53 protein-coding genes, 1 tRNA gene and 2 pseudogenes (2 of these 56 running past the window's edge) are annotated in these 57,671 nt (G+C 52.4%); 25 read left to right on the top strand and 31 right to left on the bottom strand.

Annotated features, from left to right (window positions below):
* The 6 genes from tagH to tssB all read right to left on the bottom strand — a co-directional run.
* A protein-coding gene (gene tagH, locus OGY17_RS07835) for a type VI secretion system-associated FHA domain protein TagH (protein WP_048236751.1) crosses the window boundary here: on the bottom strand, window positions 1–39 show its 5' end (the start). 1,251 nt of this gene lie to the left of the window's left edge; only the first 39 of its 1,290 coding nucleotides appear in the window; its start codon is at window positions 37–39; its stop codon lies beyond the left edge, outside the window.
* Window positions 40–63: 24 nt separating this feature from the next.
* Window positions 64–1,152, bottom strand: a complete 1,089-nt coding sequence (gene tssG, locus OGY17_RS07830) for a type VI secretion system baseplate subunit TssG (RefSeq protein ID WP_286606807.1) — start codon at window positions 1,150–1,152, stop codon at window positions 64–66.
* Window positions 1,116–2,969: a type VI secretion system baseplate subunit TssF gene (gene tssF, locus OGY17_RS07825; protein WP_048236749.1), complete on the bottom strand. Its 1,854-nt coding sequence runs from the start codon at window positions 2,967–2,969 to the stop codon at window positions 1,116–1,118. The genes tssG and tssF overlap by 37 nt, the downstream gene beginning before the upstream one ends.
* Before the next feature lie 4 nt (window positions 2,970–2,973).
* Window positions 2,974–3,390, bottom strand: coding sequence for a type VI secretion system baseplate subunit TssE (tssE, locus tag OGY17_RS07820; protein ID WP_275380202.1), 417 nt, complete (start codon window positions 3,388–3,390; stop codon window positions 2,974–2,976).
* Window positions 3,387–4,859, bottom strand: coding sequence for a type VI secretion system contractile sheath large subunit (gene tssC, locus OGY17_RS07815; protein ID WP_153686651.1), 1,473 nt, complete (start codon window positions 4,857–4,859; stop codon window positions 3,387–3,389). The genes tssE and tssC overlap by 4 nt, the downstream gene beginning before the upstream one ends.
* A gap of 290 nt (window positions 4,860–5,149) precedes the next feature.
* Complete coding sequence (gene tssB / locus OGY17_RS07810) at window positions 5,150–5,653, bottom strand: type VI secretion system contractile sheath small subunit (RefSeq protein WP_048236746.1); 504 nt, start codon at window positions 5,651–5,653, stop codon at window positions 5,150–5,152.
* Between the two features lie 627 nt (window positions 5,654–6,280).
* Between tssB and OGY17_RS07805 the strand changes: the two genes are divergently transcribed.
* The 7 genes and pseudogenes from OGY17_RS07805 to OGY17_RS07770 all read left to right on the top strand — a co-directional run bounded on the left by OGY17_RS07805 (window position 6,281) and on the right by OGY17_RS07770 (window position 15,449).
* Window positions 6,281–6,799, top strand: a complete 519-nt coding sequence (locus OGY17_RS07805; protein ID WP_213786727.1) for an Hcp family type VI secretion system effector — start codon at window positions 6,281–6,283, stop codon at window positions 6,797–6,799.
* A gap of 223 nt (window positions 6,800–7,022) precedes the next feature.
* Window positions 7,023–9,005, top strand: coding sequence for a type VI secretion system Vgr family protein (locus tag OGY17_RS07800; protein ID WP_286606799.1), 1,983 nt, complete (start codon window positions 7,023–7,025; stop codon window positions 9,003–9,005).
* A complete protein-coding gene (locus OGY17_RS07795; protein WP_213786823.1) occupies window positions 9,002–9,430 on the top strand; it encodes a DcrB-related protein in 429 nt (142 codons plus the stop codon). Before OGY17_RS07800 ends, OGY17_RS07795 begins: the two co-directional genes overlap by 4 nt.
* 23 nt (window positions 9,431–9,453) lie before the next feature.
* Window positions 9,454–13,839: an RHS repeat-associated core domain-containing protein gene (locus OGY17_RS07790; RefSeq protein ID WP_286606796.1), complete on the top strand. Its 4,386-nt coding sequence runs from the start codon at window positions 9,454–9,456 to the stop codon at window positions 13,837–13,839.
* Window positions 13,840–13,848: 9 nt separating this feature from the next.
* Complete coding sequence (locus OGY17_RS07785) at window positions 13,849–14,256, top strand: hypothetical protein (protein ID WP_048215566.1); 408 nt, start codon at window positions 13,849–13,851, stop codon at window positions 14,254–14,256.
* A gap of 220 nt (window positions 14,257–14,476) precedes the next feature.
* Window positions 14,477–14,950: pseudogene (locus OGY17_RS07775) on the top strand (RHS repeat-associated core domain-containing protein); the annotation flags it as partial.
* Complete coding sequence (locus OGY17_RS07770; RefSeq protein ID WP_048215567.1) at window positions 14,943–15,449, top strand: hypothetical protein; 507 nt, start codon at window positions 14,943–14,945, stop codon at window positions 15,447–15,449. The pseudogene OGY17_RS07775 and the gene OGY17_RS07770, both read left to right, overlap by 8 nt.
* Window positions 15,450–15,514: 65 nt before the next feature.
* On the opposite strand, the gene OGY17_RS07765 is transcribed toward OGY17_RS07770, so the two are convergent.
* The 4 genes from OGY17_RS07765 to OGY17_RS07750 form a co-directional block, all read right to left on the bottom strand.
* Entirely contained in the window at window positions 15,515–15,772 is a 258-nt protein-coding gene (locus OGY17_RS07765) for a SymE family type I addiction module toxin (protein WP_286606792.1), read from the bottom strand.
* A gap of 302 nt (window positions 15,773–16,074) precedes the next feature.
* A complete protein-coding gene (locus tag OGY17_RS07760; RefSeq protein WP_118263111.1) occupies window positions 16,075–16,857 on the bottom strand; it encodes a lipoprotein YafT in 783 nt (260 codons plus the stop codon).
* A 630-nt stretch (window positions 16,858–17,487) separates the two neighbouring features.
* Window positions 17,488–17,563, bottom strand: a tRNA-Phe gene (locus OGY17_RS07755).
* Between the two features lie 105 nt (window positions 17,564–17,668).
* On the bottom strand, window positions 17,669–18,376 hold the full coding sequence (locus OGY17_RS07750) for a DUF554 domain-containing protein (RefSeq protein WP_286606790.1): 708 nt from the start codon (window positions 18,374–18,376) through the stop codon (window positions 17,669–17,671).
* 468 nt (window positions 18,377–18,844) lie between these two features.
* Between OGY17_RS07750 and OGY17_RS07745 the strand changes: the two genes are divergently transcribed.
* Window positions 18,845–20,980: an ornithine decarboxylase gene (locus tag OGY17_RS07745; RefSeq protein ID WP_032941750.1), complete on the top strand. Its 2,136-nt coding sequence runs from the start codon at window positions 18,845–18,847 to the stop codon at window positions 20,978–20,980.
* A gap of 52 nt (window positions 20,981–21,032) precedes the next feature.
* Here the strand turns inward: OGY17_RS07745 and OGY17_RS07740 are convergent, their stop codons facing one another.
* From OGY17_RS07740 to mutY, 4 genes are all read right to left on the bottom strand, one after another.
* Window positions 21,033–22,289, bottom strand: a complete 1,257-nt coding sequence (locus tag OGY17_RS07740; RefSeq protein ID WP_008785778.1) for a nucleoside permease — start codon at window positions 22,287–22,289, stop codon at window positions 21,033–21,035.
* Between the two features lie 210 nt (window positions 22,290–22,499).
* Entirely contained in the window at window positions 22,500–23,585 is a 1,086-nt protein-coding gene (gene mltC / locus OGY17_RS07735; protein ID WP_008785777.1) for a membrane-bound lytic murein transglycosylase MltC, read from the bottom strand.
* Between the two features lie 86 nt (window positions 23,586–23,671).
* Window positions 23,672–23,941: an oxidative damage protection protein gene (locus OGY17_RS07730; RefSeq protein WP_003027126.1), complete on the bottom strand. Its 270-nt coding sequence runs from the start codon at window positions 23,939–23,941 to the stop codon at window positions 23,672–23,674.
* Between the two features lie 27 nt (window positions 23,942–23,968).
* The gene (gene mutY / locus OGY17_RS07725) at window positions 23,969–25,021 is read right to left on the bottom strand and encodes an A/G-specific adenine glycosylase (protein WP_048236908.1); all 1,053 of its coding nucleotides are present in this window, start codon (window positions 25,019–25,021) and stop codon (window positions 23,969–23,971) included.
* A gap of 160 nt (window positions 25,022–25,181) precedes the next feature.
* On the opposite strand from mutY, the gene trmB reads away from it, so the two are divergent.
* The 4 genes from trmB to ansB all read left to right on the top strand — a co-directional run bounded on the left by trmB (window position 25,182) and on the right by ansB (window position 28,231).
* Window positions 25,182–25,901: a tRNA (guanosine(46)-N7)-methyltransferase TrmB gene (trmB, locus tag OGY17_RS07720; protein WP_048236737.1), complete on the top strand. Its 720-nt coding sequence runs from the start codon at window positions 25,182–25,184 to the stop codon at window positions 25,899–25,901.
* Window positions 25,901–26,227 carry a YggL family protein gene (locus OGY17_RS07715; protein ID WP_003027115.1) on the top strand — a complete coding sequence of 109 codons (327 nt, stop codon included), beginning with the start codon at window positions 25,901–25,903 and terminating at the stop codon, window positions 26,225–26,227. Before trmB ends, OGY17_RS07715 begins: the two co-directional genes overlap by 1 nt.
* 49 nt (window positions 26,228–26,276) lie before the next feature.
* Complete coding sequence (locus OGY17_RS07710; RefSeq protein ID WP_003825409.1) at window positions 26,277–26,996, top strand: YggN family protein; 720 nt, start codon at window positions 26,277–26,279, stop codon at window positions 26,994–26,996.
* A gap of 188 nt (window positions 26,997–27,184) precedes the next feature.
* The gene (gene ansB, locus OGY17_RS07705; protein WP_003027108.1) at window positions 27,185–28,231 is read left to right on the top strand and encodes an L-asparaginase 2; all 1,047 of its coding nucleotides are present in this window, start codon (window positions 27,185–27,187) and stop codon (window positions 28,229–28,231) included.
* A 114-nt stretch (window positions 28,232–28,345) separates the two neighbouring features.
* Here ansB and hemW read toward each other — a convergent pair whose 3' ends face one another.
* The 5 genes from hemW to OGY17_RS07680 are packed head-to-tail and all read right to left on the bottom strand — an operon-like array spanning window position 28,346 to window position 31,652.
* A complete protein-coding gene (hemW, locus tag OGY17_RS07700; RefSeq protein WP_048236736.1) occupies window positions 28,346–29,482 on the bottom strand; it encodes a radical SAM family heme chaperone HemW in 1,137 nt (378 codons plus the stop codon).
* Window positions 29,475–30,068 (bottom strand): XTP/dITP diphosphatase, encoded by a 594-nt coding sequence (locus OGY17_RS07695; RefSeq protein WP_003825414.1) that lies wholly within the window; start codon window positions 30,066–30,068, stop codon window positions 29,475–29,477. The genes hemW and OGY17_RS07695 overlap by 8 nt, the downstream gene beginning before the upstream one ends.
* A 7-nt stretch (window positions 30,069–30,075) precedes the next feature.
* Window positions 30,076–30,366 carry a DUF167 family protein YggU gene (gene yggU, locus OGY17_RS07690; RefSeq protein WP_003027101.1) on the bottom strand — a complete coding sequence of 97 codons (291 nt, stop codon included), beginning with the start codon at window positions 30,364–30,366 and terminating at the stop codon, window positions 30,076–30,078.
* Window positions 30,363–30,929, bottom strand: a complete 567-nt coding sequence (locus tag OGY17_RS07685; RefSeq protein ID WP_003825417.1) for a YggT family protein — start codon at window positions 30,927–30,929, stop codon at window positions 30,363–30,365. The genes yggU and OGY17_RS07685 overlap by 4 nt, the downstream gene beginning before the upstream one ends.
* Window positions 30,930–30,947: 18 nt before the next feature.
* Complete coding sequence (locus OGY17_RS07680; RefSeq protein ID WP_057067562.1) at window positions 30,948–31,652, bottom strand: YggS family pyridoxal phosphate-dependent enzyme; 705 nt, start codon at window positions 31,650–31,652, stop codon at window positions 30,948–30,950.
* A 17-nt stretch (window positions 31,653–31,669) separates the two neighbouring features.
* On the opposite strand from OGY17_RS07680, the gene OGY17_RS07675 reads away from it, so the two are divergent.
* Window positions 31,670–32,650 carry a type IV pilus twitching motility protein PilT gene (locus OGY17_RS07675; protein ID WP_286606786.1) on the top strand — a complete coding sequence of 327 codons (981 nt, stop codon included), beginning with the start codon at window positions 31,670–31,672 and terminating at the stop codon, window positions 32,648–32,650.
* Here the strand turns inward: OGY17_RS07675 and ruvX are convergent.
* The 8 genes from ruvX to metK all read right to left on the bottom strand — a co-directional run bounded on the left by ruvX (window position 32,647) and on the right by metK (window position 39,899).
* On the bottom strand, window positions 32,647–33,063 hold the full coding sequence (gene ruvX, locus OGY17_RS07670) for a Holliday junction resolvase RuvX (protein WP_008785771.1): 417 nt from the start codon (window positions 33,061–33,063) through the stop codon (window positions 32,647–32,649). The genes OGY17_RS07675 and ruvX overlap by 4 nt on opposite strands.
* Window positions 33,063–33,626: a YqgE/AlgH family protein gene (locus tag OGY17_RS07665; RefSeq protein ID WP_003027086.1), complete on the bottom strand. Its 564-nt coding sequence runs from the start codon at window positions 33,624–33,626 to the stop codon at window positions 33,063–33,065. The genes ruvX and OGY17_RS07665 overlap by 1 nt, the downstream gene beginning before the upstream one ends.
* A gap of 176 nt (window positions 33,627–33,802) precedes the next feature.
* A complete protein-coding gene (gshB, locus tag OGY17_RS07660; RefSeq protein WP_003027083.1) occupies window positions 33,803–34,750 on the bottom strand; it encodes a glutathione synthase in 948 nt (315 codons plus the stop codon).
* A gap of 19 nt (window positions 34,751–34,769) precedes the next feature.
* Window positions 34,770–35,501: a 16S rRNA (uracil(1498)-N(3))-methyltransferase gene (gene rsmE, locus OGY17_RS07655; RefSeq protein WP_008785768.1), complete on the bottom strand. Its 732-nt coding sequence runs from the start codon at window positions 35,499–35,501 to the stop codon at window positions 34,770–34,772.
* A 74-nt stretch (window positions 35,502–35,575) separates the two neighbouring features.
* Window positions 35,576–36,283, bottom strand: coding sequence for a deoxyribonuclease I (gene endA / locus OGY17_RS07650; RefSeq protein WP_008785767.1), 708 nt, complete (start codon window positions 36,281–36,283; stop codon window positions 35,576–35,578).
* A 94-nt stretch (window positions 36,284–36,377) separates the two neighbouring features.
* On the bottom strand, window positions 36,378–36,875 hold the full coding sequence (locus OGY17_RS07645) for a SprT family zinc-dependent metalloprotease (protein WP_003825440.1): 498 nt from the start codon (window positions 36,873–36,875) through the stop codon (window positions 36,378–36,380).
* A 76-nt stretch (window positions 36,876–36,951) separates the two neighbouring features.
* The gene (gene galP, locus OGY17_RS07640; RefSeq protein ID WP_008785766.1) at window positions 36,952–38,346 is read right to left on the bottom strand and encodes a galactose/proton symporter; all 1,395 of its coding nucleotides are present in this window, start codon (window positions 38,344–38,346) and stop codon (window positions 36,952–36,954) included.
* 398 nt (window positions 38,347–38,744) lie between these two features.
* Window positions 38,745–39,899, bottom strand: a complete 1,155-nt coding sequence (metK, locus tag OGY17_RS07635) for a methionine adenosyltransferase (RefSeq protein ID WP_020996311.1) — start codon at window positions 39,897–39,899, stop codon at window positions 38,745–38,747.
* Window positions 39,900–40,317: 418 nt separating this feature from the next.
* Here metK and yqgG point away from each other — a divergent pair.
* The 4 genes and pseudogenes from yqgG to speB all read left to right on the top strand — a co-directional run.
* Window positions 40,318–40,419 (top strand): annotated as a pseudogene (gene yqgG / locus OGY17_RS07630) (small protein YqgG); the annotation flags it as partial.
* Window positions 40,420–40,677: 258 nt separating this feature from the next.
* On the top strand, window positions 40,678–40,824 hold the full coding sequence (yqgB, locus tag OGY17_RS07625; RefSeq protein ID WP_071692618.1) for an acid stress response protein YqgB: 147 nt from the start codon (window positions 40,678–40,680) through the stop codon (window positions 40,822–40,824).
* Entirely contained in the window at window positions 40,817–42,793 is a 1,977-nt protein-coding gene (speA, locus tag OGY17_RS07620) for a biosynthetic arginine decarboxylase (RefSeq protein WP_020996310.1), read from the top strand. The genes yqgB and speA overlap by 8 nt, the downstream gene beginning before the upstream one ends.
* Window positions 42,794–43,000: 207 nt before the next feature.
* Window positions 43,001–43,921, top strand: a complete 921-nt coding sequence (gene speB / locus OGY17_RS07615; protein ID WP_003027056.1) for an agmatinase — start codon at window positions 43,001–43,003, stop codon at window positions 43,919–43,921.
* Between the two features lie 186 nt (window positions 43,922–44,107).
* On the opposite strand, the gene loiP is transcribed toward speB, so the two are convergent.
* Window positions 44,108–44,866, bottom strand: coding sequence for a metalloprotease LoiP (loiP, locus tag OGY17_RS07610; RefSeq protein ID WP_032944921.1), 759 nt, complete (start codon window positions 44,864–44,866; stop codon window positions 44,108–44,110).
* A gap of 279 nt (window positions 44,867–45,145) precedes the next feature.
* On the opposite strand from loiP, the gene tkt reads away from it, so the two are divergent.
* From tkt to srsR, 8 genes are all read left to right on the top strand, one after another.
* Window positions 45,146–47,137, top strand: coding sequence for a transketolase (gene tkt / locus OGY17_RS07605; RefSeq protein ID WP_048215577.1), 1,992 nt, complete (start codon window positions 45,146–45,148; stop codon window positions 47,135–47,137).
* A gap of 491 nt (window positions 47,138–47,628) precedes the next feature.
* Window positions 47,629–48,657 (top strand): erythrose-4-phosphate dehydrogenase, encoded by a 1,029-nt coding sequence (epd, locus tag OGY17_RS07600; RefSeq protein ID WP_008785759.1) that lies wholly within the window; start codon window positions 47,629–47,631, stop codon window positions 48,655–48,657.
* 39 nt (window positions 48,658–48,696) lie between these two features.
* Complete coding sequence (pgk, locus tag OGY17_RS07595) at window positions 48,697–49,860, top strand: phosphoglycerate kinase (protein WP_267456602.1); 1,164 nt, start codon at window positions 48,697–48,699, stop codon at window positions 49,858–49,860.
* Window positions 49,861–49,948: 88 nt separating this feature from the next.
* Window positions 49,949–51,028, top strand: coding sequence for a class II fructose-bisphosphate aldolase (gene fbaA, locus OGY17_RS07590; protein ID WP_003027029.1), 1,080 nt, complete (start codon window positions 49,949–49,951; stop codon window positions 51,026–51,028).
* A 191-nt stretch (window positions 51,029–51,219) separates the two neighbouring features.
* Window positions 51,220–52,080: a small-conductance mechanosensitive channel MscS gene (locus tag OGY17_RS07585; protein WP_003825461.1), complete on the top strand. Its 861-nt coding sequence runs from the start codon at window positions 51,220–51,222 to the stop codon at window positions 52,078–52,080.
* 190 nt (window positions 52,081–52,270) lie between these two features.
* Entirely contained in the window at window positions 52,271–52,906 is a 636-nt protein-coding gene (gene argO / locus OGY17_RS07580; protein ID WP_003027005.1) for an arginine exporter ArgO, read from the top strand.
* A 93-nt stretch (window positions 52,907–52,999) separates the two neighbouring features.
* A complete protein-coding gene (locus OGY17_RS07575; protein ID WP_003825465.1) occupies window positions 53,000–53,746 on the top strand; it encodes an oxidative stress defense protein in 747 nt (248 codons plus the stop codon).
* Window positions 53,747–53,869: 123 nt separating this feature from the next.
* Window positions 53,870–54,766, top strand: a complete 897-nt coding sequence (gene srsR / locus OGY17_RS07570; protein WP_003825467.1) for a LysR family transcriptional regulator SrsR — start codon at window positions 53,870–53,872, stop codon at window positions 54,764–54,766.
* Here the strand turns inward: srsR and scpC are convergent.
* The 3 genes in view from scpC to meaB are tightly spaced (at most 24 nt apart) and all read right to left on the bottom strand, a layout consistent with a single transcriptional unit that may run on beyond the window.
* Complete coding sequence (gene scpC, locus OGY17_RS07565) at window positions 54,763–56,229, bottom strand: succinyl-CoA:acetate CoA-transferase ScpC (RefSeq protein WP_286606781.1); 1,467 nt, start codon at window positions 56,227–56,229, stop codon at window positions 54,763–54,765. The genes srsR and scpC overlap by 4 nt on opposite strands.
* A 24-nt stretch (window positions 56,230–56,253) precedes the next feature.
* Window positions 56,254–57,039, bottom strand: coding sequence for a methylmalonyl-CoA decarboxylase (scpB, locus tag OGY17_RS07560; protein WP_008785757.1), 786 nt, complete (start codon window positions 57,037–57,039; stop codon window positions 56,254–56,256).
* Window positions 57,040–57,049: 10 nt separating this feature from the next.
* Window positions 57,050–57,671: the 3' portion of a methylmalonyl Co-A mutase-associated GTPase MeaB gene (meaB, locus tag OGY17_RS07555; RefSeq protein WP_286606779.1), read on the bottom strand. It continues 374 nt past the right edge of the window; the window shows 622 of its 996 coding nt (coding positions 375–996); its start codon lies beyond the right edge, outside the window; it ends in the stop codon at window positions 57,050–57,052.

Genomic DNA, 57,671 nt, shown 5'->3' with positions numbered 1-57,671 from the left:
CAGTGAAAGCGTTTGTTGTCGCGTTTTTTCTTCCGCCATATCATGCTCCATGATGGTTATATTTTACTCCCTGACCCTGATGGTGACTGAGGGATGCTCTCCCGGTTCGCCGAGAAATGACGTCCAGCCCAGTAGTGCGCTCTTGTTATCGTCCAGCCGCATGGTGCCCACCTGCTCCGGTGCCAGTCCCAGGTGCAAATCCCAGGCAAGTTGATCGCGCAGGACGAAGGAGACAAACATCGCCAGCGGCAGAAAGCTTTCTCCTGATGGCAGGAACGAGAGAAACCGCTTACGACTCAGGTTGTTAATGCTTAACTGAAATTTACCGCTGAGATCGGGAACACTCGTCCCGAGAACAAAACTGCCCAGCACCGATCGACCGGCCAGTTTTTCGCCATTTTTAATCGTGTAACATCCGAGACTGTTTTGCTGATCCGGCTCTATTTCCACCATCCGTCGCTGCCAGTTTTGCAGTGTCACGTCAGATAAATTTAAATCGAAACAGTGCGCGACCAGCGAGCAGACGATCTCTGGCGAGCGTCCCGGATTCGCCAGTATTCCGGCATAGGCCAGCATTTTGCTGTGATTAACTGGTAGCCTTTCGCGAAGTTGCCGGTGGCTAAGCCCGACCAGGGAATACATCCGTTGCGAGAACACATCCACGCCACCGTTACGGAAAGAGACGTGGTAGCGATACTTACGCCAGGTATGCCAGACGAACTGTGTCAGGCGGTGGCTGAACATATCCAGAAAATCACCAACCGGACTTTGCTCATGTGCGGATTTCCAGGCCAGGTGATCAAGGTAATAACCTGGCAGGGGAGACTGGCTGCCCTGTAACCCCATAAAGGTGGTGGTCATCCGGAACTGCCCGGAGGTCTCCTGCTCTAGCGCGCTGACATCACTTACCGGAAAGCCCAGGCTGGCATCAGCCCGGAAATGAATGGTCTCCTGTGACGGAGGGGTATCCAGCGATAATTCCGGTGTTTCTTCCCCCTCTGATGCCAGCCGGTGCAGCAGTTCTGAGAGAGCAAAAAAATTACAGGCGCAGGCGTCCTGAAGAAAACTCTCCCGTAATGCGTTTTGTTCATCCTGTACCGGAGCATCGTCCGGAGTCAGATGAGCGGGTGTTGTCCGGTTCTTTCCGCCCATTTCCATGACTCCTGGCTTTCCGTGTTAACAACGGTCAGCATGTGGAATGAATTGACGCTGGCATACAGCGACAGAAAGTGCGACAAAACTGCACCCAGAAGGTACATCTCTCCTTCACAGACAAACGGTCCCGGATGGATATACAGAGTTGACGCCAGACCACGCACCGGTATCCCGGTAAACAGGCGATCAACGGGTCTGGTGTCCAGCCGTTCAATGGCATCCAGCTTTTGCTGTGACAGGCGAGCCATCTGTGGATGATGAATGGCGTGGCGGTCAAAATTGGCTATGACCTGTTTGAGCGCATCAGCATCCAGCAGTGAGAGATAATTCAGGTTCATGGCGGACAACAGGGACCAGTGCAGGCTGCCGTCTATAACCGGCCAGAGTGGCGGCGTGGGTCGGGTGATATTGCGAAACGATGCCACTGACGCGTTTTTACCTGTTGTACCTGTTATGTCGCCAGGCAGGATCTGTATCGGCAACTCACGGTTGGTGCAGGTCAGCGATACTGAGACCACTTCATTATTAAGCAGCGAGGCATCCGGGTGGCCGCCATCAGCGTGAATAAAAGCAAGGCTATGATCAAAGCCCCGCTGAAACAGCGAGGTCTTTGTCCGGTGCTGCCAGTAGACAACTTCCCGCTTGCGACTGTATTCCATCTGATGACTGAAACTTTCAAATGCAGGCCACTGACGCACAGAAGGTGTTGTAATGGGTTGTCCAAACTCTTTTTTTCTGAATATACCCTGCGTCTGGCTCACCACACTGTTAACCGAAAAAATGTCGTAATGATCCGGATAGTGGCGGCTGGGTATCAGTGGATAATCTGCCCGCTGGTGATCCAGCGTAATCGCTTCGGCATGATGGAAAAAAAGATTAATGGCGGGCGCACAATATAAACGCAGGGAGTCGCAGTGTAACTGGATATCCACGGGTAAAGGGCGCGAAAAACGCAGCCGCAGGGTGAAACGATTCTCCTTCAATCTGTCAAGTAGCGCCGGAATGCCACAGACATCGAAAAAGAGAAAACTGTCGGTGTAGCAGAAAAATTCCTGGAGAATGCGGTAGCCGCTGTGGACATTACCGGGCCAGGGCAGCATGGCATCTTCTGGTTCAAACCCCACAGCTTTCAGCATAAATTCGGGCATCGGGATCGACTGCTCGCCCGTAAGCAACTCTGCGCCCTGTAAATATTCGCAAAACCACAAATACAGCTGGTAGCGGGTATAGTTATCATCGTTGCCCAGCCAGAAGCGCAGCTTGTTTAGATCCAGAGTGGTGAAATCTGTACCAGGTGCGATGGCAAATGTAATATCAATAATGCCATGGCGGGGCGTACTGCGATCCTCTACCTGATCCAGTTGAACGGGCAGCAGCCAGATATCCCGGCAAAGAGTGAACGTACAGGGCGGGGCTACATCGTGTTCATTGCCGGAATACGCAGACAATACCTGGTTTCCCTGAGTCTCTTTCGAACCGGTTGTGAACTGTTCGTTGCGGGGGATGCATACCGGCACGGAGGTTTTGTCCATATCCGGGCTGTATTCAATCAGCGTCATCGACGGCACCGGGCGCAGATAATTGGGCCACAGCATTTTGATCAAGCCGTGTGTCAGCTCAGGAAACTCATCCTCAATTTTCTGGCGCAGATTGCCGGTCAGAAATGCCACGCCTTCCAGTAGACGCTCGATATCCGGATCGGCTCCTTTTTCAGCCAGAAACCGGGCCAGATGCGGCTTTTCGGTTGCCAGTTGTTTACTTAACTGGCGAAGGTAATTCAGTTCCTGCCTGTAATAACGCTCTTCGAATTCCATTTTACTACTCCACCTGATAATGCTGACTGCCGTCCGGTGCCATATCAAACTCAAGCACATCGTCGATGTCGTTAAATGTCACCCAGGCGGTGATATGGAATGTTATTTCCTGTGGGCTGGCCATAAGGGGAAGCACCGCCCGAACCTCAGAATGTGAGATTCGGGGTTCATAACGCTCAATGCACTGCACGATAGCCTGGCTCATGGCGCTGCGATAATTATCTGATCCTTCCGGCTCTTCGATGCCGAGCTCCGGGGTACCCCGACAACTGCCGGAGCGGGTATTCAGGATATTTCGCAGGCTGTGGCGAATGGACTGTCTGAATGCCTCTATATTGCTGTCCCCCCGCCAGTTTCTGGCAGGAGGGTTTTCCAGACGCTCAAACAGCGATCCGGCAGGTCTCTCGTGCTCCGTTATCACTTGTCTAACCGTCCGACTAAAGACAGTTCAAACGACGCACCCATATATTTAAAATGGGGTCTTGCGGAAATTGCCACCTGATACCAGCCTGGTTCGCCGTCCACGTCCAGAACCTCAACTTTAGCGCCACGCAGGGGCTTACGGCTGCGGACGTCAGTGGGCGGATTCTCCTGGTCAGCGACATACTGGCGGACCCAAATATTGAGTTCTCGCTCAAGGTCACTTCTCTCTTTCCACGACCCGAGCTGCTCGCGTTGCAAAACTTTAATGTAGTGTGCGAGGCGGTTGATAATGAACAGGTACGGTAGTTGTGTACCCAGCTTGTAGTTGGTTTCGGCATCTTTGCCCGGAAAATGCTTGGGTTTCTGAACCGAATTGGCGGAGAAAAAGGCGGCGTTATCGCTGCCCTTGCGCATGGTCAGCGTGATGAACCCCTCTTCGGCCAGTTCGAACTCACGGCGGTCGGTGATCAACACCTCTGTTGGGATCTTGGCCTGAATCTGTCCCATTGATTCATATAAATGTACCGGAAGATCTTTTACCGCGCCGCCGCTCTGCGGCCCAATAATATTCGGCGCCCATCTATATTTTGCGAACGAGTCGGCCACATTACTGGCTAGCATCCAAGCGGTATTGCCCCAAAGATAATGCTCGTGGCTGTGGCTGACATCTTCGGCGTAGTTGAAGCTTCTGATGGGGTTTTCAGTGGCTGAATAGGGCTGGCGGAGCAGAAAACGCGGTGCGGTCAGCCCCAGGTAGCGAGAGTCTTCGGAATCACGCAGGGCGCGCCATTTTGTGTAAGCTGGGCTCTCAAAGATGGCATAAAGATCTTTGATATTGGGCAGCTCAGTCCATGAATTGAGTCCCATAAATTCCGGCGATATGGAAGAAAGGAACGGCGCATGGGCCATAGCGCCGACGGCGCTGACATAGTTCAGCAGTTTCATGTCTGGCGTGGTATTTTTGAACTCATATGCGCCTAATACCGCCGCGATGGGTTCACCACCAAACTGACCAAATCCGCTGGAATAAACATGCTTGTAGAAGCCTGACTGGGTAATCTCTGGCGCGAACTCGAAATCGTCCAGCAGTTCTTCTTTGGTGACATGCAGGATATTAACCTTAATATTCTCGCGAAAATCAACGCGGTCCACCAGGGCTTTCATTGAACGCCAGAATGACTCCAGTTGCTGAAACTGAGGGGCGTGAATAATAGCATCCATCTGGCGGCTGATTCGGGCGTCAATATCCGCAATCATACTGTCCACGGCCAGTTTATTTACGGGTTCTGCTGGTGAGCTGGATTGTAGAAGGCTGGCAACAAAAGCCGTTACGCCCTGTCGGGCAATATCATAACCGTCAGCACCGGGCTGGATACGGGTTTGTGCCATGATTTCATCAAGCAACGACGGGGCATGGCTTCCCTGTTCAACGCGGGTGGAAACAAGTTCATCTTCCTTTAACGACATACTGAAAATCCTTGTGTTGATCTGTATTTCTGGAGTCAGGTTTCACGGTCAGTGGAACACCTTCCGCCAGTGTGGCTTCATCTGCTGATACCCGTTGATATGGATGATTTCATCCATCAGACATCCGAGCCTCTGGTCGGGCGCCGCGATCAATACATCCAGTGTTTCTGTGTTGATATCGCCTGTCTGAGTGATACATAACCGGCTCACTGTCTGCGTTATTGCGTCATCGGTTCTGGTGGTATCTTTCCGCAAGCCCATACCAGGATAATCTCCCTGAAAAACAGAGATTACTGGTTTTCTGCCTGGCTGATCTCCCGCAGTAACTGTTCGCGGGATTCTTCATTTTCCAGCAATGCCTGAAGCTGGGCGCGAAATGCTGGCAAATTACCCAGCGGCCCTTTTAATGCTGTCAGCGCTTCGCGTAGTTCCAGCAATTTGTTCAACTCCGGCACTTGTTTTGCCACACTGTCCGGAGAAAAATCGTTCAGGGATTTGATTTCCAGCGAGACATTCATCTCATCGTCATCTTTTGCGTCGTCCTTCAATGCTGCCGGAACTGCAAAATCTAGGCTAATGGAAGCTTCTGCCATCACTGAATTGAATGAATGCTTGTCGATAGAAACCATCTGGCGTTCATCAAGTGGTGCTGTTTCTTGTGAGTTTCCGGTATCTCCTACTATCAACATATTGAGGGGTAATTCCACCTCAGAAGGCTCGCCGTCAGTTTTTGGAACGTAAGAAATATTAATGCGTTCTTTGGGGGCTACACTGCCGTTATAATCTTTGCTCATAGAGATCATCCATCAGGTTATGTTATGTTTTCTGCATCTCCGTACAGACCATGAAATACCGTGCAATAAAAACAACTGGCAATCATTATTACGCGAAGAAAATTTTTTGAGAAGCACTTTTTCTAAATGAAATACAGGAGTATCCTTCTGTTGTGGTTATTGTTCAGGTTGTATTGGTTTCGTTAAGAATAAATTAAAAGAAATTTCAGTGATTTTTATTTTTATGTAATTATTTGATTTATATGTGGTTTTTGTTTTGCTTTATATGTTGTTAATATATTTTTCATGAATCCATATACCGCAATTATCTTTATGTTACGGGTTGGTTGGTGAATGGGTTTTACCGATTGGAGTAATGGAGCAATGATGAATATAATATTTATTCATGAATATGATATTGTCATTATTTTATAGGAATGAATATTGATGTATCACCATAATGGATATGTGAATATTTAATTCAGTCATCAGGAATATGCTTTTTAGCCTCTGGGTTTACGGTTCAATCTGCCATGTGAAGAGAGTTTAAACTACAGAGTTTTTTATGTGTTAAGCATGTTTTTATCTGCCGGATATCTTTTGGCAGATGTATGTAAGTGTCGTTAATCGTTAACAAGGAGTTTATGAATGCCAACACCGTGTTACATCTCAATTACGGGGCAAACCCAGGGGAATATTACCGCTGGTGCATTTACCGCAGATTCTGTCGGCAATATCTACGTGCAGGGGCACGAGGATGAAATGCTGGTACAGGAATTCCAGCACAACGTGACTGTACCCACCGATCCGCAGTCCGGGCAGCCGAGTGGTCAGCGTTCGCACAAGCCGTTCATTTTTACTGTAGCGCTGAACAAAGCCGTACCACTGCTGTACAACGCGCTGGCCTCCGGCGAAATGCTGCCGAAAACTGAACTGCGCTGGTGGCGTACCTCTGTTGAAGGCAAACAGGAGCACTATTTCACCACCCGCCTGACGGACTCGACGATTGTGGATATGAAGTTGCATATGCCGCACTGCCAGGATCCGGCGAAGCGCGAGTTCACGCAATTGCTCGAAGTCTCACTGGCCTACCGCAAAATCGAGTGGGAGCACGTCAAGTCCGGCACCTCTGGTGCTGATGACTGGCGCGCGCCGCTGGAAGCGTAAGGCTGAATCCACAGCACCCCACCCTTACGGGCAGGGTGCTGTTTTTGTTGGGGATCGTAAACAAAAAAGCAGTGTCAGTAAGGGGTTACGTTTTTACGGGAGATGGCGGACGCCGGAAACTTCGGCGGTAGCGTGCCTGAATAATGCAAACGTAACACTGTACTGTCATTCGCCGCAGTCTGGCTGGTGGTTTCTTTTCCCTGTTAATTCAGGAGATTATTTCATGTCTACAGGATTACGTTTCACACTGGAGGTGGACGGCCTGCCACCGGATGCGCTGGCCGTGACATCCTTTCACCTGGAGCAGTCCCTTTCCTCGTTGTTCACCCTCAATATTTCGCTGGTCAGCCAGCAGCTTCTCAGCATTGATTTCTCTCAGGTTCTGGAAAAAACAGCCCATCTTAAAATCTGGCAGGGCACGGAGATACAGCGCCGGGTGAACGGTATTGTGACCTGGTTTGAGCAGGGGGAAAACGATGGACATCAGATGCTGTACAGCATGATTGTCCGGCCACCGGTGTGGCGTGCCTCCCTGCGGCAGAACTCCCGTATTTTTCAGAATGAGGACATTAAAAGCATTCTGGGGACGATATTGCAGGAAAACGGGGTGACGGACTGGAGTCCGCTGTTCAGTGAGGCGCATCCGGCGCGGGAATTCTGCGTGCAGTACGGTGAAACGGATTATGACTTTCTGGCGCGGATGGCGGCGGAGGAAGGACTGTTCTTCTACGAAGAGCACTCGCCTGACAGCGACGACCAGAGTCTGGTGCTGTGTGACACGGTGCGCTTTCTGCCGGAGGCGTTTGACATCCCGTGGAACCCGAATACCCGGACCGAAGTGAGCACGCCGTGCATCAGCCAGTTCCGCCACAGCGCACAGATACGCCCCTCTTCTGTCATTGGCAAGGACTACACCTTCAAACGTCCTGGCTGGGCGGGGCGCTTTGAGCAGCAGGGGCAGAACCAGGATTATCAGCGTACACAGTATGAAGTGTTTGATTATCCGGGGCGCTTCAAGGACGGCCACGGGCAGAACTTCGCCCGCTGGCAGGTGGAGGGCTGGCGCAATAATGCCGAAGAGGCGCAGGGGAAAAGTCGTTCTCCGGCAATATGGCCGGGGCGGCGTATTCAGCTGACGGAACATCCGCAGGCGGGCCTGAACCGGGAATGGCAGGTGGTGAGCAGCGATTTGCAGGGGAAACAGCCGCAGGCGGTGGCGGGGCGTTCCGGTTCAGGGACCACCCTTGAGAATGATTTTACGGTGATACCGGCGGACAGGACGTGGCGGCCCCGGCCAATGGAAAAGCCGTCAGTGGACGGCCCGCAGTCAGCCACTGTTACCGGCCCGGAGGGGGAGGAAATCTTCTGTGACGAACATGGCCGGGTGCGGGTGAAGTTTAACTGGGACCGGTATAACCCGGCGAACCAGGACAGCTCGTGCTGGATACGGGTGGTGCAGGCGTGGGCGGGACCGGGGTTCGGCAACCTGGCGATACCGCGGGTGGGCCAGGAGGTGATAGTGGACTTCCTGAACGGGGACCCTGACCAGCCGATAATCATGGGACGGACGTACCATGCGGATAACCCGCCGCCTGGCGGTCTGCCGGGGACGAAGACGCAGATGACCATCCGCTCGAAAACCTATAAAGGTAGCGGGTATAACGAGCTGATGTTCGAGGATAAAACAGGTCAGGAACTGTTGTCGATGCATGCGCAGAAGGACATGAAGACGACGGTACTCAACGATCAGGGTACGGCGATCATTCGTAACCAGAGTCTGGTAGTGGGCAATAACCGGCTGAAAGTCGTGACTGCCAACGAAGATGTCAAAATTGACGGGCACCAGCTGCTCAATATTCGGCAGTTTCAGGAAGTGAATGTCAAAACCGATGTGACCTGTTTTAACGGCGGCGACAGGATAATGCAAAGCGCGGGAAATGTGATCATCGGCTCAGGTTCCATGATCCGGCTGGAATGTGGGGAGAGTGCACTGGAGTTGCATGCCGGGGGCGTGATTAACCTTAAGGGCAAGGCGTTTAACATCGTGGCTGAGGGTAACAGTCTCATTACGACAGGCACAGCTATGCTGGGCCTGAATCCGGAAGAGCCTGCCCCGGCTATTGGCGTTGTCGGTGACAGCCATAAAAAAGACTTAACCAGCATTATACAGGGATTATTCCCCGAAGAGACGGGGGACGGAAAATGAACGCCATTTACCGCATGAATGAAGGACATCTGGCGCTGAGCGGAGAAGACTGGCTTGACTGCACGATGCAGGTTATCCGCAATACCCGCACCCACACCTCACTGGTGATCACCCGCGCAGTTATTGCCGGGGACAGGTCGTTTGATGACGAACTGGCATTCCAGTGGGCACAGGTGGCTGCACAGATCGATAACTATCAACAGACGCCACCTGTCGTATTAACGTTGCCTTTATTGCCTGACTGTCCTGCCCGGGAAACGACGGCTACATATCTTCGTGAACCTTATTTTTGTTGCCAGCGCCAGCTGGCCGTACTGATGCCAGAACGGTGGCTGCTGATGCTGACCTGCACCGCACTGAATACCTTTAGCGAAGAGGACGAACGGTTCTGGCTGCAGGTTAAAAATACGCTGGACAGGGACTGAGATCAGACAGAGGACGTTTTGCCATGAGCAATCCGAACGCCGCCCGTCTGGGCGACGACATCATTCATACCAGTATTCTGGCCGATATACTGGGGGGAGCTTTTGAAGCGGCTATTTGCGTTGCTGTTGGGGTCGTCGTGGTTGCTGCTGCAGCCCCTCTTGCCGCCGCGGCGGCAACTGCTGCAGGCGTGTCAGCTGCGACGGTTGCGGCAGCGTCAGCCGCCGCAACAACCTGTACAGCCGCGGGCATTGTCGGAGGGCTGACCGTTTCGTTATCGGGCGCTGCTGAGGTTGTCGGCGATATTGCTCAGGGCGCGGCAAACTTTATCTCCCCCCCTTCACCGCAGGGGAAAATTGCGACAGGCTCTTTAAATGTGCAGACCAATGGTCTGCCTGCCGCCAGAGCTGCGGGGCGTCTGATGACCGCCGCCGAAAATGCCACGCGGGAAAAAATGGAGGCGGAAGAGAAGAAACGGCGGGAAGAAGAGGACGCCCGGATGTCCACCGGGATGAAAGTGCTGAACGGGGTGGTTGCGCTGTTCAGCTATGGCAGCGAACTGCTGGGAGAGTTGATTAACCCTGTAGTGGCCGGGCCGTCAGGCGGAGTGGTGGAAGCTGAGCACGATGTGGTGCTATGCGAAAAACACCCACCGAATCCCATACAGTTTATGGCCGAAGGCTCTTCTCAGGTCAGTATCAATGGTCTGCCTGCTGTCCGCACCGGAGACCGGACAACCTGCGGCGGCACCGTTTCTACGGTGGTCTCTCCCAACGTCATCATCGGGGGGAAACCGGTTGTGGTTCGCCCTATTCATAGCGGCAAATCACCCGGCGTGGAAACCGCGCTGCTCGCGCTTTCCGTCCTGACGTGCCGCCCCACTAAGCTACTGAAACAGCTTCCCTGCATGATAATGGGGATGGCGGCGGCAATGCTTGCCAGTAAGATTGGCGAATCTGTGCGGGCACTGTGGAATCCGGTACATGCCGCGACGGGCGCGAAGGTTCTGAGCGGGGAAGAGGACTGTGATTTTGAGCTCCCGGCCCGTTTCCCTCTCATCTGGCAGCGCATCTACAACAGCCGTAACCCGCATGAAGGGCTCTTTGGTCGCGGCTGGCGCACCGCATTTGAAACCCGCGTGGTCAGGGAGGAGGAATACACCTGCTTCCATGATGAAGGGGGACGCGAACTCCGTTTTGTCTGTCCCCCGCCGGGTGAGGCAGGATTCAGTCCCGATGAAGGACTGTTATTTGCGCAGAGCGAACAGGGCATGGTGGTGATTGGTGATCTGGACGGCGCCACCTGGCGGCTCTATCTTCCGCACCCGTCAGCGCCCTCGCAACTGCGCCTGCACCTGCTGTCGGATAATTATGGCAATGGCTTGCGGCTCCATTATGACGAACAGGATCGCCTGCAGGCGATTACCGATACCCAGGAAAGCCTGCGGGTGGTGCTGCATTATCAGGACTTACACTCCCCGCAGCGTCCGACCCGGATCACTGAGCACATGCTCACCCCGGCCCCCCCCGGTGGCGAGCCGGTTCATCGGCTACTGATGTCCTACGACTACACCCCGCAGGGGGAACTGTGCCGTGTGACCGATGCGGATGATGTCTGCCTGCGTGAATTTGATTACACCCCGGACGCCCTGATGGCAGGGCACCGGATGCCCGGCGGGGCCCGTCACCGCTATCAGTGGAAAAAGTTCAGCGACGGCTGGCGGGTGGTGGCCTATGAGTCCAGCGGAGGCGACAGCGCCACGATTGGTTATGACCTGACACAGGGCGTGACCACCGTCACCCATGGCGGTGGCGAAACGCACCGGCATGAATGGGATCGTCGCTATCTGGTGGAGAAGTACACCGATGAATCCGGGCAGGTATGGGGCTATGAGTGGAACGAGGACGGGCAGCTTTCGCGTACCGTCGACCCGTTGGGTGCCAGCAGAGCATATCACTATGATAATGCGGGAAACATGATTCTGGAGACCGACCCGCTGGGCCGGGCCGTCTGTACACGCTGGCTTGAAGACCGGGCGCTGCCTGTTCAGGTCAGCGGGCCGGAGGGAAGCGTACACCAGTATTTTTATGATGCGAACTTTGCTCTGCGTGCAGAAATCAATGCACTCGGGCTGTGCTGCTATTACCGTCGTGATGAGTGGGGCCAGGTCGTCGAATTCACAGATGAAAAGGGCGGCGTACAACGCTTTAGCTGTAATGAGCGTGGGCAGCTTATCAGCGTTCAGGACTGTTCCGGGAAAACAACGCAGTACCGGTACGATGCGGCTTACCGGCTGGCCGAGGAGGTGGATGCGGCCGGGGAGAGTACCCGCTATGTTTACAGCCCGGCAGGCAGGCTAAAAATGGTTTCCGGTGCGGAGGACTGGACGGCCAGCCTGTCCTGGACGGCACAGGGGCTGCCGGAAAGCTACCGGGTGGGACACAATAATCCGGTGCGCTGGCAGTATGATGCCTGTGGTCGGGTGAGCGTGGTGACTGACCCGCTGGGCCATACCGTGCGGCGTGAATATGACGCGCGCAACCGGCTGACGCGTTTGTATAACGAAAGTGGTGAGCTGTACCGGTTTATCCACGGCATAAATGGGCATCTGACGGAAGAGCGGGGTCTGGATGGTGTTATCACCCGCTACGAATACGATGTCTGTGACCGGGTGGTCAGTAAAACCTGGGCGGCCGGCACGCCGGATGCGCTGACGCACCGCTGGCAGTATAACGCAGCCGGGGAAGTGACCGATAAGCAAACGCCGGACGGGCACACGGTCTACCGGTACACGACGGGAGGGACTCTGCAGGCGGCGCTGTTTTATCCGCCGGGAGCAGAGAGTCCTGCACAGCGCGTGCTGCTGGAGCATGACCGGCTCGGCTGGCTGACGGCGGAGGAGAACGACTCTGGCCGGGTGAGCTACAGCCTGGATGAACTGGGTAACCGGACATCCGTTCAGCTGCCGGATGGTCGCAGCCTGAAGACGCTGTATTACGGCAGCGGTCATGCGCTGAGTATCAGCCTGGATGAGCGGCTGATTACGGAATTTACCCGTGACAACCTGCACCGGGAAATTAGTCGAACGCAGGGCGGCCTGACGACACGTACGCGTTATGATCGACTGGGGCGGCAGGCGCGCCGGGAAATCTACCGCAAAGAGAACGGGATGCGGCCGGTGGAGGCGTGGCACTGGCAGTACGACAGCCGTCACAACCTGCTGAGTGAAACGCAAATCAGCGACTACCGCTATCAGGGCTACCATTACGATGACGGTGACCACGTCTGTCGCCACGACACCAGTTTTCGTGGGGTGACGCATCATACGTACGATGCGGCAGGTAACCTGCTGACTGCCCCGCAGGCAGGGCAGTCGCTGACACATAACCGGCAGACGCAGTGCGGTAATGGTGCGTGCAGGTATGATGTTTACGGCCGGATGGTGCAGAAACCGGGCCCGGGTGGCCTGTGGCGCTACGGTTATGACAGTGAACACCGGATGACGGAAGCGGTGCTGGACACGCCGGACGTAACCGGGGCCGGAAATACGCGACACCGGGTGATTTTTACCTACGACCCGTTTGGGCGGCGAACAGAAAAGCGCAGCGAGCTGACGGTATCTGCGCCGGATGACGGGCGTGTCACCGGGGCGCAGGAGGTGACAACCTTTGTGTGGGAAGGGTTCCGGCTACTGGCGGAGACCCGCAACGGACAGTCGCTGGTGTACGTGTACGAAGGGGCGGGGAGTTACACGCCGCTGGCGAGGATTTACGGCACCGGCGACAAACAGCGTGTGGACTACTACCGCTGCAGCCATAACGGTATGCCGCAGGCGCTGACGGATGAGGACGGGAAACTGCACTGGCGTCAGGATGTGGATACGTGGGGAGAAACGCGGTCGGAATACGCGGATGAAGAGGGAAGCAGGTGGCGGAAGATATGGGGTGGTGCGCCGGAAGAGAACCTGCGGTTCGCGGGTCAGTATCTGGACAGGGAAACGGGGCTTCACTACAATACGTTCAGGTATTATGCGCCAGATATGGGGCGGTTTATTACGCCGGACCCGATAGGGCTACGTGGGGGAATAAACAACTACGCGTATGTACCTAATCCGCTGATGTGGATTGATCCTCTTGGATTAAGTGGTTGGCAAATAGATGGCGATAAGACTACAGCTATTTTGCAAGGTGGTCCTTTTAAAGAGAAATATTATAAAGATGGAAGAACAGGTTTGTGGTGGTCTAAAGACACTACCGGGCACGGTGGGTCTGCGTACAAAGTATATAGAGAAACATCAACCACTCTAGAATGGATTGCAGATGCTGATGAAAATGGTCAGTTTATGCCTGATAAACATAAAGGGAATACGGGGCGAAGTATCCCTAAAAAAGGTTGTAAAGGAATAAAGTGAGTTAATGACATGATAAAAAATAGCGCAGAATTTGTCTCATTGAGAAATAGTGATATTCCTGATGAGTATAACCGAGCGGCCACAGAAGAGGCTCCTCTTGATGTATGGATGGATCTTATTGAAAATCATCATGATATGAAAGTATGGGTTGCAAGAAACAAATCCATACCAAAAGAAATAATTAATATTTTGTCAAGAGATATAAATCCTATTGTTAGGGATGCTATATCATCGAAATATCCTTTGGATTTTGATATTTATTTGCTGTTATCAAAAGATCCCGATGATGGGATTAGAGTTAGATTAACTTATAATAAAAAATTACCAACATCTATTTTAAAAGAAATGGCTGACAATGATCCTAGTGAATTTGTGAGGAAAGAAGCACGACTGAAATACAAACAGCGAATTAAATAATGATAAACATTTAAATTTTTTGAATGAACACATCATGTGATTTTATTTTCATTTCTGAAATTTACCAAATCAAAAACTGGTTAAGAAATTACCCCTTCCCAGTTTATGAGTAAATTTATCTATGTATGACGACAGACGATGGCACTATGACATTGCAACTTTGATAATTTATATACGAAGTTGACGGTACGATCAGCAAGACGCATAGATTGCGCATCCTGACCCGATAGGGCTGGCGGGTGGTATCAACCTCTATAGTTACGTTCCTAATCCGCTGACATGGATAGATCCTTTAGGGTTAATGCCGTGGGCGTGGGATCCTAATGGAATGGGACACCATTTAAACCCACGCAACAAGGCCAATAGCATCGGTCTGACCGAGCTTGGTACTATGAGAAATACGCCAACATTCTTTCCTGATCCTTATAATTCTGGAATGCATGAAGAATTGCACAGAGCTATTAAAGGTGACATAGGCAAAATTCAAGGGCCGTGGACAGGAACAGCGGATGATTTATTTACTGCTACTAGTCGCAATTTAGATTCTGTCTCTCATATAAGAGGTGATTTAAGAATTCCTTCGACGGGTGAGGTCTTAGCCAGAAATGTAACTCCTAAAGAAGCTCATTCAAAATTATTGGAATGGTACAATAATAAACAAGCGGGTAAGACCTCAGGAGGTAAGTGTGGTTAAAACAATAAAAGTCGATGTTGATTTTAATGGAATAATTATCTTCGATTATCCGGGGATACTAGTACCTTTTGGTGGGAAAATAGAAAATGGGGACAATATTCTCCAGGGATTTACTACCACAGATAAAGGGGATCTTGTTCTTGATGAAGGTATTGCTTTACCTATCATGGGCATTGATGATGGAGGCTATGTTGTTCGGTTATTTTTAAATGAACTCCCTGATAATGAAAATAGGAAAGTTATATTTAGTGATAAATATTTTTACCTTAATGTGACAGGTGATTTATATATTGCCGATATGTCGGTCTTTTGGGAGTGGGAAGATTATACCGGTTGGCATAATGCTGATATTCCTAAAGGAATATATAAAGTCAGCCTAGAAGGGATTCATTTAGAAAAGGATGGTGATACTGTTTATTGCTATGATTTGATTTTAGAAAAAACAAGCAAACTTGGTATAAGAGAAATTGAACCACGTTCAGATTCCAGACTTTATTAAACAAAAAACCGGGAAGGTTATAAAATCTTCCCGGCTTTCTTATTATTTAACCCTCGTTCAGTCCACTAAACCAGCACATCCTTAATCCCCTTAACCACCTGTTTAGCCTGATAAAGTTGTTCGCGCAGCTCCTGCACCTCGTTATTATCCGCCATCAGCATAATACACCCGTCTGAAATCTTCACCGTCACGCCGCGCCCGGTCTCAAATACCGCCTCTTCGAGCCAGTCGCCCTTAAGGTGCAGGCTGGGACTGCGAGTAAATCCGGTGGGGATTTTGGTTTTGCGGTTGGTACGGGAGATGCCGACATAACCGACTTTCATGCGCGCCGTGTTCTGGATGAGTTTATGTGTTTAACTATATGATTTAATAGTAAAATAAATGGTGTTCCGATGGCTTAAATGATCAGGGTGTGGCGGTGGCGTATGGACTACGACGCAATGAGCTTGGTGATTTACATATAAAGCTAACGTTACGATTCATACTCCAGTGAGATTCTCTGTCCTGATCCGATAGGGCTGGCGGGGGGAGTAATCTTGCCCTGCTGCTCCAGCCCGCCAGGGGCAGCAGGTACGTCGGATTCGCTGACGCGCCGCTACAAGTCAATAATGGTAGCCAGGACGGATTACTGGTAACGGTTCACCAGGTCTTTAACCATTGATGCATAGGTTTTTTGCTTAAGCTGCGAAAATTGCCTTTCAGCAGTTGCTTCTGCAGCATTTTTTTTCCCTGGCAGTGGTAGTAGCATTTTATCTTCATAATTGACCGGCGACCAGGTAGCCCATTCACCAGTTGCCACGTCCACTAGAGTGAAACGCACCAGATAACGTAGTGATGTATTGTCGGTTAGTTTTTCATTTTTATAATCTGACCAGACTATGCTTTTTGTCGCAGCGTCATATTTGCCTGACTGCAATGTATCCTGATAAACGATGATTGCTTTCTGATGACCTTTCGCGGCGACATAACGCAGAGCCTGCATCCAGTTCATGTTTTCTACAACAGCAATATCCTGGCTCTCGTCTTTATTTTTATCTTTATTACAAGTCACGGTCTTTTGCCTGTCCGGGATACCGGAGAAGGTTGCGACGGTATAATATCGACTCATTTCCTGCTGCATGATAGCTTCCGGTGCTCGGCTACCGGACTGTACCAGAATAACCGGTGAACTCAGAGGTACGCGAAATACATTCCCTTCCAGCGCAGCCTGGATCTCCTCTTCGGACACCGCCAGCGTAGTTTCATTGCCAAAAATATCCTTGTCCGTCAGTTGCTGTGCTGAAGCAGTCTTACTTACGCCGTTCTCTGTCCGTGCCCCTGCTTTCTTTGCATCAATAGGAGAGTGTGGCGCGCAGCCAGCCAGCAGAAATACTGCTGTACATAAAAATACTGCTGACCTGGAATTCATATTTGCATCCTCAATGGCGTCAGGTGTTTCCTGCAATTATTTATCTGAAAACTCAAACTGAATTATACACATGAAATAAAGACCTAAAAAGAGAATTGCTGTTTATTAAAGCATTCGGTTAAATAATAATTGATGGTTTTGTATGTGTTATTTAAATATATGCAATCCTATTGCAGAGTACAGTTTATCCGTGTGGGGCTGGCTGGCAGTATTATTGGGAGAATTATAACAGTACGAAGAGTTTTTGGGGGATGCAATATTCAGGAGTAAAACTATATTATTGCCTTAACACTAATATTGGTTTGTTCTCCTGAATGAATTTAAGCCGGAAATACATGATGAAAATTCTGGAATATACAACATCAGAGTAAGACAAGAAGCGTCTCCTTCGGATCAGATTTTAATCTTTCGGGTATGCCGGTGGGGGCGGTGTGTCTCAACGTCCTGGATTCGCCCATGCTCTTGAGTGTTGCAGAGAAAGGTAGATGCTAGCAGCTTACGCGCGACTTCTGCCAATCTAATTTGTGTATAAGAGTAGACGAATTGGAGGTGAGCAGTTGGCAAAGTTCGATAAAGAGTCCGTTTCGCCAAAAGCAAAAAACCAGCCCTGAGGCTGGTTTTTCTAAATAGTGGTGCCCGGACTCGGAATCGAACCAAGGACACGGGGATTTTCAATCCCCTGCTCTACCGACTGAGCTATCCGGGCAACGAGGCGCATTAAAACCGATTCGCTTCGTTTCGTCAACGAAATTTCTTCAAATCAACGCAGACTGCACAATCTATCACCACATTGTTGCTATTGCACGCATTCTCAGGCAAAAAATGCCGTCCACGCGGCGGAAAGCGGCATTGCCAGCAGAAGGGCAGGAAGCATATTCACAACCGCAAACATTTTGATTCCACAAATACGTAAACCGGTTGCCAACAACAGTAGCCCACCTACGGCGCTGAAATCGGCCATCATGGCTGGCGTCGTTAGGGGCAAAATCATTGCCGAGCAGGTGGCAAGCGTTAACTGGATTGCCAGCATTGGTACACAAATTGCCGATACCGCGATACCTAATGAACAGGCAAAAATGATGGCCGTGAAGAAATCAAGAAACGACTTGGCGATTAAAATATTTGGATCGCCGGTCATCCCTTCATGTATTGCCCCGAAGATCCCGGTACCACTGGCGCAAAATAGCACGATGATGGCCACATAGCTCTGGATGAAGGATTCGTGCGTGGTGTTGGCATCCGACTGGGTGAAAAGCTGCTGCGCTTTGGCAACCGCGGTATTGATCCCTTTTTCCAGATAACAGAACTCGCCAATTAATGCACCGACCAACGTAGCCAGAACCATCACCGGTAGGTTAGCGCACTTGATAACCAGCAAAATACCAATTCCCAAAGAGCACAGTCCGAATATGGAGGTCATGGAGGCACGAATGCGTTCCGGTAAATGCTGACTGAGTAGTGCGCCGAGAACACCACCAAATAAAATAGCGCCAGCATTAATAAAGGGTCCAATTACCACGTTTGCTCCTGCATACCCATTATCGTCTTGATGCTAAAGGCAATTCTCTGGGTAAAATATGTTTTCAGATTGCATTATTATGCCGCGATTGACAGTCGAAATGCTTGTTTATCTGTGAGGTTCGGGCGCGGGATTTTATCTTGCGCCTGAAAGTGAAAGGTGCCATGATTGCGCGAATTTTCTCCTGTCTGAATGGGGCTGCCTGGGATGATATTACTCCCCCTACATCGCATTCAACATCGCCTTTTTGCGCGACGTTTGCCCCTTCCTGCGACTTATCTTTACGCTCCCACCATGCGGTGAGGGCAGCGCACGCTCACTGCAGGATAACAGTAAAATCAGAGGCTATCTGCTTTTACTGATGTCTGGCGGTCGGGGCTGGTAACCAGTTTGACCTGTCATTTCGTGGGCAAAGCAATGTGGCTTTGTCCGGGACTTTTGATTTTCCCGAAACGGGTTATTGCGCTTATGAAATCAATGAAAATTGCCGCCAGTGGAGAACTGGTTTCTCGTCTGTCCAGCCATCGTCAGGTGGTGTCGCTGGACAGTACTGATTTTACTGACGTTGCGGCAGTCGTCATTACCGTTGCGGATAGCCGCAGCGGGATCCTTGCTTTGCTGAAACGCACCGGTTTTCATATACCCGTGTTTCTGTTCGCAGAGTCGGATGTTGATCTGCCGATGGGTGTGAATGCGGTCATTCGCGGTCAGGCGCAGGACTGGCTGGAGCTGGAGTCTGCTGCCTGTCAGTATGAAGAAAATTTGCTGCCGCCGTTCTATGACACATTGACTCAGTATGTCGAGATGGGGAACAGCACATTTGCCTGCCCAGGACATCAACACGGTGAGTTCTTTAAAAAGCATCCCGCGGGGCGCCATTTCTACGAGTTCTTTGGCGAGAATCTGTTTCGCGCGGATATGTGCAACGCCGACGTTAAGCTTGGCGATCTGCTGATTCATGAAGGCTCGGCGAAACATGCGCAGAAATTTGCCGCGAAAGTTTTCCACGCGGATAAAACCTACTTTGTGCTGAACGGGACCTCTGCGGCCAATAAAGTAGTAACCAATGCGCTGCTGACGCGCGGCGATCTGGTGCTGTTTGACCGTAATAACCATAAGTCGAACCACCACGGTGCGCTGATCCAGGCGGGTGCGACGCCGGTGTATCTGGAAGCGGCGCGTAATCCGTTTGGCTTTATTGGCGGTATTGACGAGCACTGCTTTGATGAGGAGTATCTGCGCCAGCAACTTCGCGAGGTTGCGCCGCAAAAGGCCGATCAACCGCGCCCGTTCCGTCTGGCGATCATTCAGCTCGGCACCTATGACGGTACGATCTACAATGCCCGGCAGGTGATCGACAAGATCGGTCATCTGTGTGATTACATCCTGTTTGACTCCGCATGGGTCGGCTACGAACAATTTATTCCTATGATGGCCGATGGGTCACCGCTGCTGTTGGATCTCGATGCTAACGATCCGGGGATCTTTGTCACCCAGTCGGTACACAAACAGCAGGCCGGATTCTCGCAAACTTCGCAGATCCACAAAAAGGATAACCATATTCGCGGTCAGGCGCGGTTCTGCCCGCATAAGCGTCTGAATAATGCATTTATGCTGCATGCTTCTACCAGTCCGTTTTACCCGCTGTTTGCGGCGCTGGACATTAACGCCAAAATCCATGAAGGCGAGAGCGGCCGTCGGCTATGGGCGGAGTGTGTGAGGCTGGGCATTGAGGCCCGTAAAGCGATTCTTACCCGCTGCAAGATGATTCAGCCGTTTATTCCCCCGGTAGTTGATGGCAAACCGTGGGAAAGCTATCCGACACAGGTGATTGCCAGCGAGCGTCGCTTCTTTAGCTTCGAACCAGGTGCTAAATGGCATGGTTTTTCCGGCTACGCGCGAGACCAGTATTTCGTTGACCCTTGCAAACTGCTGTTAACCACTCCAGGCATTGACGCACAAACCGGGCAATATACCGAGTTTGGTATTCCGGCGACGATTCTGGCGCATTACCTGCGTGAAAACGGCATCGTGCCGGAGAAATGCGACCTTAACTCGATTCTGTTCCTGCTGACCCCGGCAGAAAGCGCAGAGAAATTGGCGCAACTGGTGGCGATGCTGGCGCAGTTTGAGCAGCATATTGAAGACGATACGCCGCTGGCAGATGTGCTGCCAACCATCTTCAATAAGTATCCGGTACGCTATCGGGATTACACCCTGCGTGAACTGTGCCAGGAGATGCACTCACTGTACGTCAGCTTTGATGTGAAAGATCTGCAAAAAGCGATGTTCCGTCAGGAAAGTTTACCTGCCGTGGCGATGAACCCACAGGATGCGAACAGCGCTTTTATCCGTGGTGATGTTGAACTGGTGCGGATTAGTGAAGCAGCTGGCCGCATTGCGGCGGAAGGTGCGCTGCCTTATCCTCCGGGCGTGCTGTGCGTGGTACCGGGCGAAGTATGGGGTGGGGCGGTACAGCAATATTTCCTGGCGCTGGAAGAGGGCGTAAACCTGCTGCCAGGCTTCTCGCCGGAGCTGCAAGGTGTTTACAGTGAAACGGATGCAGACGGTATTAAGCGTCTGTATGGATATGTTGTGAAGTAAGCGCAAAAAAAGCGGGTTACCTTTTGGCAACCCGCTTTTCTCTGCGTAAACGTTAGTGCGCGATAGTCTGGGTGCCTGCTGGAACGCGTACGTGTTTGTATTTAAACAGCGCAACGAAGGCAAAAGCCAGAACCAGCGAGTAACCTGCGAAGATCAACCACACGGTCTGCCAGTCGGTAATACCGTTCAGCGTATAGTGTTCAACGACTTTACCGCTCACCAGTCCGCCCAGAATACAACCGAAGCCGTTGGTCATCATCAGGAACATACCCTGTGCGCTGGCGCGGATTTCAGGGCGTACTTCTTTCTCCACGAACACAGAACCAGAGATGTTGAAGAAGTCGAAGGCGCAGCCGTAAACAATCATGGACAGAACCAGCAGCACGGTACCGAACGGCGTTGGATCGCCGTAGGCAAACAGGCCGAAGCGCAGCATCCACGCCACAATACTGATAAGCATCACGTTCTTAATACCGTAACGGCTTAAGAAGAACGGGATGGTCAGGATAAACAGCGTCTCGGAAATCTGTGAAATCGACATCATCACCGATGCGTGTTCCACGATAAAGCTACCGGAGAACAGTGGGTTGTTATCGAAGCTGTGCAGGAAGGTGTTACCAAACATATTGGTAATCTGCAGCTCTGCGCCCAGCATCATTGAGAAGATGAAGAAAATCGCCATACGCTTGTTTTTAAACAGCGCGAAAGCATCCAGACCGAGCATTGATGTCCAGCTCTGGTTTTTCTGCTGATTGGCAACCGGAATATGCGGCAGCGTCAGGGTGAACAGTACCAGTACCAGGGACAATGTCGCACCGATGTACAGCTGCATATGGCTCAGTTCAAAGCCGGAGAAGCTCACTGCCCACATCGCCAGAATAAAGCCGATGGTGCCCCAGATACGAATTGGCGGGAAGTCGGTAACGATATCCATCCCGGCAGATTGCAGGCGATAGTAGGAGATGGTGTTGATTAGCCCCAGTGTTGGCATATAGGCCAGGGAGTTAAGCAAGATCACAAAGAACATGGCCCCTGGCGTGGTGACTTCGGCTGCGGCAAACAGCGTTCCTGCGCCGACCAGGTGGCAAAGGGCGTAAACCCACTTCGCACTGATCCATTTATCGGCCACGATCCCTAACAGCGTTGGCATAAACACGGCGGCGATCCCCAGCGAGCTATACACCGCGCCAATGGATGCACCATCGAATTTAAGGGTGACAAACATATAGGAGCCGAGGGTAGTGAGCCAACTACCCCATAAGCAGAACTGCAGAAACGAGAGAACTTTCAGCTGCAGCTTAAGATTCATGTTAATTTCCTCACACCGTAATGCGGATGAATGTTTTAAAAGGCACATTTGCCGTGGCTATATGATGTGATTCTATCAATGAGAGGCACTCTTTTTTTGTTACCTGTGACAAATATTTGCAAACAATTTCTGATTGCAAAGCAAAAGAGTGATGGAGTTAACATTTTTGGTGCTTCAGGCCCCCGTTTTAGGGGGCTGAAGAGGAATACATTAGCGGCGTCGATAGGATTTTTGTGCGGAATTGACCTTGTAAAGGTATCGGCGTGATTCAGCAGATGGATGTCGGGTGGTCAGCGTTTGATAAACGTCACCTGGAGACATGCTGTTAATGATATTCGCGGCCTGAATTTTATCGTTCGAGAACACGCGTAGCACGCTGCCCGCGCCGCCGTTATACGCGGTGATTACCGCATAGCGACGTGAGGTCGGATTATCGATACCGCCCAAATAGACATTGTTGAGCATTGCCAGATAGGCCGTACCGGTATCAATGTTGCTGGCCGGGTCAAACAAGAAGCTACGGCTTGGTGTGCCTGAGCGCCCTTGCGAGCGGAACACATCTTTCCCGGCGCTGTGCTGTACCACCTGCATCAGTCCCAGCGCATCGGCATGGCTCACCGCATACGGGTTAAACGAGGATTCGGTTTGCATGATAGCCAGAATCAGCGACTCGTCGACGCCATACTTACGTGAAGCCTGACGCACCATACCGACGTATTTATGCGCGCGCTTATCAAGGTGGTTCGGCACCAGATTGATCGTCACGCTATAGATGATACGCAGGCCATTGCTGCGGCTTTTAAGTCGTGTTTGCAGCAGGTAGTTGGCAAAGTTGGTGGCACGCCCCTCCCAACGAATGGGCTGGCCGGTATTATCAACCACCTGTCCGTACAGGAATGGCTCTTTGGAAATCTTAATGTCGTCGACATCGGAATAGAGGTCGATAGAACCCGGATCATCGCCCATCAGCAATGTCTTGATAATCGCCCGACGCAGGTGTCCGGCGGGATCTGTCCCGGCAATGGTCTCGACGGTTATCGTACCGTCATCAAAGTTGATATGGCTGCGGGTTTGATACTGATCGGTATACTTTACGTAGTCCTTCGGACCCGCAATCAGCACTTCCTTAAATCCCCACAGATTCTCAATGTTATGGGCAAATTGCCCCATCAGAATGTCAAAACCGTTGGTATCCTTGACCCAGGCTTCGTTATAGGAATCGCCTTTTTTGGTCGAACTGGAACAGGAGATGAGCAACGGCGCAATAACGGCAAGCGCGAGAAATTTTTTCATCATTCCGGGAGTGCGTGTTGTGTTTGTTGTTTGCAAGGACCAGATTAAAACGTAGGCCGGATAAGCGCAGCGCCATCCGGCAACGGTTCTTATGATTCTGGCGTATAGCCTTCAATATGCACATCCTTACCTTCAAACAGGAAGTTAATCATCTCCTGTTCCAGTAACTTACGGTGTTCGACGTTCATCATATTGAGTTTTTTCTCGTTAATCAGCATGGTCTGTTTATGCTGCCATTGCGCCCATGCTTCTTTAGAAATCTCGTTATAAATGCGTTTTCCCAGATCGCCCGGGTACAGCTGAAAATCCTGGCCTTCTGCTTCGCGTTGCAGGAAAGTGCAAAAAATCGTTCTGCTCATAAAAAGTCCTCTTTATCGTCCGGTACGTTAAACGTGTGTACCGGCACGTAATTGCTGTAACAAACGCTCCACGGGGGCCGCCAGTCCGACCGACGGCGGTTGCGCTAAGTTATACCAGAGCGCGCTGCCTTCATCCATGCATGAGGTGAATGAAGACACGGGAAGCCACATAGGCACAATATCTAAGTGGAAATGGCTAAAGGTATGGCGAAACGCATTAAGTTGGGTCAGATTATCTGCGTTAATTTGTCGTTGCGCCAGCCAGTTGCGCAGTCCATCTTCGTCGTCAAACTGCGGAAAACAGTATAAGCCACCCCATAAGCCGCTGGGCGGTCGCTGTGAGAGCAGCACTTCGTCATCATGCTGCATCAGTAAAAAATAGCCCGTTCGTTCCGGTAACGTCTGTTTGGGCTTTTTACCGGGATACAGCGCCCAACTTGCATTGGCGCTCGCCACACAGCCATTTTCCAACGGACACAGGGAACATTTAGGTTTTGAGCGCGTACAGACCATGGCGCCTAAATCCATCATCGCCTGATTAAAACGCTCAACACCCTGGGCTGGCGTAACTTGCTCGCTCAGCTCCCACAGCTTCTTTTCGACCTCTTTTTTACCCGGCCAGCCGCTTACAGCATAACAGCGAGCCAGCACGCGTTTGACGTTACCGTCGAGAATCGGAAAATGCTGACCCAGAGAGAGAGAAAGGATCGCGCCTGCGGTTGAACGTCCGACGCCAGGTAGGGCGGCTACTTCATCAAAGGTTTGCGGAAATATACCGCTATGCAGCGTCACAACCTGCTGCGCGGCTTTATGCAGATTACGCGCACGGGCGTAATAACCCAGCCCGGTCCACAAATGCAGAACTTCATCCAGCGGCGCATGGGCCAAATCCGTTACCGTTGGGAAGCGCGCCATAAAGCGCTCAAAATAGGGGATAACGGTCGCAACCTGAGTTTGTTGCAGCATTACCTCAGAGAGCCATACTTTGTAAGGCGTCTTGTCAATTTGCCAGGGCAGCGTTTTCCGCCCGTATTTGTCGTACCAGCTCAAAACCTGAGCCGAAAATTGAGACGCTTGCATGATTACCGTTTCATTATTGCCGGGGGCAAGATTGCAGCACAGCGGCAACGGGGTGTAAACCGGAACTTTCCGCTGCTCACTTTCTTCCTTTACTTGCATCCGGCAACTAACTTTGGATAATGCCCGTTTTCAGAACTCAAACACAGCAGACTAAACTTTTATGAAGAACGACGTCATTTCACCGGAATTTGATGAAAACGGCCGCCCTCTGCGCCGGATTCGTAGTTTTGTTCGTCGCCAGGGGCGACTGACGAAAGGGCAGGAACACGCGCTGGAAAACTACTGGCCGGTGATGGGCGTTGAGTTCAGCGAAGAGCCTGTAGATTTCGCAGAACTGTTTGGCCGTAACGCGCCAGTCACGCTGGAAATCGGTTTTGGTATGGGAGCGTCGCTGGTTGCAATGGCGAAAGCGCGTCCGGAACAGAATTTCCTCGGCATTGAGGTTCACTCACCGGGCGTTGGTGCGTGTCTGGCTTCAGCCCATGAAGAGGGTGTCGAGAACCTGCGCGTCATGTGCCATGATGCCGTTGAAGTCCTGCATAAAATGATTCCTGACAATTCTTTATCTATGGTTCAGCTGTTTTTCCCTGACCCGTGGCATAAAGCACGTCATAATAAACGCCGTATCGTTCAGGTACCGTTTGCTGAGCATATCTTAAGTAAGCTGAAGCTGGGCGGCGTGTTCCATATGGCGACCGACTGGGAAGCGTATGCGGAGCACATGCTTGAAGTGATGTCCTCGATTGACGGGTATAAAAACCAGTCAGAGAGTAACGATTATGTACCGCGCCCGGAATCGCGCCCGGTAACCAAATTTGAACAACGTGGTCATCGTCTTGGCCACGGCGTATGGGACTTAATGTTCGAGAGGGTGAAATAATGGCAAAGAACCGTAGCCGTCGTCTGCGTAAAAAGATGCACATCGAAGAATTCCAGGAAGTAGGATTTTCGGTTGCATGGCGTTTCCCGGAAGGTACATCTGGAGAGCAGGTCGATCAAATCGTTGATGACTTTATCAATGAAGTCATCGAACCGAACAAGCTGGCTTTTGACGGCAGCGGCTATCTGGCCTGGGAAGGTCTGATCTGTCTGCAGGAAATCGGCAAATGCACCGAAGAACACCAGGCAATCGTGCGTAAGTGGCTGGAAGAGCACAAACTCGAAGAAGTGCGTACCAGCGAACTTTTCGATATTTGGTGGGACTAAGTAGCACAGGGTCGGCAAATGCCGGCCCGATTTGTATTGAGGGAAAGATATGATGCGCAAAACGCTGCTGGCGGCAGTCCTAACGTTCACGGCGATGGCCGCACATGCAGATTACCAGTGCAGCGTCACCCCGCGTGACGATGTGATTTTGAGCCCACAAACGGTGCAGGTGAAGGGCGAGAATGGCGACCTGGTTATTACCCAGGCTGGTGATGTCACCTTCAACGGTAAACAGTACAACCTGAACGCCGCACAGCGTGAGCAGGCCAAAGATTATCAGGCGGCGTTGCGTAGCAGCCTGCCGTGGATCGACGAAGGTGCCAGAGCGCGCGTAGAGAAAGGTCGCGTGGCGCTGGACAAAATCATCGCCAAAGAGGTCGGTGAAAGCAGCAACATGCGTGGCCGCTTAACCAAGCTGGATGCGCAATTGAAAGAGCAGATGAACCGCATCATCGAGCATCGAACTGATGGCCTGACTTTCCATTATAAGGCGATTGATCAGGTCCGCGCGGACGGACAACAGCTGGTGAATCAGGCGATGGGCGGCATTTTGCAGGACAGCATCAACGAAATGGGGGCGAAAGCCGTGCTCAAAGGCGGTGGTAATCCACTGCAGGGCGTACTCGGAAGCCTCGGTGGTTTGCAGACCTCAATTCAGAACGAATGGAAGAATCAGGAACAAGACTTCCAGCAGTTTGGCAAAGATGTCTGTTCCCGCGTTGTGACGCTGGAAAACGATCGTAAAACGCTGGTTAGCACTCTGAAATAATCTTCACCTCTTATTAACGGCACAGAAACATTCTGTGCCGTTTTATTTTGTATATTTCTGTTTTTTTGATATCCATCTCTAAGAACGGCAATTTGGTGGAGATATAAATCTGGTTAATTGGAACTCGTCACATTATTCATCTGTAGGATAGACATAATGCTGCAAATTCAAGTAACTGGAGAAATAACATGGAGTTTTTCAAGAAAACGGCACTTGCCGCACTGGTTATGGGTTTCAGCGGAGCGGCGCTTGCACTGCCAAATATCACCATTTTAGCTACTGGCGGAACGATTGCCGGCGGTGGTGATTCCGCGACAAAATCTAACTACACGGCAGGCAAGGTTGGCGTAGAAAATCTGGTTGAGGCCGTACCTCAATTGAAAGATATCGCTGTCGTTAAAGGCGAGCAGGTGGTGAATATCGGCTCCCAGGATATGAATGACGAAGTCTGGTTAACGCTGGCGAAAAAGATTAATACCGAGTGCGATAAAACCGACGGCTTCGTGGTAACACATGGTACGGATACCATGGAAGAAACCGCCTATTTCCTCGACCTGACCGTCAAGTGCAACAAGCCGGTGGTGCTGGTCGGTGCAATGCGTCCGTCTACGGGTATGAGCGCTGATGGCCCGTTCAACTTGTATAACGCGGTAGTAACTGCCGCAGACAAAGCCTCTGCCAACCGCGGAGTGCTGGTGGTGATGAACGACACCGTTATGGATGGTCGTGACGTGACTAAAACCAACACTACCGACGTCGCTACCTTCAAATCCGTTAACTACGGCCCGCTGGGTTACATCCATAACGGTAAAATCGACTACCAGCGTACGCCTGCGCGTAAGCACACCACGTCTACTCCGTTCGATGTGTCTAAGCTGACCGAGCTGCCGAAGGTTGGAATTGTTTATAACTACGCTAACGCCTCTGATCTGCCGGCAAAAGCGCTGGTGGATGCGGGTTACGCCGGGATCGTCAGTGCGGGTGTAGGTAACGGTAACCTGTATAAAACCATTTTCGATACGCTGGCAACCGCCGCGCATAAAGGTACCGTTGTAGTGCGTTCATCCCGTGTACCAACGGGCGCCACTACACAGGATGCAGAAGTTGATGATGCAAAATACGGATTTGTGGCTTCAGGTTCCCTGAACCCGCAAAAAGCACGTGTTCTGCTGCAGCTTGCGCTGACTCAAACCAAGGATCCTAAGCAGATCCAGGAAATGTTTAATCAGTATTAATCGATGAAGGTGGCTGCGCTTACCGCCCTAACCCTGTAGGCCGGATAAGACGCAGCCGCCATCCGGCAATTTTCCTGATGGCGCTACGCTTATCAGGCCTACGTTCACCAGCCATCACTCCGCCAGAAACAGCTCCAGCAGCGAATTCAAGAACAGCTTACCGTGTTGGGTAATCTGCCAGTACTCATCGCATTCACTCAGGTAGCCCTGGGAAATAGCCTCATCGATCTGTCGACGAATAACGTCTTCGGTAAGACCGGTATATTGCGTAAACTCCGCGCGAGGCGCGGCTTCCAGCAGCCGGAAACGATTCATGAAGAACTCGAACGGCTTATCGGCTTCGGCGACATCGCGCTGGCTTTCGAGATAACGCCCTTGCATATACCCACGTGGATGCCGTGTTTTGGTGGTGCGCAGGATGCGTCCGTCAGGGAATGTGATCTTACCGTGTGCGCCGCAGCCAATGCCAAGATAGTCGCCAAAACGCCAGTAGTTAAGGTTGTGCTGACACTGATAACCCGGTCTGGCGTAGGCTGAGGTTTCGTACTGCTGATATCCCGCGGCGGTCAGTAGCTGGTGGCCTTGCTCAAAAATATCCCACAGCGCGTCATCGTCCGGTAAAACCGGCGGTCGGGAACCGAACAGCGTGTTGGGTTCGATGGTCAACTGATACCAGGAAAGATGTGGCGGGTTGAGCGCGATGGCCTGCTGTAAATCGCCCAAAGCTTCTTCCAGCGTCTGATCCGGTAAACCATGCATCAGGTCGAGGTTAAAGCTGCGTAGCCCCAGACCGCTCGCCAGGTGTGCTGCACGCTTAGCTTCTTCCGGCCCGTGAATACGTCCCAGACGTTCGAGTTTGGTGGAGCTAAAGCTCTGTACGCCAATCGAGATACGGTTGACGCCAGCGCGTTGATAATCCACAAAGCGATCGGCCTCCACCGTCCCGGGATTCGCCTCCATCGTGATTTCTGCATCTTCGGCCAGATTCAGCCGTGCTCGCACGCCGTCGAGCAGCGTTTGCATCGCCGGGCCAGAAAGCAGGCTCGGCGTGCCACCACCGATAAAAATCGTCTTTACTTCACGTCCCTGGGCGTGGGCCACCTCAGTATCCAGATCGCTCAGCAGATGCTGCACATAGTCGTCATGAGGGACTTCGCCCTTTAGCGCATGCGAGTTGAAGTCGCAGTACGGGCATTTCTGCACGCACCACGGGATGTGAATATAAAGACTTAGCGGTGGAAGCTTAACCATTACGCAGGGCATCCAGCAGCAGCTTTAGCGCCTGTCCGCGGTGAGAAATTGCACTCTTTTCTTCACGGGTCAGTTCGGCTGCGGTTTTCCCTTCAGACGGCACAAAGAAGATCGGGTCGTAGCCAAAACCACCGTTTCCGGCAGGTTCGCGGGTAATCACGCCCGGCCAGCTTCCGTGGCAAACAACAGGCGTTGGATCGTCTGCATGGCGCATATACACCAGTACGCAGTGGAACTGCGCCTGGCGCTTGTCATCAGGAATATCCTGCAGGGTGTGAAGCAGTTTTTCCAGGTTCTGCTGATCGGTCGCATCTTCGCCGGAATAGCGGGCTGAATAGATACCCGGCGCGCCGCCAAGGGCATTTACTGCCAGACCTGAGTCATCAGCAATGGCCGGTAAGCCGGTAATTTGCGCGGCATGACGCGCCTTCAGAATGGCGTTCTCAATAAACGTCAGCCCGGTCTCGTCTGCAGAATCAACACCCAGTTCCGTTTGGGCAACAACATCAAGACCGAAATCACTCAGAAGAGAGGCGAGTTCACGCACTTTACCGGCATTGCCGGTCGCGAGGACAACTTTTTGCATGGGATACCTAATCAGTTAACGCCGCAATTTCGGGCGGGATCTGTTGCGGATGAATGATTTTAACCTGTTTGTGACGTCCAAGCTCGCCCTTCTCAATGACGACCTGGCTTTTTGCCACACGGAACTGTTTACCGAGAAACTTCACCAGATGGCTATTGGCCTGGCCATCAACCGGTGGGGCGGTAATGGCGACTTTAACTTCGTCGCCATGTAAACCCACAATACTGTCACGGCTGGCTTTAGGCTGAATGTAGAGCCGTAAAACCAGACCGTCGTCGCAGGGTGTAACGGCACTCATAGCGCCATCCACAGCCCCGGCAGCAGCATGTTGCCTGTCGCCTGTAACACTTCCGCGATGCCCATGTTAATAACGTAGAGCAGCAGAACCAGAATCATTGGGGAGAAATCTATCCCGCCCATGCCTGGAAGTATGCGACGAATAGGACGCAGCAGCGGATCTGCCAGTTGAATTAGCACGTACTCTACAGGACTGCGGCCCTGGCTGACCCAGCTCATAATTGCCATCACCAGCAGCACCCAGAAAATCAGCAGCCCGATAGTCTTCAGGACAATCAGTACGGCGGCGATCCAGATGATCGGCTGGAACGTGACCACCTTAAACAGCACGATTGCTTTGATAAAGCTGAGAACGAGCGCAACTAATGCCGAGGCGCTGTCGATCGGCCCCATCGGGGGAATAATGCGGCGTAACGGCCCAATGATGGGCTGAGTGATTTTCACTATAAACTGCGAGAACGGGTTGTAAAAATCGCAGCGAGACCATTGCATCCACACGCGCAGCAGCAGCGCCATGGTATACAGCTCAATTACCGTTGAGAGCAGGAAGGTCAACGTATTCATGGTGTTCCTTAGTTTTCCTTATTTTTTAGTGTAATCACGAGCACCAAAAATGGCAGTGCCAATGCGCACCATCGTGCTACCCGCCGCGATGGCGGCATCCATATCATCAGACATTCCCAGTGAGAGAGTGTCGATGCCTGGGTAGCGTGTTTTCAACCCGGCAAATGCTACCGCCATTTGCTGTGCAACTTCAAACTGCCTTACATAATCTGACTCTGGAGCCGGAATCGCCATCAGACCACGCAGGGTAATGCGCGGCAGTGCAGCGACTTCAGCGGCCAGTGCATCAAGCTCTGCCAGCGGAATTCCTGACTTACTGTTCTCATCGCTGATATTAATTTGGATCAGTACATTGAGCGGCGGCAGTTCCGCCGGGCGCTGTTCGCTCAGACGGGCAGCGATACGCAGACGGTCGATCGTATGGCACCAGTCAAAGTGCTCAGCGACCAGACGACTTTTGTTGGACTGCAGCGGGCCGATAAAGTGCCACTGCAGATCGTTGACGCCTTTTTCCTGGAAGTAGCGGATCTTATCCACCCCTTCCTGCACATAGTTTTCACCGAAGGCACGCTGCCCTGCGGTAATGGCTTCTTCGATGGCGCTCGCAGGTTTGGTTTTACTGACTGCAAGCAACGTAACTTCTTCTGAAGACCGCCCGCAACGCGTCGCGGCGGCTGAGATTTTGTCCCGGACATGTGCCAGGTTATGCGCGATATCGTTCATTTTCCGAGGATGTTCATATGAATATGGAAGAAATAGTGGCCCTTAGTGTAAAGCATAACGTGTCGGATCTACACCTGTGCAATGCATGGCCTGCGCGCTGGCGCATACGTGGAAAAGTCGAAATCGCACCCTTTACTACGCCTGACGTGGAGAATCTGCTGATGTGCTGGCTCAGTGAGCAACAACAGGTACAGTGGCGGGAACAGGGGCAGGTAGATTTTGCTATTGCGCTGGCAGGTTCCCGGCGGCTGCGCGCCAGTGCTTTTGCTCATCAACAGGGAACCTCGCTGGCGCTAAGATTGCTCCCGCTTGATTGCCCACGTTTAGACGATCTCCAGACCCCTGACGTCATACCTGAACTGCTGCGCAGTGAAAATGGGTTAATTCTGGTGACAGGCGCTACCGGTAGCGGTAAATCAACGACCCTGGCGGCGATGGTTGAGTACCTTAATCAGCAAGTTGCGGGGCATATTCTGACGCTGGAAGACCCGATTGAATATCGCTACACCAGCCAGCGTTGTCTTATTCAACAACGGGAGGTGGGCGTACACTGCGCTTCTTTTGCCGCCGGTTTACGCGGCGCGCTGCGTGAAGATCCCGACGTCATTTTGCTGGGCGAACTGCGCGACGCGGAAACCATTCGTCTGGCGTTAACCGCAGCGGAAACCGGGCATCTGGTGCTGGCAACGTTACATACGCGAGGGGCGGCACAGGCTATCGCGCGGCTGGTGGACACCTTTTCGGCAACAGAGAAGGAGCCTGTGCGTAACCAGTTAGCAGACAGCCTGCGGGCGGTACTTTCGCAAAAGCTGGAGGAAGATAAACTGGGAGGACGCGTGGCGCTATTTGAGCTGCTCGTCAACACGCCAGCCGTGGGCAATTTGATTCGTGAAGGGAAAACGCATCAGCTGCCCGGCGTAATTCAAACCGGGCAACAGACAGGTATGCAGACATTTGCACAAAGTCAGCAGCAGCGTCAGGCGCAGGGACGGATTTAGTAACCCTGCTCGAAATAGCTTTCGAGGATGACCACGGCAGAAGCGGAATCTACTTTGCCTTTATTCAACGCCCGGTATCCGCCTTGTTCGAACAGGCCGGAGCGGGCCTCGACGGTGCTCAAGCGTTCATCGTGCAGCGTTACGGTTACGCCAAAGCGACCGTGAATACGGTTAGCGAACTTACGTGCGCGCGCGGTAAGGGGCTGTTCTGTGCCATCCATGTTGAGTGGTAGGCCGACAATGATTTCATCCGGCTGCCATTCTTTCAGCAGGCGTTCAATCAAACTCCAGTCTGGCGTACCGTCCTGCGCCTTAATGGCGGGCAACGGTCTGGCCGTACCGGTAATGCGCTGACCAACAGCAACACCAATACTTTTCGTACCAAAATCAAAAGAGAGTAATGTTCCGCTCATCAGGCATGTCCCGCCACGCCAGGCATGGTCTGAATATCTATCCCGATAAGCTTCGCCGCATCGCGCCAGCGGTCGGCAATCGGCGTTTTGAATAAGATGTTGAGGTCTGCGGGCGCCGTGAGCCAGGCGTTATCCAGTAGCTCTTGTTCCAGTTGACCTTTTTCCCATGATGAATAACCCAGCGCAACCAGCACTTCGGACGGTTGTTCTTGTGTGCCCAGGGTTTCTAGTACATCGCGGGAGGTGGTGATGATGGTGTTATCTGAAATGCGGATACTGGATGCAAAACGTGACGGCGGGGTATGCAGAATAAATCCACGGTCTTCCGCCAGCGGGCCGCCGAGCATCACTGGTTTATCCAGACGAATGGCCGGATCGCGTTCTTCGGGGGTAATCTTCAGCTTTTCCAGAATCCCTTCAATTTGTAAGTTTTCCAGAGGCTTATTAACGATAATCCCCATTGCTCCGTTCTCATTATGTTCACAGATGTACACCACGGAACGGCGGAAAATCGGATCCTGGAGAGCAGGCATGGCAATCAGAAAGTGATGCTGTAAATTCATTGTCAGAGGTTCTGTTTCCTGGTTCAAAAAAGCAACAGAGCCCAGTATGTGGGCAAAGCTCGAAGATGTCACCCTCTGAAGATAGCATTGCCGGATGACGGCTTCGCCTAATCCGGTCTGCGGGGTGCAATTTCAGGCCGGATAAGATGCGATGGCGTCGCTATCCGGCAACGTATTTATTTCTGCAAACGCGCCTCAATGGCATCCATCAGCATACCGGTAATCGAAACCGGGAACTCTGCTTCGATTTCACGAATACAGGTTGGGCTGGTAACGTTAATTTCCGTCAGACGATCGCCAATGATATCCAGACCGACAAAAATCAAACCTTTCGCTTTCAGCGTTGGCCCAATGCGACGTGCAATTTCCCAGTCGCTGTCGGTCAATGGACGCGGCTCGCCACGACCGCCAGCGGCCAGGTTGCCACGGGTTTCGCCGCCCTGCGGAATACGCGCCAGGCAATAAGGAACGGGTTCGCCATCGACCACCAGGACGCGTTTATCGCCATCTTTAATTGCTGGCAGATAGTTCTGCGCCATGCAGTAGCGGGTACCGTGCTCGGTCAGCGTTTCAGCAATGACGCCAAGGTTCGGGTCGCCTTCCTTCACACGGAAAATAGATGCGCCGCCCATGCCGTCCAGCGGTTTGAGAATGATGTCGCTGTGTTTTTGCCAGAAGGCTTTCAGCTGCGCTTTGTTACGCGTGACCAGCGTTTCCGGCGTCAGGTCGGCAAACCATGCGGTGAACAGCTTTTCGTTGCAGTCGCGCAGGCTCTGCGGTTTGTTGACGATCAGCGTCCCTTTTTCTTCTGCACGTTCCAGAATATAGGTTGCGTAGATGAACTCGGTATCAAACGGCGGATCCTTACGCATCAGAATAACGTCCAGGTCTGCCAGCGGGAGATCCTGCTCGCTCTTGAACTCATACCATTTGTCGTAGTTCTGCTCTACGCTCAGGGTACGCGTATGGGCGCGGGCTTCACCGTTGATCAGATAAAGATCGGCCATCTCCATATAATGAATTTCGTAACCGCGACGTTGCGCTTCCAGCAGCATAGCGAAGCTGGAATCTTTCTTGATGTTGATGCTTGCGATGGGATCCATCACGATGCCGAGCTTGATCATTGTCTTCTCCGTTTATGCCTTAGCCCAGATCGCCAAAACGCACCTGTAGCGCAGTAATGGCGGTGAGCGCGGTTGTCTCAGTACGCAGAACGCGAGGTCCTAACAGAATATCAGTAAACTGATAACGTGCGGTCATGGCAATTTCATCTGCCGACAACCCGCCTTCCGGGCCAATCAGCAAGCGGATGCGCTCCACCGGCAGCGGCAGCGTATTGATGCTGGCGCTGGCGCGCGGATGCAGGTTCAGTTTCAGACCTTCGTCCTGTTCCGCGCACCATGCTTCCAAATCCATTGCCGGGCGAATTTCGGGCACCCGGTTTCGACCGCACTGTTCGCAGGCGGCAATGGCGATTTTCTGCCACTGCTGGAGCTTCTTGTTCAGGCGTTCACTGTCCAGTTTAACGCCGCAGCGCTCAGAAAAAAGTGGCGTAATGAGGCTTACACCCAGTTCGATCGATTTCTGGATAGTGAATTCCATTTTTTCACCGCGCGACATCACCTGACCCAGGTGGATGTGCAACGGCGACTCACGATCGTCGAGTTCAGCGTTAAGTACCTTCACGTCCACGCTTTTTTTACTGGCGTGGGTGATTTCAGCGTCGAATACCTGATTGCTGCCATCAAACAGCTGTAGCGCCTGGCCCGGTCCCATACGCAGCACGCGGCCGATATGGTTGGCTGCATCTTCACACAGTGAAATTTGGCTGCCGGAGGTGATTGGCTCAGGGTGATAAATGCGAGGAATGCGCATAGTTAAACATCCGCGTCATGGCCCTGGGCTACGAAAGGCCAGGGCATGGTTAAAAATATTGACGCTAGTGTAGGTTAGCTCTTTTGCGCCTGGCAAGCGCGTTGCACATATGGGTTATGGTTCCCCTGTACCTTTGCAATGCGTTCGTCGCGCTCACACTCCCAGTCGGTGACCGGATATTGCTTATTCCAGGCGTTAAAAAGCTGAGTTTGCTGGCGGGAGAGCGTTAGATCGTACTGGTCGCGCATGTAAAAATAGGTACGAGCAATGGCACCGCGGGCGCGGGCTGGCGGCTCGGCAACTTTCTCTTTGAAGTCGACCTTCATGGCGCATTGCCCATACTGACCCTCGCCACCGTTCCACTGGCTGTACATGAAGTTAGCGCGATCGCCATTTACCTCACCCACCGCAGGTTGCAGGTTATGCATGTCGCTTTCCATTTTGCGATAGACCGGATCTTTGGCGCAGTTTTTACGCCCTCCGTCCTGCCAGCACTGACGCTGATGACCAAATTGCCAGGCGGGGACAACGTGCTCCCATTCAATTCGACTGGCGCGGTTTTCATTTTTTCGCACTTTATAGCCGCAGGATTCGAGGTCAACGACCCCTTTTTTGCCTTGCCAGTTAATTTTACAACCGCAGTAGAAATCGCCCGGCGCATCGGCGTTCACCTTGACGCCTGCTGCTTTTGCCTGAGAAAAACTGTTGATGCCTTCGGCTAAAACCGGGCCAGAAAACGCAGCGGCTAACAGGGCCGCAGCAAAAGAAAAATGACGGTACATCACAAACTCCGTGTCAAAACGAGCCCGCAACGTAGCGAAAGTTATTCCAGTATGCAATCAGTTAGGTCAGAAAAGTTCCTGATAATTCTGAAGATTATTCTGCAACCAGCGGTTCGCCGCAGTGAACACAGCGGTAGGTGGCCTCACCGCGCACAACGCGGTTATGGCGGCGGACGGTCAGTTGGTGCTCCTGACACTTACAGCGGTAAGTAAAGGTCTTGCGCTGCACCGATTGCAGTTCAAACTGATGCGTGCGCCGGGCCGGTACGCCCAGAACGCTTTCCATCATCCATTTCCACTCTTTCCCGTGTGGCGGCACGCGCCCAAAGTGCTTCCACACCAGTAAATGCGCCAGTTCATGGGGTACCACTTCGTTAATGAATGCGTCGACGTTTTCCATCAGCAGGACGGGATTAAGGCGAATTTCATAGGTTTGTAGCCACGCAGTGCCCGCGGCGGTGCCGCGCTGTTGGTAAACCAGCTTTGGCTCCGGATATTGGCGTTCGAGCTTGAGATTGGCCTGGGCGAGTTTTTCCCGCAGGCTACGCATAACGGCTTGTTGGATGGCGATAGGGAGACGGGAGGTTTTCATAACGCCAGAGGATAGTGCGACAGGGAAGGGACTGCAAGAGGAAGGCTTCCTCCGCTGGGGAGGAAGCCTTTGGTGATTAGTCGTGTGCGCCAATTTCGCGCAGTTTACGACCCTTCATCAGGTTACGCTCAATGTGTTCCAGAGAGACGTTTTTAGTTTCAGGGATCAGCCACAGAGTCAGGAAGATGAACAGTACGTTCAGGCCGCCGTAGACCCAGAAGGTGTTGGCGCTGCCCAGCGAGTTCAGCATCGTCAGGAAGGTTGCGCCGACGATCATGTTGGCAATCCAGTTGGTTGCAGTAGAGCAGGTGATGCCGAAATCGCGGCCTTTCAGCGGCTGGATTTCAGAGCACAGTACCCAAATCAGCGGACCGGCGCTCATCGCAAAGCCAACGATAAACATCAGCAGCATCAGTACTGCGAAGTATTGTGCGGATGCCGAGTGAATACCCACGTGCATCATTGTACCCAGCACGCCCATACCAACAGCCATCACGATAAAGCCAAGGATCAGCGTAGGCTTGCGGCCCCAACGGTCAACCAGGCCAATGGCGATAAAGGTTGCCAGCACGTTGGTCAGACCGACGATAACAGTCCCCCACATCTGCTCGGTGGTGTTGGTGTAGCCCGCCAGCTCAAAGATTTTCGGTGCGTAATACATGATGACGTTCATCCCGGTGAACTGCTGCATCACCTGTAACAGAACGCCAAGGAATACCGCGCGACGGAAGTTGCTGTTTTCTTTAAACAGCGCCCAGCCGCTCTGCTTCACCTGCAGACTTTCACGGATTTCATCCAGCTCGCGTTTGGCTTCTGCGCTGGTGTCACGCAGACGCAACAGGACGCGTTCAGCATCAACAAAACGACGTTTAGCTGCAAACCAACGTGGGCTGTCCGGCAGGAAGATAACGCCAACCAGCAGCAGCAGGGCAGGGATGATGATTACACCCAGCATCCAGCGCCATGCGCCGCTGTAGCTAAACGCTGTATCGGAAAGATACGCGCCCAAAATACCGATGGTGATCATCAGCTGATACATGGAGATCATGCTGCCACGAATCTTTTCCGGGGCAATTTCAGACAGGTACAGTGGCGCGGTATAAGACGCAACGCCTACAGCCAGGCCGAGCAGCACGCGGGAAACCAGCAGGACTTCAACGTTTGGTGCAGCGGCGGAGAACAGTGAACCCGCAACAAACAAGATCGCACCGATCATCAGGCTTTTTTTGCGTCCCAGTTTGAAGGAGAGCCAACCGCTGCCGACAGCACCTACCGCCGCACCAAACATCATGGAACTCACCACCCATTCCTGAGTGTGCGGGGTAATTTGAAACTCGTCGGTGATGAACGGTAAAGCACCGGCAATAACACCGATATCCAGGCCAAAAAGTAATCCAGCCAGGGCTGCCAGAAAGCAGACAAAAAATGTCATGGCTTTGTTGGAACGCCCCGTTTTTTTATTGTCAGGCATGATGCCCTCCGGTTGGGTAGCTAGTTTTGTTGATGTTAAGGGTAGGTGAGTACGGGGTAAAAAAATGCGAATCACATCACATTAGTGTAATCGCTTACACTGTCATTCATGCTGACTATTGGTTAATTCATTGAAAGTTAACATTATTTATTGGAATTAAATAATGTTGGTCGTCTGAATTTAAGACAATGATGAAATGTAATGTAACAGTGATGCAAGTGTGCTGGCTAAGAGATGTTAATTCAAGGTAGAGGGAAATATGGTGTGATGTAATCGCTTTCATTTTCATTTAAAGCAATAGTAATCAGCGCGGTTTGGTGATGGATGTGGGAGAGGAAATAGGTATAAAAAAAGACCAGCGCGAGGCTGGTCTTCATAAGCGTTAAGTCTGGTTTAAATTACTTCAGACCGGCAGCGTCGCGCAGCAACTGTGCTTTGTCGGTTTTTTCCCATGGGAAATGTTCGCGACCAAAGTGACCGTAAGCAGCGGTTTCTTTGTAAATCGGGTGCAGCAGATCCAGCATCTGAATCAGGCCATACGGGCGCAGGTCGAAGAACTCACGCACCAGAAGGGTCAGCTGCTCTGAAGGCACTTTTTCAGTACCGAACGTTTCCACCATGATAGATGTCGGTTCTGCCACGCCGATTGCGTAGGAAACCTGAATCTCACAACGGTCAGCCAGGCCTGCGGCAACGATGTTTTTCGCTACGTAACGGGCTGCATAGGCTGCGGAACGGTCAACTTTAGACGGATCTTTACCAGAGAATGCACCGCCGCCGTGACGCGCCATGCCGCCGTAGGTATCAACGATGATTTTACGACCGGTCAGACCGCAGTCGCCCATCGGGCCGCCGATAACGAAACGACCAGTTGGGTTGATGAAGAATTTGGTCGAAGCGGTCAGCCATTCAGTCGGCAGTACCGGCTTGATGATCTCTTCCATAACGGCTTCTTGCAGCGATTTCTGGTCGATATCTTCAGAGTGCTGAGTAGACAGAACAACCGCATCAATACCGACGATTTTGCCGTCGTCATACTGGAAGGTTACCTGGCTTTTGGCATCCGGACGCAGCCAGGATAAGGTGCCGTTTTTACGCACTTCAGCCTGACGCTGCACCAGACGGTGAGCATAGGTAATAGGTGCTGGCATCAGCACGTCGGTTTCGTTGGTTGCATAACCAAACATCAGGCCCTGGTCGCCTGCGCCCTGTTCCAGCGGATCAGCACGGTCAACACCCTGGTTGATGTCCGGAGACTGTTTACCAATCGCGCTCAGTACCGCGCAAGAGTTGGCGTCAAAGCCCATGTCGGAATGCACATAGCCAATTTCGCGAACCGTGTTACGGGTGATCTCTTCGATATCAACCCATGCGCTGGTGGTGATCTCACCGCCAACTAAAACCATACCGGTTTTGACGTAGGTTTCGCAGGCAACGCGTGCTTTTGGATCCTGTTCCAGGATTGCATCCAGCACAGCATCAGAGATTTGGTCAGCGATTTTGTCAGGATGCCCTTCTGATACGGACTCGGACGTAAAAAGGTGTTTTGCCATATTTAATTTCACCTAAGGAGAATTTGGTTAGCTCAAACTGTCGAGTGGAATAGCCATGTGTAGAAGATTCTACCATGAGTCTGCAGATGACGGACACTGGCAGTCTGAGTGTTAATCGGTATAGATGGATTAACATCTGGACGGCTATTTTAGGACAGTTCTTCGCCTGATTTCCAGCTTTTTTTGATTGAGGTCGCATTGTACTGAAAATGTAACTGGAAATTTTTCCTGACGGTGCTGGCAATGTGCATATTTATCTTTTGCTTTTTGACTTTCTTATCGGTATAAAACGCGGCGCGCGGCTCATACAAAAGCACACGACGTTTTCATCGTGTTGCCACTTCCAGCCGGGTTAAAACTTTAGCTTTGGCTTGTGGGTTCGTTCCGTAAGGAGCAACCGTGGAGGTGATACGAGATAATGAACCGTTGTATTCTGCAGAATCTGTCGCACCGTTCTGGTGTACATATGTCCCCCGCAATCTGCATCTCTGCTTTGCATACCTGTCGATGTTATATACACAAAATCATTTATGCTGCGTCGAGGCGGCAAGTGAATGAGTCCCCTGAACGTACGAGTAGTACGTGACTGGGGCGAATGAGCGTAGCCAACAAAGTGGCTGCATGAAGGATGAAGTGTATACCCATCTCGGCGTATCTCAGGACTCAAGAGCCGGTAACGGTCACTAAGAACTGAACAAGGGCGCTCTTGGTAAACAAGAGTTTTCTCGTGGTTTCGCCGAACCGTCAGCATTAAGTTCGGTTACGTGTTTACATTGATATGAAAAAGAAACCGGTCGCACAGTCGGAGCGTCAGCACTATCTGCTGCAAATTCTGCCTGTATTTGGGTTGTTATCGCGTCTTCGGATTGCGATAGTAGTCAACTGTTTTACACTTGTTAATAAAATTGAGGTTCGCTATGTCTGACGACATTTCTTTGGGTTCGCCTTCGTCAGCAGGCGAACACGGTGTACTACGCTCCATGCAGGAGGTTGCAATGAGTTCCCAGGAAGCCAGCAAGATGCTGCGTACTTACAATATTGCCTGGTGGGGTAATAACTACTACGACGTCAATGAACTGGGTCACATCAGCGTGTGCCCGGATCCGGACGTACCCGAAGCGCGCGTTGACCTTGCTGAGTTGGTGAAAGCCCGTGAAGCGCAGGGCCAGCGTTTGCCTGCATTGTTCTGCTTCCCGCAGATCCTGCAACACCGTCTGCGTTCGATTAACGCCGCGTTTAAACGTGCCCGTGAATCTTACGGTTACAACGGTGACTATTTCCTCGTTTACCCGATCAAGGTCAACCAGCACCGCCGCGTGATTGAATCGCTGATCCACTCCGGCGAACCGCTGGGACTGGAAGCGGGTTCCAAAGCTGAACTGATGGCCGTTCTGGCTCATGCCGGAATGACCCGTAGCGTGATCGTGTGTAACGGTTATAAAGACCGCGAATATATCCGTCTGGCGCTGATTGGCGAGAAGATGGGCCATAAGGTCTATCTGGTCATCGAGAAGATGTCTGAAATTGCAATCGTGCTGGATGAAGCTGAACGCCTGAATGTCGTTCCGCGTCTGGGCGTGCGTGCGCGTCTGGCGTCGCAGGGCTCTGGCAAGTGGCAGTCCTCCGGCGGGGAAAAATCAAAATTCGGCCTGGCGGCAAACCAGGTGCTGCAGCTGGTCGAAATTCTGCGCGAGCGCGGTCGTCTGGACAGCATTCAGTTGCTGCACTTCCACCTTGGCTCGCAGATGGCGAACATTCGTGATATCGCCACCGGCGTACGTGAATCGGCGCGTTTCTACGTTGAGCTGCACAAGCTTGGCGTCAATATCCAGTGCTTCGACGTGGGCGGTGGTCTGGGCGTGGATTACGAAGGTACCCGTTCGCAGTCTGACTGTTCCGTAAACTACGGCCTGAACGAATACGCCAACAACATCATCTGGGCTATTGGCGACGCCTGTGAAGAACACGGTCTGCCACATCCGACGGTAATCACCGAGTCTGGCCGCGCGGTTACCGCGCACCATACCGTGCTGGTATCTAACATTATCGGCGTTGAGCGTAGCGAAATTACCGAAGCGACGCCTCCGGCAGACAACGCGCCGCGTTCCCTGCAAAGCATGTGGGAAACCTGGCAAGAGATGCACGAGCCGGGCACGCGCCGTTCGCTGCGTGAATGGCTGCACGACAGCCAGATGGATCTGCACGATATTCACGTTGGTTACTCTTCAGGTACTTTTAGCCTGCAAGAGCGCGCGTGGGCTGAGCAGCTTTATCTGAACATGTGCCATGAAGTGCAGAAACAGCTCGACCCGAGCAACCGCGCGCATCGCCCGATTATCGACGAGCTGCAGGAGCGTATGGCGGATAAGATTTACGTCAACTTCTCGCTGTTCCAGTCGATGCCGGATGCGTGGGGGATCGATCAGCTGTTCCCGGTAATGCCGCTGGAAGGACTGAATCAGGTACCTGAGCGCCGCGCGGTGCTGTTGGATATCACCTGTGACTCTGATGGCGCGATCGACCACTACGTTGACGGTGATGGCATTGCGACCACCATGCCGATGCCGGAATATGACCCGGAGAACCCGCCGATGCTGGGCTTCTTTATGGTGGGGGCGTACCAGGAGATCCTTGGCAACATGCACAACCTGTTTGGTGATACCGAAGCGGTTGACGTGTTCGTCTTCCCTGACGGCAGCGTAGAAGTTGAGCTGTCCGACGAAGGGGATACCGTGGCGGATATGCTGCAGTACGTGCAGTTGGATCCGAACACCTTGCTGACGCAGTTCCGTGACCAGGTGAAAAACACCGATCTGGATACCGAGCTGCAGCAACAGTTCCTCGAAGAGTTTGAGGCCGGTCTGTACGGTTATACTTATCTGGAAGATGAGTAACGATAAATGCCTGCTGGCGCTACGCTTACCGGGCCTACGAAAGTAGGCCGGATAAAGCGAAGCCGCATTTGTGGCACTTACTTGAATCCGTACAAAATAACGGCGATAATTTGCCGTAAATATGCAGTTACCAAATCAATCCCTTCCTCGTCGGGCTTAACGACGCGGAGGGGATTTTTTTTCATCGATTTTTAAAGAGGTCAGTACATGAGCACCTTAGGTCATCAATACGACAACTCCCTGGTTTCTAACGCCTTTGGTTTTTTACGTCTGCCGATGAACTTCATGCCATACGACAGCGACGCCGATTGGGTGATCACCGGCGTACCGTTTGATATGGCAACGTCTGGTCGTGCGGGCGGGCGTCATGGTCCGGCGGCGATCCGTCAGGTTTCCACTAACCTGGCGTGGGAGCATAACCGCTTCCCGTGGAACTTCGATATGCGCGAGCGCCTGAACGTGGTGGACTGCGGCGATCTGGTTTATGCCTTCGGTGATGCGCGTGAAATGAGTGAAAAACTGCAGGCTCATGCTGAGAAGCTGCTTTCTGCCGGTAAGCGCATGCTCTCTTTCGGCGGCGACCACTTCGTCACGCTGCCGCTGTTGCGCGCGCACGCAAAACACTTTGGTAAAATGGCGCTGGTGCATTTTGATGCCCACACCGATACCTACGCGAACGGCTGCGAATTCGACCACGGCACCATGTTCTACACTGCGCCGAACGAAGGGCTGATCGATCCGAATCACTCTGTGCAGATTGGTATTCGTACCGAATTCGACAAAGACAACGGCTTTACCGTGCTGGATGCCTGCCAGGTGAACGATCGCAGCGTAGATGACATCATCGCCCAGGTTAAGCAGATTGTCGGTGATATGCCGGTGTATCTGACCTTTGATATCGACTGCCTGGATCCTGCGTTTGCGCCGGGTACCGGTACGCCAGTGATTGGCGGTCTGACTTCCGATCGCGCGATCAAGCTGGTTCGTGGTCTGAAAGATCTGAACATCGTCGGGATGGACGTCGTTGAAGTGGCTCCGGCCTACGATCAGTCTGAGATCACCGCGCTGGCAGCGGCTACGCTGGCTCTGGAAATGCTGTATATTCAGGCGGCGAAGAAAGGCGAATAATAGTCGGACTATTTTACTCGTCATTTTGGGTCCGGGCAGTGCTCGCCATCCTCACGTACGACGTGTACGCTCCGGTGGCTGTGCGCTGGCCGGGCCCAAACTGACTTCGCCAATTACGTCCGATAATGGGATGAAATCTGTAGGCCGGATAAGGCGTTCACGCCGCCATCCGGCAGTGTTCAAGGGTTATTTGATCCCGTCTGCGCTCATGCGATCGCGTATATGTTGCGCACGTTCTGCCGATGCCGGGTGATCGTCAAACATTGAGCTTTGACGTCCAGCTTCCAGTTTGGCCAGTTTCTCAAAGCTGGTGGCTAAACCTGCCGGATTGATCCCGCGTTTGCGCAACAAATCATACGAGTAATCATCCGCCTCGGATTCCTGACGCTGGGAGAACTGCGAGTTCACCAGTTTCTCGCCAAGATCGCCCAGTTGCGACTGCGACAGGCTGCCGACAATGCCGCCAGCGGATGCCGCCGCTGCACGTACGGCGTTGGTACCCAGCGCAACCTGCATACCTTTTTTCACGTGACCCAGCGCGACGTGGCCCATTTCATGGCCGATCACCGCTTCGACTTCGTTGTCGGTCATCATATCCATCAGGCCGCTGTACACGCGGATACAGCCGTTTGCCATGGCAAAGGCATTCACATCTTTCGCCATATAGACTTTGTAGTTCACCGGCTGGCCGTTAATGTTATCGCCAAGCGCGGCGGATATTTTGCCAAGACGCGTTGCGTACTCGCTGCTGGCCGGGGCGATAGTAGCCTTGCTGTCCATATCTTTACAGGCCTGATCGCTTAGCGCTTTTACCTGAGCATCGCTCAGACTGTAGGCCTGAAAAGCCTCCGCGCCAGAAGAAAGCAGTCCGTTGGAGTCCATGTTCTGGCAGCCGGTCAATGCCGCAGCCATGCTCGTAGCAAGCAGTAAAGCGCGAATTTTCATTTTTTCTCTTCCGCACAAAGTCAGGATTATTCTAAAAATTACGTCGTTTGCAGGTGAACCGACGCTCGGCCTAAGTATAAAGAAAAGAACAATACGCGGGCGAGAAGATTGCGCAACTTGCGCGCATGATCCAGAGATTTCTGAAGCGGCAAAAGGATGCTCCATGTACATGACACGCGGCTTGGGTTACATTGTTGGCACTTTTTTCCGGCGTAGCCCAAAACGCGCTGTCGTCAAGTCGTTAAGGGCTCAGCCTTCATTATCCGATCTGGAGTCAAAATGTCCTCACGTAAAGAGCTTGCCAATGCTATTCGTGCGCTGAGCATGGACGCAGTACAGAAAGCCAAATCCGGTCACCCGGGTGCCCCGATGGGTATGGCTGACATTGCCGAAGTCCTGTGGCGTGATTTCCTGAACCACAACCCGACTAACCCGTCCTGGGCTGACCGTGACCGCTTCGTGCTGTCCAACGGCCACGGCTCCATGCTGATTTATAGCCTGCTGCACCTCACCGGCTACGATCTGCCGATGTCCGAGCTGCAGAACTTCCGTCAGCTGCACTCCAAAACTCCGGGTCACCCGGAAGTGGGTTACACCGCGGGTGTTGAAACCACTACAGGTCCTCTGGGTCAGGGCATTGCGAATGCAGTGGGTATGGCTATCGCTGAAAAAACGCTGGCGGCGCAGTTTAACCGTCCAGGTCACGACATCGTTGACCACTTCACCTATGCTTTCATGGGCGACGGCTGCATGATGGAAGGTATCTCTCACGAGGTATGTTCCCTGGCTGGTACGCTGAAGCTGGGCAAACTGGTTGCTTTCTACGATGACAACGGCATCTCTATCGATGGCCACGTTGAAGGTTGGTTCACCGATGACACCGCGAAGCGTTTTGAAGCTTACGGCTGGCATGTGGTTCGTGGTGTTGATGGCCACGATGCTGACGCGATTAAGCGCGCAGTAGAAGAAGCACGCGCAGTGACCGACAAACCGTCCCTGCTGATGTGCAAAACCATCATCGGTTTCGGTTCTCCGAACAAAGCGGGTACTCACGACTCTCACGGTGCACCGCTGGGCGATGCAGAAATCGCACTGACCCGTGAACAGCTGGGCTGGAAATACGCGCCGTTCGAAATCCCGTCTGAAATCTACGCGCAGTGGGATGCGAAAGAAGCCGGTCAGGCAAAAGAAGCTGCATGGAACGAGAAATTCGCTGCTTATGCGAAAGCCTTCCCGCAGGAAGCGGCTGAATTCACCCGTCGTATGAAAGGTGAAATGCCGTCTGACTTCGACGCCAAAGCGAACGAGTTCATTGCTAAGCTGCAGGCTAATCCGGCGAAAATCGCCAGCCGTAAAGCTTCTCAGAACGCGATTGAAGCCTTCGGTCCTCTGCTGCCTGAATTCCTCGGCGGCTCCGCTGACCTGGCACCGTCTAACCTGACGCTGTGGTCTGGTTCGAAAGCGATTAACGAAGATACTGCCGGTAACTACATCCATTACGGTGTGCGTGAATTCGGTATGACCGCTATCGCGAACGGTATCTCCCTGCACGGTGGTTTCCTGCCGTACACCTCCACCTTCCTGATGTTTGTGGAATATGCCCGTAACGCGGTGCGTATGGCTGCGCTGATGAAACAGCGTCAGGTCATGGTCTACACCCACGACTCCATCGGTCTGGGAGAAGACGGCCCGACTCACCAGCCGGTAGAGCAGGTTGCTTCTCTGCGTGTGACCCCGAACATGAGCACATGGCGTCCGTGTGACCAGGTTGAATCCGCCGTTGCGTGGAAATACGGTGTTGAGCGTCAGGACGGCCCGACCGCGCTGATCCTCTCCCGCCAGAACCTGGCACAGCAGGAGCGTACCGAAGAGCAGCTGGCAAACATCGCTCGCGGCGGTTACGTGCTGAAAGACTGCGACGGTCAGCCGGAACTGATCTTCATCGCTACCGGTTCTGAAGTTGAGCTGGCTGTGGCTGCGTGGGACAAACTGACTGCCGAAGGCGTGAAGGCTCGCGTGGTTTCCATGCCGTCTACCGACGCGTTCGACAAACAGGATGCCGCTTACCGTGAGTCTGTGCTGCCGAAAGCGGTTTCCGCTCGCGTTGCAGTGGAAGCAGGTATCGCTGACTACTGGTTCAAATATGTGGGCCTGAACGGCGCAATCGTCGGTATGACCACCTTTGGTGAGTCTGCTCCGGCAGAGCTGCTGTTTGAAGAGTTCGGCTTCACCGTAGACAACGTTGTCGCGAAAGCTAAAGAACTGCTGTAATTTCGATTACAGATGAAAACGGGTCGCTCAGGCGGCCCGTTTTTTTTTGCTTTTCCGGAACGCGCCGCGCGTTGCGCAATCGCACGGCTCAGTCTGCTATCCAGACCGTCTGCGGCATTATTGAAGGGCTCCGGGACTCGGACCTCGCGCTGGTGATTAGATGCAGGTTAGGGGGCTTTCTGATTTAAATCAGGGTGTGTAACACGACAATGAAATAATTTTGCTACGGTTATTCGTCATTCTGGAATATGGAATAAATTTAGCGTTGAAGGGCGTTAAAATGTGACGCAAGTCAGATAACTGTGTTCTGTTGCTGGACAATCATTCCTTTTATTCCGCGTTTCGCTTATTCTAGCTGAAGCGTTTCAGTCGATTAAATGTTCGACAATTAACCAATTAGTCGCAGTTTGCGACAGGTAAGGTTTCCCTGAGCGATTTGCTGCATTACTCTGTCTGCCACATCGTTTCTGAGAAATCCTTGCAGGAGACCTATGACCGTACGCGTAGCGATTAATGGTTTCGGTCGCATCGGACGCAACGTGGTTCGTGCTTTGTATGAATCCGGGCGTCGGGCGGAAATCACCGTGGTGGCAATCAACGAACTTGCGGATGCTGCAGGCATGGCGCATTTGTTGAAATATGACACCAGCCATGGACGTTTTGCCTGGGATGTTCGTCAGGAACGTGACCAGCTCATCGTTGGCGATGACGCTATCCGCATTCTGCATGAGCGAACACTCGATGCACTTCCATGGCGCGAACTGGGTGTCGACATCGTGCTGGATTGTACGGGGGTCTTCGGCAATCGCGAACACGGCGAGGCGCATATTGCCGCTGGTGCAAAAAAAGTGCTCTTTTCACATCCTGGTAGTCACGACATCGACGCAACCGTTGTGTATGGCGTTAATCAGGATCAGCTGCGCGCTGAGCACCGGATCGTTTCCAACGCTTCCTGCACCACGAATTGCATAATACCCGTCATTAAATTGCTGGATGATGCTTACGGCATTGAGTCTGGTACCGTCACCACGATCCACTCCGCGATGCACGATCAGCAGGTTATTGATGCTTATCATCCTGACCTGCGTCGCACGCGAGCGGCCAGCCAGTCGATTATTCCGGTTGATACCAAACTGGCGGCGGGCATCACGCGAATTTTTCCGCAGTTTAACGATCGTTTTGAAGCGATAGCGGTGCGTGTACCGACCATAAATGTGACGGCGATCGACTTAAGCGTGACGGTGAAAAAACCAGTAAAAGCCAGTGAAGTCAACCAGTTGCTGCAAAAAGCAGCACAAGGTGCATTTCATGGTATAGTTGACTATACGGAATTACCGTTGGTCTCTGTAGATTTTAACCACGACCCGCACAGTGCCATCGTTGATGGTACGCAAACGCGTGTGAGTGGCGCTCACCTGATCAAAACGCTGGTCTGGTGTGATAATGAATGGGGCTTTGCTAACCGTATGCTCGACACTACGTTAGCGATGGCTGCTATTGGTTTCAGGCTCGACGCTTGAGCGTCGACAAAACTTTATGAATCAACGAGAGGATTCACCATGTCTGTAATTAAGATGACCGATCTGGATCTGGCTGGTAAACGCGTTTTTATCCGTGCGGACCTGAACGTACCAGTTAAAGAAGGGAAAGTAACCAGCGATGCGCGTATCCGTGCTTCTCTGCCGACCATCGAACTGGCCCTGAAACAGGGTGCGAAAGTGATGGTAACTTCCCACCTGGGTCGTCCTACCGAAGGCGAGTACAACGAAGAATTCTCTCTGCTGCCGGTTGTTAACTACCTGAAAGAAAAACTGTCTGCTCCGGTTCGCCTGGTAAAAGATTACCTGGACGGCGTTGAAGTCGCTGCCGGTGAACTGGTGGTTCTGGAAAACGTTCGCTTCAACAAAGGCGAGAAGAAAGACGACGAAGCACTGTCCAAAAAATATGCTGCGCTGTGCGACGTATTCGTAATGGACGCTTTCGGTACAGCTCACCGTGCACAGGCTTCTACTCACGGTATCGGTAAATTCGCTGATGTAGCTTGCGCAGGTCCGCTGCTGGCTGCTGAGCTGGATGCGCTGGGTAAAGCACTGAAAGAACCTGCTCGTCCGATGGTTGCTATCGTTGGCGGTTCTAAAGTTTCCACCAAACTGACCGTTCTGGATTCTCTGTCAAAAATCGCTGACCAGCTGATCGTTGGCGGTGGTATCGCGAACACATTCGTTGCCGCTCAAGGCCACAACGTGGGTAAATCCCTGTACGAAGCTGACCTGGTTGACGAAGCTAAGCGTCTGCTGACCACTTGCGACATCCCGGTCCCGACTGACGTTCGCGTAGCGACTGAATTCTCTGAAACTGCACCGGCTACTCTGAAGTCCGTTAGCGATGTGAAAGAAGACGAGCAGATCCTGGACATCGGCGACGCTTCTGCACAGCAGCTGGCTGACATCCTGAAAAATGCGAAAACCATTCTGTGGAACGGCCCGGTTGGCGTGTTCGAATTCCCGAACTTCCGCAAAGGTACTGAAATCGTTGCTAACGCTATCGCAGACAGCGAAGCGTTCTCTATCGCAGGCGGCGGTGACACCCTGGCAGCAATCGACCTGTTCGGCATTGCTGACAAAATCTCCTACATCTCCACTGGCGGCGGCGCTTTCCTCGAATTCGTGGAAGGTAAAGTATTGCCAGCAGTAGCGATGCTCGAAGAGCGCGCTAAAAAGTAAGCATTTAATGGGCAGGGAAACCTGCCCAATTATTAGCGCGCTTTAGAGCGCGCGCCCTTTCCAAGGCCGAAGATACAGGATTCGTAATATGTCTAAAATTTTTGATTTCGTAAAACCAGGCGTAATCACTGGTGATGACGTACAGAAAGTTTTCCAGGTAGCAAAAGAAAACAACTTTGCTCTGCCAGCTGTTAACTGCGTGGGTACCGACTCCATCAACGCCGTTCTGGAAACCGCTGCAAAAGTTAAAGCGCCGGTAATCGTACAGTTCTCCAACGGTGGTGCTTCTTTCATCGCGGGTAAAGGCGTGAAGTCTGACGTTCCTCAGGGCGCTGCAATCCTGGGTGCTATCTCTGGCGCGCATCACGTTCACCAGATGGCTGAACACTACGGTGTTCCGGTTATCCTGCACACTGACCACTGCGCGAAGAAACTGCTGCCGTGGATCGACGGTCTGCTGGACGCGGGTGAAAAACACTTCGCAGCAACCGGCAAACCGCTGTTCTCTTCTCACATGATCGACCTGTCTGAAGAGTCTCTGGAAGAGAACATCGAAATCTGCTCCAAATACCTGGCGCGCATGTCCAAAATGGGCATGACCCTGGAAATCGAACTGGGTTGCACCGGTGGCGAAGAAGACGGCGTGGACAACAGCCACATGGACGCTTCTGCACTGTACACCCAGCCGGAAGACGTTGATTACGCATACACCGAGCTGAGCAAAATCAGCCCGCGTTTCACCATCGCAGCTTCCTTCGGTAACGTACACGGCGTTTACAAGCCGGGTAACGTTGTTCTGACCCCGACCATCCTGCGCGACTCTCAGGACTATGTTTCTAAGAAACATAACCTGCCGCACAACAGCCTGAACTTCGTCTTCCACGGCGGTTCCGGTTCTACTGCTCAGGAAATCAAAGACTCCGTAAGCTACGGCGTAGTGAAAATGAACATCGACACCGATACCCAATGGGCTACCTGGGAAGGTGTTCTGAACTACTACAAAGCGAACGAAGCTTACCTGCAGGGCCAGCTGGGCAACCCGAAAGGCGAAGATCAGCCGAACAAGAAATACTACGATCCGCGCGTATGGCTGCGTGCTGGTCAGGCAACCATGATCACCCGTCTGGAACAGGCTTTCAAAGAACTGAACGCGGTTGACGTTCTGTAATTTACGCCGTTCTACGTGACATGAGGCCCGCAAATGCGGGCCTTTTTTATTGCCATTTCAATATGCTGCTGGCAGAGAATTCTGTGATCTGTTTGGCAAAATCCAGGTTTATTGTTTACCCTTGTCAGATTGCCAGTCCCGTTGGGACGGCTTTATTTTTCCCATTTGGGTAAGCAAAAAAGGAATATTGAATGGAAGATTTGAATGTTGTCGACAGCATAAATGGTGCGGGCACCTGGCTGGTCCGCAATCAGGAGCTGCTGTTAAGCTATGCCGTCAACATCGTTGCGGCCATCGCCATTGTCATTATCGGTATGATTGTGGCGCGAATCGTATCAAACACCGTTAACCGCCTGATGGTGGCACGTAAAATTGATGCAACCGTTGCTGACTTCCTCTCCGCACTGGTGCGCTACGGTATTATCGCGTTCACGCTGATTGCCGCTCTGGGTCGCGTTGGGGTACAAACCGCTTCTGTGATTGCCGTTCTCGGTGCCGCAGGTTTAGCCGTTGGTCTGGCGCTGCAAGGTTCGCTGTCCAACCTCGCCGCTGGCGTGCTGCTGGTGATGTTCCGTCCGTTCCGCGCAGGTGAGTATGTAGACCTCGGCGGCGTAGCGGGAACCGTACTCAACGTGCAGATTTTCTCCACGACTATGCGTACCGTAGACGGTAAGATTGTTGTGATCCCAAACGGTAAAATCATTGCCGGGAACATCATTAACTTCTCTCGTGAGCCGGTTCGTCGTAACGAATTTATCATCGGCGTGGCTTACGACTCCGATATCGATCAGGTGAAAAAAATCCTCACCGATATCATTCAGTCTGACGAGCGTATCCTTAAAGATCGTGAAATGACGGTGCGCCTGAATGAGCTGGGCGCTTCCTCGATTAATTTTGTGGTACGCGTCTGGAGCAACAGTAGCGATCTGCAAAGTGTCTACTGGGACGTACTGGAGCGTATTAAACGCGAGTTTGACGCCAACGGTATCAGCTTCCCGTACCCGCAGATGGATGTGAACTTCAAGCGTGTGAAAGAGAGCGCGGCAGAGTAATCGCGTGCCCGGTGGCGCTATCGCTTACCGGGCCCACAGGTTTTGTAGGCAGGATAAGGCGTCAGCCGTCATCCTGCATTCCCCCCCTTGGTATTAATTCTTCTTATCCCTGATTAAAATTATCCATTTCCGCTAATGTTTTCCCCGCGCTATAGTCTGCTCCTAAGAGAAACAGTTCGGGATGATTAACGTGTTATCGTATTATTTTCAAGGGCTTGCACTTGGTGCGGCTATGATACTTCCGCTCGGTCCGCAAAACGCCTTCGTGATGAATCAGGGGATCCGTCGCCAGTATCACATCATGATTGCTTTACTCTGCGCTATCAGCGACTTAGTGCTGATTTGCGCGGGGATCTTTGGCGGTAGCGCCTTGCTGATGCAGTCACCATGGCTGATGGCGCTTGTCACCTGGGGTGGGGTGGCATTTTTACTCTGGTACGGTTTCGGGGCGTTAAAAACGGCGATGAGCAGTAACCTGGAACTGGCCAGCGCCGAGGTGATGAAGCAGGGCCGCTGGAAAATTATCGCTACTATGCTGGCGGTGACATGGCTCAATCCCCATGTTTACCTGGATACCTTTGTGGTGCTTGGGAGTCTGGGAGGCCAACTGGACGTTGAGCCTAAGCGCTGGTTTGCGCTGGGTACTGTCAGCGCTTCGTTCCTGTGGTTCTTCGGCCTGGCATTGCTGGCGGCCTGGCTCGCTCCGCGTTTGCGCACTGCTAAAGCACAGCGGATCATCAATACCCTGGTAGGATTGGTGATGTGGTTTATCGCTTTTCAGTTGGCAAAAGAAGGTGTTGCGCACGTTCATGCGTTGTTCAACTAAGTGTTGTCTGATGGACAACGCAGCGAGATCGGCTAAGCTTGCCTGCATGTGCCCTGAGTTTCGGGGTAATTAATGAAACATGGAGGAACGACCGTGAAGTTCAAAATAATGGCCCTGGCGGCATTAGTCGGATTCAGCGCACTATCGGTACAGGCAAATGAGTTGCCAAATGGACCGCACATCGTGACTTCCGGAACGGCAAGCGTGGATGCGACACCAGACATCGCTACTCTGGCGATTGAAGTGAACGTAGCTGCAAAGGATGCGGCTTCAGCGAAGAAGCAGGCTGATGAGCGCGTGGCGCAATATCTGTCCTTCCTTGAACAGAACCAGATAGCGAAGAAAGATATTAGCGCGGCAAACCTGCGCACCCAGCCGGACTACGACTACCAGAATGGTAAAAGCGTCCTTAAAGGCTATCGTGCGGTACGTACCGTTGAGGTCACGCTGCGTCAGTTGGACAAACTCAACGCGCTGCTCGATGGTGCACTGAAGGCCGGTCTGAATGAGATCCGTTCGGTATCGCTTGGCGTTGCCCAGCCGGATACTTACAAAGATAAAGCGCGTAAAGCAGCAATTGATGATGCTATTCATCAGGCTGAGCAGTTAGCTGCGGGCTTTAACAGCAAACTGGGGCCCGTTTACAGCGTGCGTTACCACGTTTCCAATTATCAACCGAGCCCGATGGTACGGATGATGAAAGCAGATGCAGCGCCTGCGACATCCGCTCAGGAAACCTACGAACAGCCGGTTATTCAGTTTGACGATCAGGTTGATGTGGTCTTCCAGATTGAGCCGACGGCGGGGCAACCAGCAGCAACGCCAGCCAAAACCCAGTAATCATTGCAGACCCGGCTTTCCAGCCGGGTTTTTTCTGTGAGCAACTGTAAAAATGAGACCCCACATCCAGTCTTTTTTTTCGCCGTAATGAGGATAGGCCATAGCGATTTTTAAGGGGACGCTATGGATATTTTTATCTCGAAAAAGATGCGTAATTTCATTCTGCTGGCGCAAACCAATAACATCGCCAGAGCGGCAGAAAAAATACATATGACCGCATCGCCTTTCGGTAAAAGCATTGCCGCACTGGAAGATCAAATCGGCTATACGCTGTTTACCCGCAAAGATAACAACATCAGCCTGAATAAAGCCGGACAGGAGCTGTATCAGAAGCTGTTTCCCGTTTATCAGCGCCTTTCTGCCATTGATAACGAAATCCATAACGCCTCTCGCCGCTCGCGGGAAATCGTCATCGGTATCGACAATACCTACCCAACGATTATTTTTGACCAGTTGATTAGCCTTGGTGACAAGTATGACGGCGTGACGGCTCAGGCCGTTGAATTCAGCGAGAATGGGGTGATTGATAACCTGTTCGATCGCAAACTGGATTTTATTATCTCGCCGCAGCACGTTTCCCCCCGCGTCCAGGAACTGGAGAATCTGGCGATTAGCGAGCTGCCTCCGCTGCGTCTGGGGTTTCTCGTTTCCCGGCGCTACGAAGAAAAACAGCCGCAGGATCTGCTGCGCGAGCTGCCCTGGCTGCAAATGCGCTTCCAGAATCGCGCCAACTTTGAGGCGATGCTGGATGCATACATGCGGCCCTGTGGGATCAACCCGACGATTATCTACCGTCCGTACAGCTTTATGGCCAAGATCAGCGCGGTAGAGCGCGGGCAGTTTTTGACGGTGATTCCTCACTTCGCCTGGCGGCTGGTGAACCCGTCGACGCTAAAGTATTTCGATGCGCCCGGCAGCCCCATGTATATGCAGGAGTTTCTCTATTCGCTGAAAAACCATCGTTATACCGCCACGATGCTTCAGCATATTGCTGAAGATCGTGACGGTGGCGCAAGTTAACCGAGCATCGATCCTGTTTCGAGAAGATTACGATGCAGATCGAACGCATGGCTGAGATCGTGATGGATATGTCCGCCGGGTGCTTTCTCCAGATAGCGGTACAGATAATCCCGGTAAAGAGGGTGCGCACAGTTATCGATAATCGTGTGCGCCCGCTGCATCGGAGATAGCCCACGCAGATCGGCAATCCCTTGTTCGGTCACGATCACTTTAACGCTATGTTCGCTGTGGTCGACATGGCTGCACATCGGTACGATGGTGGAGATTTTCCCGCCTTTGGCAATCGACGGCGCCATAAAGATAGACAGGTAGGCGTTGCGCTCGAAATCCCCGCTGCCGCCGATGCCATTCATCAGGTTCACCCCCGCAACGTGCGTGGAATTGGCATGGCCGTAGATATCAAACTCCAGACCGACGTTGAGCGCAATAACCCCCAGCCGACGGATGATTTCCGGGTTATTGGAGATCTCCTGCGGGCGCAGCACAATCCGACTGGCGAAGAAGTCCATGTTGTCGTAAATCTTCTGTAGCGACGGGGCTGAAATGGTCAGGCTGGAGGCGCTGGCACCTGTCATCTTGCCCGTTTCCAGCAGATGCACCACCGACTCTTGCAACACCTCCGAATACATCATAAAGGGCGGGATATCCGGGTTCTCGCCCAGTCGCGCCATTACCGCGTTGTTGATATTGCCCACGCCGCTTTGTAAGGGCAGAAACTCAGCTGGAATACGTTTGTGCGCCATTTCTGCCAGCAAAAAAGTGACTACGTGATCGGCAATTTGCTGGCTGACCGGATTGGTTTTATCCGCCGCATTTCCGGCATCGGGCAGCTCGGTATCCACCACCGCAACCACCTTTTTGGGATCTATCTGCACGCACTGGCTGCCTACGCGATCCATGGTATGAAAAATGGGTACGCTGTTACGCCGTGGTGGCGCACCGGGTATCACGATGTCGGCAAACTCCGCCACACGCGGATTATGGTAATGATTCAGCTCGATTATCACCTTTTTCGCCCGCAGCAGCCAGGTGGGTGCATTGCCAATACCGCTGGAAAGCCAAATCCGGCCATCTGGCGTGATGGCGGAGGCTTCAATGACGGCAACATCGATCTCGCCAAAAAAGCCGTAATTAACCATTTGCGCCACTTCACTCAAATGGAGATCGACAAACCTCACCTGGCCCTGATTAATTTTCTCGCGCAGGCCCGTTGACGTTTGATAAGGCGCACGCCAGGAAACGGCATCCGCCGCGGATAGAACATCATCAGCGGCGGCGCCAATTGATGCTCCGGTCAGCAGGCGGATCTGAAAAGGCTGCCCGTTCTGATGCCGTTCGCAGGCGCGTTGGGCAATTGCGCTGGGTAACGCTTTGGGTGAACCCGCAGGGGTAAAGCCGCTAAACGCCACCATATCATCGTGCTGGATAATTTCTGCCGCCTGTTCGGCGCTCATCCGTTTCATGGCCGTCTCCTTCCTCGGACGTGATTAATGGCCAACAAAATTTGGTTTACGTTTTTCCATAAACGCGTTCATCCCTTCCTGATAATCCTCGCTGTCGTACACCGCGCGGCGCATGCCCTGAATACGCTCGAACTCATCAGAATTCATGGTGTGCGCTTCACCCAGCACGCGCAGTTCTTCTTTGATGACGGCGATGGCCAGCGGCGCTTTTTCCGAGATGTGGTGCGCCATTTGCAGAGTGAAATCTTCCAGTTCCTCGACGGGCACGACATGGTTAAGGATCCCGACCGCCATGGCGCGTTGAGCGGTGATGGGCGAAGCGGTAAAAATCAGCTCTTTCACGATGTGAAAACCAGCGTCGCGGGTCAGGTTGTGGATGCCCACCAGGTTATATGGCACACCGAGGTTGACCGGGGTCATCGAGAAAGTGGAGGTACTGGCTGCAATGATCAGATCGGAACTCATGATCATCTCAAACGCGCCGCCCCAGACGCTGCCTTCGACCATGGAGATCACCGGCTTCGGGTATTTTTGGATCATACGGGTTATCTGACGCAGCGGATCGTCATAAGAGAGCGGATCGCGACGTCCGGTCGGGAGTTCATGAATATCATGCCCGGCAGAGAACACTTTGGCTCCACTCGGAGCGCGCAGAATGATGCAGCGAATGTCCGCACGATTGAGATCGCTCAGCGCCTGCATCAGATCGTCAATAAACACTTTACTCAGGGCATTGAGCTTGCGGGCGTAATTGAACTCAATAACCGCGACTTTCTGGATGATGACCACGTTGACGTATTGATAAGACATAATGTTCTCTTTATTGAAAGTAATGATGCTGAATAAATTCGCTGATGTGCCGCAGACCGGTGCGCGGCGAAAGATCATTGTTTTTGACGGCCTGTAGCGTCTGCTGGAAATAGCGGTCGAAATCAGTGCGGGCAAACAGCAGATGCAGGGCTTCTTCTTCAGCCTGCTGGTGTAACCAGTCCACCGCCTGCTGCTGGCGAACTTTTTCCAGTCGGCCGCAGGCGGTCAGGCACGTTTTAAAGTCGCTAATCGCCTGCCAAACCTCCTCGATACCGCGTTTTTCCAGGGCGCTACAGGTCAGAACCCGCGGCTGCCACTCGTCATATTTGCGGCGCAGAATATGCAGGGCGGACTCGTACATATGGCGGGCAATGGCAACGCTGGTATGGTTATCACCGTCGTCCTTATTGATGACGACCAGATCCGCCATTTCCATCAGTCCTTTTTTGATGCCCTGTAAATCGTCGCCACCGCCAGCGATTTGCAGTGAGATAAAGCAATCCACCATGCCTGCGACTTCGGTTTCTGACTGCCCTACGCCGACGGTTTCCACAATCACCACGTCAAAGCCAGCCGCTTCGCACAGCAGCATTAATTCACGGGCGCGCTGGCTGGCACCGCCTAAATGACCG

Origin of the sequence: Citrobacter sp. Cpo126, assembly GCF_030332445.1 — a bacterium.
Lineage (GTDB): Bacteria > Pseudomonadota > Gammaproteobacteria > Enterobacterales > Enterobacteriaceae > Citrobacter > Citrobacter portucalensis.
The sequence above is the reverse complement of the archived record's forward strand: the minus strand, read 5'-3'. Positions and strand labels throughout refer to the sequence as shown.

Bases quoted from the DNA above. Each gene is read 5' to 3' on its own strand.
- tssG (WP_286606807.1), bottom strand. From the start codon at position 1,152: ATGGGCGGAAAGAACCGGACAACACCCGCTCATCTGACTCCGGACGAT.
- tssF (WP_048236749.1), bottom strand. From the start codon at position 2,969: ATGGAATTCGAAGAGCGTTATTACAGGCAGGAACTGAATTACCTTCGC.
- tssC (WP_153686651.1), bottom strand. From the start codon at position 4,859: ATGTCGTTAAAGGAAGATGAACTTGTTTCCACCCGCGTTGAACAGGGA.
- tssB (WP_048236746.1), bottom strand. From the start codon at position 5,653: ATGAGCAAAGATTATAACGGCAGTGTAGCCCCCAAAGAACGCATTAAT.
- OGY17_RS07805 (WP_213786727.1), top strand. From the start codon at position 6,281: ATGCCAACACCGTGTTACATCTCAATTACGGGGCAAACCCAGGGGAAT.
- OGY17_RS07800 (WP_286606799.1), top strand. From the start codon at position 7,023: ATGTCTACAGGATTACGTTTCACACTGGAGGTGGACGGCCTGCCACCG.
- OGY17_RS07795 (WP_213786823.1), top strand. From the start codon at position 9,002: ATGAACGCCATTTACCGCATGAATGAAGGACATCTGGCGCTGAGCGGA.
- OGY17_RS07790 (WP_286606796.1), top strand. From the start codon at position 9,454: ATGAGCAATCCGAACGCCGCCCGTCTGGGCGACGACATCATTCATACC.
- OGY17_RS07785 (WP_048215566.1), top strand. From the start codon at position 13,849: ATGATAAAAAATAGCGCAGAATTTGTCTCATTGAGAAATAGTGATATT.
- OGY17_RS07765 (WP_286606792.1), bottom strand. From the start codon at position 15,772: ATGAAAGTCGGTTATGTCGGCATCTCCCGTACCAACCGCAAAACCAAA.
- OGY17_RS07760 (WP_118263111.1), bottom strand. From the start codon at position 16,857: ATGAATTCCAGGTCAGCAGTATTTTTATGTACAGCAGTATTTCTGCTG.
- OGY17_RS07745 (WP_032941750.1), top strand. From the start codon at position 18,845: ATGAAATCAATGAAAATTGCCGCCAGTGGAGAACTGGTTTCTCGTCTG.
- OGY17_RS07740 (WP_008785778.1), bottom strand. From the start codon at position 22,289: ATGAATCTTAAGCTGCAGCTGAAAGTTCTCTCGTTTCTGCAGTTCTGC.
- mltC (WP_008785777.1), bottom strand. From the start codon at position 23,585: ATGATGAAAAAATTTCTCGCGCTTGCCGTTATTGCGCCGTTGCTCATC.
- OGY17_RS07730 (WP_003027126.1), bottom strand. From the start codon at position 23,941: ATGAGCAGAACGATTTTTTGCACTTTCCTGCAACGCGAAGCAGAAGGC.
- mutY (WP_048236908.1), bottom strand. From the start codon at position 25,021: ATGCAAGCGTCTCAATTTTCGGCTCAGGTTTTGAGCTGGTACGACAAA.
- trmB (WP_048236737.1), top strand. From the start codon at position 25,182: ATGAAGAACGACGTCATTTCACCGGAATTTGATGAAAACGGCCGCCCT.
- OGY17_RS07715 (WP_003027115.1), top strand. From the start codon at position 25,901: ATGGCAAAGAACCGTAGCCGTCGTCTGCGTAAAAAGATGCACATCGAA.
- OGY17_RS07710 (WP_003825409.1), top strand. From the start codon at position 26,277: ATGATGCGCAAAACGCTGCTGGCGGCAGTCCTAACGTTCACGGCGATG.
- ansB (WP_003027108.1), top strand. From the start codon at position 27,185: ATGGAGTTTTTCAAGAAAACGGCACTTGCCGCACTGGTTATGGGTTTC.
- hemW (WP_048236736.1), bottom strand. From the start codon at position 29,482: ATGGTTAAGCTTCCACCGCTAAGTCTTTATATTCACATCCCGTGGTGC.
- OGY17_RS07695 (WP_003825414.1), bottom strand. From the start codon at position 30,068: ATGCAAAAAGTTGTCCTCGCGACCGGCAATGCCGGTAAAGTGCGTGAA.
- yggU (WP_003027101.1), bottom strand. From the start codon at position 30,366: ATGAGTGCCGTTACACCCTGCGACGACGGTCTGGTTTTACGGCTCTAC.
- OGY17_RS07685 (WP_003825417.1), bottom strand. From the start codon at position 30,929: ATGAATACGTTGACCTTCCTGCTCTCAACGGTAATTGAGCTGTATACC.
- OGY17_RS07680 (WP_057067562.1), bottom strand. From the start codon at position 31,652: ATGAACGATATCGCGCATAACCTGGCACATGTCCGGGACAAAATCTCA.
- OGY17_RS07675 (WP_286606786.1), top strand. From the start codon at position 31,670: ATGAATATGGAAGAAATAGTGGCCCTTAGTGTAAAGCATAACGTGTCG.
- ruvX (WP_008785771.1), bottom strand. From the start codon at position 33,063: ATGAGCGGAACATTACTCTCTTTTGATTTTGGTACGAAAAGTATTGGT.
- OGY17_RS07665 (WP_003027086.1), bottom strand. From the start codon at position 33,626: ATGAATTTACAGCATCACTTTCTGATTGCCATGCCTGCTCTCCAGGAT.
- gshB (WP_003027083.1), bottom strand. From the start codon at position 34,750: ATGATCAAGCTCGGCATCGTGATGGATCCCATCGCAAGCATCAACATC.
- rsmE (WP_008785768.1), bottom strand. From the start codon at position 35,501: ATGCGCATTCCTCGCATTTATCACCCTGAGCCAATCACCTCCGGCAGC.
- endA (WP_008785767.1), bottom strand. From the start codon at position 36,283: ATGTACCGTCATTTTTCTTTTGCTGCGGCCCTGTTAGCCGCTGCGTTT.
- OGY17_RS07645 (WP_003825440.1), bottom strand. From the start codon at position 36,875: ATGAAAACCTCCCGTCTCCCTATCGCCATCCAACAAGCCGTTATGCGT.
- galP (WP_008785766.1), bottom strand. From the start codon at position 38,346: ATGCCTGACAATAAAAAAACGGGGCGTTCCAACAAAGCCATGACATTT.
- metK (WP_020996311.1), bottom strand. From the start codon at position 39,899: ATGGCAAAACACCTTTTTACGTCCGAGTCCGTATCAGAAGGGCATCCT.
- yqgB (WP_071692618.1), top strand. From the start codon at position 40,678: ATGAAAAAGAAACCGGTCGCACAGTCGGAGCGTCAGCACTATCTGCTG.
- speA (WP_020996310.1), top strand. From the start codon at position 40,817: ATGTCTGACGACATTTCTTTGGGTTCGCCTTCGTCAGCAGGCGAACAC.
- speB (WP_003027056.1), top strand. From the start codon at position 43,001: ATGAGCACCTTAGGTCATCAATACGACAACTCCCTGGTTTCTAACGCC.
- loiP (WP_032944921.1), bottom strand. From the start codon at position 44,866: ATGAAAATTCGCGCTTTACTGCTTGCTACGAGCATGGCTGCGGCATTG.
- tkt (WP_048215577.1), top strand. From the start codon at position 45,146: ATGTCCTCACGTAAAGAGCTTGCCAATGCTATTCGTGCGCTGAGCATG.
- epd (WP_008785759.1), top strand. From the start codon at position 47,629: ATGACCGTACGCGTAGCGATTAATGGTTTCGGTCGCATCGGACGCAAC.
- pgk (WP_267456602.1), top strand. From the start codon at position 48,697: ATGTCTGTAATTAAGATGACCGATCTGGATCTGGCTGGTAAACGCGTT.
- fbaA (WP_003027029.1), top strand. From the start codon at position 49,949: ATGTCTAAAATTTTTGATTTCGTAAAACCAGGCGTAATCACTGGTGAT.
- OGY17_RS07585 (WP_003825461.1), top strand. From the start codon at position 51,220: ATGGAAGATTTGAATGTTGTCGACAGCATAAATGGTGCGGGCACCTGG.
- srsR (WP_003825467.1), top strand. From the start codon at position 53,870: ATGGATATTTTTATCTCGAAAAAGATGCGTAATTTCATTCTGCTGGCG.
- scpC (WP_286606781.1), bottom strand. From the start codon at position 56,229: ATGAAACGGATGAGCGCCGAACAGGCGGCAGAAATTATCCAGCACGAT.
- scpB (WP_008785757.1), bottom strand. From the start codon at position 57,039: ATGTCTTATCAATACGTCAACGTGGTCATCATCCAGAAAGTCGCGGTT.